This is a genomic window from Kitasatospora sp. NPDC001159, from assembly GCF_053598235.1.
This window is the reverse complement of the sequence record NZ_JBSFJV010000001.1, coordinates 166,320-222,697: the sequence shown is the minus strand read 5'-3', so window position 1 is coordinate 222,697 and position 56,378 is coordinate 166,320. Positions and strand designations below refer to the sequence as shown.

Genomic DNA, 56,378 nt, shown 5'->3' with positions numbered 1-56,378 from the left:
GTCATCGCCAACGTCATCGGTGAGGTGACCGACGGCGAGCGCCTGGAGATCTTCTGGCACGGCGAGCTCGTGGTGGACGTCCCGCCGCGCACCGTCGCCCACGAGGGCCCGACCTACCAGCGTCCGTACGCCCGCCCGAGCTGGCAGGACGCGCTGCAGGCCGACGCCCCCACCGCCGAGCGGCTGGCCCGCCCGACCACCGGTGAGGGCCTCAAGGCCGACCTGCTGAAGGTCGCGAGCCACCCGAACCAGGCCTCCAAGTCCTGGATCACCGACCAGTACGACCGCTACGTGCTCGGCAACACCGTGCTCTCGGTCGGCGAGGACTCGGGCATGATCCGGATCGACGAGGAGACCAACCTCGGCGTCTCGGTCGCCACCGACGGCAACGGCCGCTACGCCAAGCTGGACCCGTACACCGGCGCCCAGCTGGCCCTGGCCGAGGCGTACCGCAACGTCGCGGCCGGCGGCGCCAAGCCGCTCGCCGTCTCCGACTGCCTCAACTTCGGCTCCCCCGAGGACCCGGACGTGATGTGGCAGTTCGCCGAGGCCACCCGCGGTCTGGCCGACGCCTGCCTGACCCTCGGCACCCCGGTCACCGGCGGCAACGTCTCGCTGTACAACCAGACCGGCGAGGTCGCCATCCACCCGACCCCCGTGGTCGCGGTGCTCGGCGTCATCGACGACGTCACCCGTCGCACCCCGGTCGCCTTCGCCGAGGAGGGGCAGCTGCTCTACCTGCTCGGCGACACGGCGGACGAGCTAGGCGGCTCGGCCTGGTCGCAGGTCGTCCACGACCACCTCGGCGGCCTGCCGCCCAGGGTGGACCTGGAGCGCGAGCGCCTGCTCGGCGAGATCCTGATCTCCGCCTCGCGCGACGGCATGATCGACGCCGCGCACGACCTGTCCGACGGCGGTCTCGGCCAGGCGCTGGTGGAGAGCTGCCTCAAGGGCGGTCACGGCGCGCGGATCGTCGTGCCCGAGGGCATGGACCCGTTCGTCCTCCTGTTCTCGGAGTCGGCCGGCCGCGCCGTCGTGGCGGTGCCGCGCAGCGAGGAGCTCCGGTTCAACGACATGTGCACCGCGCGTGGCCTGCCGGCCGCCCGGATCGGTGTCGTGGACGGCGACAGCCTGGACGTCCAGGGGCAGTTCACCGTCTCGCTGGCCGAGCTGAAGGACGCCCACACCGGCGTCATCGAGGCCCTGCTGGCCTGACGCAGGTGCTCCGAGGGGCGGACGGTTCTCCGGAACCGTCCGCCCCTCGGCGTATGTTGGGTTCCATGCCTCCCAAGTCCCGTACGTACCAGCCGCAGAAGGTCCGCGCCGCGCTGGCGGCGCAGAACGAGGCGCTGCGCGCCGTCGTGCACCGGCTGACGGAGCCGGACCTGGACCGGCCGACCCGGCTCGGCTCCTGGCGGGTACGGGAGCTGCTGGCCCACCTGGGCCTGGCGCTGGGTCACCTGCCGGCCGCGCTGGACAAGCCGGCACCGGACGGGCCGGTGCTCTCGCTGGCCGGCTACGCGGAGCTGAGCAGGACGATGGCCGAGGCGGTCGACACCGCGGTGACCGAGTACGCGGCGACCGGATTCGCGGGCCCGTCCGGGGAGGTGGCCGACGCGTTCGACCGGCCGCTCGACGCCGTGCGGGCCGTGCTCGACCGCACGGCCGCGCTGGAGCCGGAGCGGCGGGTCGCCCTGCTGGCCGGCCGGTCGATGCTCCTGACCGACTACCTGGTGACCCGGCTGGTCGAGGCCGTGGTGCACGCCGACGACCTCGCGGCCGCGCTCGGCCTGGACGCCTTCCCGCACGACCGCCAGGCCGTCGCCGCCGTCACCCGGATGTTGGCGGACGCCTTCGCCGATCGCGTCCCCGGCGGCGCGGTGGAGCTGCGGATCCCGCCGTACGCCGTCGTCCAGGCCGTGCCGGGGCCCAAGCACACCCGCGGCACCCCGCCGAACGTGGTCGAGACCGACCCGCTGACCTGGATCCGGCTGGCGACCGGCCGGGTGGACTGGGCGGCGGCGGTGGAGGCGACGACGGTGTCCGCCTCCGGGGAGCGCAGCGACCTGGGGGAGTACCTGCCGGTCCTGGGTTAGTGCAGCTGGGCCGCCAGGGACTCGGCGGCCTTGCGCAGCGGCTCGCCGGCGAGGGCCGGGTCCGGGTCGGCGTTGCGGGTGTCCTGGGCGAGCGGCAGTGCCAGGTCGCGCCAGGGCTGGGCAGGAAGGCCGTTACCGGCGTTGCCCCGGACGGAGCGACCGTCCGTCACGGCGGGGGCGACGGCGCCGGTGATCCCGGCGCCGGTCAGGGCCTTCCCGAGGTCGAGGCCGAACGGGCAGGTGCTGGACTTCGTCTTGAACAGGTCCAGGGCGGTCGACCGGACGCGGTCGTAGGAGAGCGCGCCACCGCTCGTGGCGGTGCCGGTCGAGGTCGAGCAGGCGGCGGCACCGAGCGTGATCCCGGCGGCGGCGAACACGGCGGCGAGCCTTCGGCGTTGGGCAGCGGTCGTGATCGCAGGGTAGGGCGTCGTTGTGCCGTGCGGTTGCCGTCCGGGTCTCAACTCCGTTCCACTACGGGACGGATGGGCCGCTCAGGTAGGTGCCGTCCGCCGAGTACGGCCAGGCGTTCGGGGTGCAGCCCTTGAGGCCGTATATCTGCTGCATCATCGCGGGCGCCGGCTTGCCCGGGCCGGGGCAGGTCTCGTGGCCGTGGCCGATCCGGTGGCCGACCTCGTGGTTGATGATCAGTGCCCGGTACTCGTCCAGCGGGCCGCTGAACTGCGGTGAACCGGTGTTCCAGCGCTTGGAGTTGACCACCACCTGACTGCCGACGTCGCAGTTGACCTCGCCGTGGGTGTCCAGGCCGGAGGCGCCGCAGATCTTGTCCACGGTGGTCGGGGAGGCGATCTTCACGGTGAAGTCGTACGAGCCGCTCGCGACCAGCTGGAAGCCGTCCTTGTGGTTGTTGGTCCAGCCGCGCGGGTCGCCGAGGATGCCGTGGATCTGCGCGGCGGCGGCCGCCGCGTCGATGCCGATGCCGTCCTCGACCTCCACCCGGTAGCGGCGCACGTTGCCGCGGCCGACCGCCTTGGCGCTGGCGGAGGCGATGGTGAAGGTGCCGGCGCCCTTGGTGGGGCCGGGGTCCGGCGCGGTCGGCGTGGGCGTCGGGGTCGGCGTGGGCGTCGGGGTGGCGGCGGGAGCGGGAGCCGGCGGCGCGGCCGCGGTGGGCGACTGCTCGGCCGGCGGGGCGATCCGGGCCTGGGCGGTCGGCGCGGGCGAGGCCGGGCCCGAGGGGCGGTTCAGCACGAAGGCCGCGGCGCCCAGCACCAGCAGCGGGGCGATCAGCGCCGTGAGCATGCCAGGGCCGATCCGGCGACGCGCCTTGCGGCGTCGGCGGCGTCCGGGGCTTTCGCCGGCGTTCTTGGGCGGGACGGCTCGCCTGCGGGCGGATCGGGCTGCGGGCACGAGCGAAACCCTGGCATGGAGAACGGGTGAATGTCCACATACCAGGTATGCAACCTTCCGGGTGCCCCAAGCGTTGGGCCCGCCCCGGTGCCGATGAGCCGGCCGCTGGTCGAAGACCAGGTCTTCGACCTGGCGGAGATCGTCGAGGCGCACCGGCACATGGAGGCCAACGGACAGGTGGGAAAGCTCGTGGTGACCGTCCGGCACTGAGCCGGGGCCGATGACGGCGGTTGACCCCTGGGCCTCGGGTGGCAGACTGCACTCCATGGCGATTCACAAGAATCTTCTCGACGGCCCCGAACCGACCCTCCTGCCGGAGGACGAGCAGCCCTACCGGATGCTGGCGGAGGAGTCGGCCTCACCGACCCAGGTGGCCGCCGACTTCCCGGCCTTCTGCCTCGCCTGGGCCATGCTCGCCGACGACGCCTACGCGGCCGGTCGCTACGTCGAGTCGTATGCCTACGCCCGCACCGGCTACCACCGCGGCCTGGACGCGCTGCGCCGCAACGGCTGGAAGGGCCACGGGCCGGTACCGTGGGAGCACCGCGGCAACCGCGGCTTCCTGCGCTGCCTGGCGGCGCTCGCCCGGGCGGCCGGCGCGATCAAGGACACCGAGGAGGAAGCGCGCTGCTGGCAGTTCCTGAAGGACAGCAGCGCCGAGGCGTACGCGGAGCTCAAGCAGTAGGGACTGTGCGGCGCAAGCGGTAGGACTGTGCAGCTCAACCCTTGGAACCACACGACTGTGCCCCCGGCGGAGGACCGCCGGGGGCACACGTGTTCACCGCGCTCGTGTCAGCGGGCTCACTTCAGGCGCTTGCCGGCCGAGCGCAGCTGCTCGGCGGCCTCGACCACGCGGGCGGCCATGCCGGCCTCGGCCAGCTTGCCCCAGGTGCGGGGGTCGTAGGTGTTCTTCTTGCCGACCTCGCCGTCGACCTTCAGCACGCCGTCGTAGTTGGCGAACATGTGGCCGGCGACCGGGCGGGTGAAGGCGTACTGGGTGTCGGTGTCCAGGTTCATCTTCACGACGCCGTTCTCCAGCGCGGTGGCGATCTCCTCCGCGGTGGAGCCCGAACCGCCGTGGAAGACGAAGTCGAACGGGTCGGTCCTGCCGTACTGCTTGCCGATCGCGTCCTGCAGCTCGCGCAGCAGCTCCGGCTTCAGCACGACGTTGCCCGGCTTGTACACGCCGTGCACGTTGCCGAAGGAGGCGGCCAGCAGATAGCGGCCCTTCTCGCCCAGGCCCAGCGCCTCGGCGGTGCGGACGGCGTCGTTGACGGTGGTGTACAGCTCGTCGTTGATCTCGTGGGAGACGCCGTCCTCCTCGCCGCCGGTCGGGGTGATCTCGACCTCAAGGATGATCTTGGCGGCGGCGGCCTGGGCCAGCAGCTCCTGGGCGATGGACAGGTTGTCGGCCAGGGTCTCGGCGGAGCCGTCCCACATGTGCGACTGGAACAGCGGGTTCTGGCCCTTGGCCACGCGCTCGGCGGAGACCGCCAGCAGCGGGCGGACGTAGCCGTCCAGCTTGTCCTTCGGGCAGTGGTCGGTGTGCAGCGCGACGGTGACGTCGTACTTGGTGGCGACGATGTGCGCGAACTCGGCGAGCGCGACCGCACCGGTCACCATGTCCTTGTTGTGCTGGCCGCCCAGGAACTCCGCGCCACCGGTCGAGATCTGGATGATGCCGTCGCTCTCGGCCTCGGCGAAACCACGCAGCGCGGCGTGCAGGGTCTGCGACGAGGTCACGTTGATGGCCGGGTAGGCGAACTTGCCCGCCTTGGCCCGGTCCAGCATCTCGTTGTAGACCTCGGGAGTTGCGATGGGCATGCGATCCGCTCCTGTCGGGTTGCGGCGTACGGACGGTGCTGTCCGACGCTGTGTACGCCTTCGTGACGACTCCGTGCCGGCCCGCCGACGCGCGGCGCTGCGGTGTGGCTCTCCGGCACCAAGGTTCGAGGCGGCCTCCGCGGTACGGCCATGAGGGTGGTGGGCCGCCGCGGACCGGACGCCTGTGCCATCTTCCCAGACTCGTGCCCGCAGGTCAGCAGGAGCCCGCCTGTCGGAACGCCGCACCGGGGCGCGCGGCCGGAAGCCGTCGCTGGGCTCGGCCGGAAGTCGTCGGCAAGGTACGCCCGCTATCCTGCGCCCGTGGACTACAACCAGCTGGCCGTCAATCTGCTCGACGCCAAATCCCTGATCTCGTCCCTCGGCGCCATCGGGCTCATCGCGATCATCTTCGCGGAGACCGGCCTGCTGGTCGGCTTCTTCTTCCCGGGCGACTCGCTGCTGATCCTCGCGGGCGTCGCCGCCTCGAACGCCGCGTCCTCGGTGCTCGGCGACGGCGCCAAGCTGCCGATAGCCGTGCTGCTCGTCGGCTGCCCGGTCGCGGCGGTCGCCGGTGCCCAGCTGGGGCACCTGATCGGGGCCAAGGTCGGGCCGAGGATGTTCGACAAGCCCGATTCGAAGATCTTCCGCCGCGAGTACGTGGTGAAGGCGGAGGAGTACTTCAACAAGTTCGGCTCTGGCAAGGCCGTGGTGCTGGCCCGCTTCATGCCGATCATCCGGACCTTCCTGAACCCGGTGGCCGGCACCCTGGAGATGCCCGCCAGGACGTTCTTCCTGTGGAACGTCATCGGCGGTGTGCTCTGGACCGAGTCCATGCTGCTGATCGGTTACTTCTTCGGCGACGCGCTCGCCCCGGTGATCGACAAGTACCTGATCCCGGCGGTGCTGCTGATCGTGCTGCTGTCGATCTCGCCGATCCTGATCGAGGTCGTGCGGGAGCGCCGCAAGAAGAAGGCGGGCGCCACCGACAGTGCGGCCGAGGCCGTGCAGAGCGGCGGCGGGCGGCACCGGCGCGGCTGAGGCCGACCGGCTGGGTTCAACGCGAAGGGCCGGGCTGTTCCACGTGGAACAGCCCGGCCCTTCGCGTTGTCCGGGAGGCTTCCCGGCGAGGACTCCCGGTGAGGACTCATCGGGGTCTTCGCGGGGTCAGAGGCCCAGGTCGTCCAGGGTGTACGCGGTCACGTACTCCAGGCCCTGCTCCTCGACGGCACCCGCGCCACCGCGCTCGACGATCACCGCGACGCCGACCACCTCGGCGCCCGCCTCGCGCAGGGCCTCGACGGCGGTCAGCACCGAGCCACCGGTGGTGGAGGTGTCCTCGACCGCCAGCACTCGGCGGCCCTTCACCTCCGGGCCCTCGATCCGGCGCTGGAGACCGTGCGCCTTGCCGGTCTTGCGGACCACGAAGGCGTCCAGCTTCTGCCCGCGCGCGGCGGCGGCGTGCAGCATCGAGGTGGCCACCGGGTCGGCACCCAGGGTCAGACCGCCGACGGCGTCGTACTCCAGGTGCGAGGTCGCGTCCAGCATCACCCGGCCGACCAGCGGGGCGGCCTCGCCGTCCAGCGTGATCCGGCGCAGGTCGACGTAGTAGTCGGCCTCCTTGCCGGAGGAAAGGGTGACCTTGCCGTGCACGACGGCCTTGTCCTTGATCTGTGCCAGCAGGGCGTCGCGGTCGTTGCTCATGAGCGTTCAGTCTAGGGCCTGTCTCCAGGCCCTGGCCTGCAGCCGTGCGCGGCGCTTTCGGCTAGCGCCGGCGCAGCGCCCTGGCCAGGACCACGGCGCCGCCCAGCAGCGCCACCGAGCCGCCGATCACCCACGGCAGCGCGCTGCGGCCGCCACTGCCCGGCACCACGATGCCGCCGACCTCGCCGCCCCAGCGGGACGCCGCCCGGGCCCGCGCGCTGCGGGCGGGCAGCGCCGGGGCGTACCGGCCGCGCGGCGGGGCGTGGTCCACCTCTTCGGCCGAACGGCCGACGATGCTGCGGCGGACCGGGCCGCTGAGCTCCGGCCCCTCCTCGTAGGCGAACAGCGGCTCGACCGGGACCTCCTCGGCGACCTCGTCCGTGCGGCCGCCGCTCTCGTCCTCGTCGTCCCCGTCGGCCTCGTCGTCCTCACGGTCGTCGGCGGAGCCGGTGGGGAGGCCGAAGCGCTCGGCGTCGGCGTCCGAGAAGGCGATCAGGTCGGAGAGGTCGTCGTCCAGGTCGTCGCCGGGCTGGTCCTGGCGGTCCTCGATGGAGACGACCTCGGCCGGGGTCCCGCTCTCGGCCTCGATTCCGTCCTCGACCTCGGTCCCGTCCTCGATTCCGTCCTCGGCCGCGTCGTCGTCCACGGGGCCGCCCTCCGGGGAGGTGAGTGCGGTGGCGAAGCGGTCCAGCAGACGGCGGCCGACGGCGTCGAGGGTCTCGGCGTCGAACTCGGTCAGCCGGCCGGTGGCACTCAGGTCGCCGGTGAAGCGGATCGCCGCGGTGCCCTCCTCGGTGCCGTCCACGACGCTGACCCGCACGGTGGCGGTCGCCTCACCGCTGCCCCGGGCCTCCTGCCCTTCGGCCAGCACGGTGAGCACACCCTCCCGGCCCTCGATCAGCGACAGCACGCCCTTGTACGTGATCGTGGAGCCGCCGATCTGCAGCTTCAGCCGCCCGCCGATCTCCTCCGCCGGCCCACCCCCGACCGCCGCCGGCTCGGTGCTCAGCCCCGGCACACTCCGCGCCAGCAGCGCCGGATCCTGCAAGGCCTCCCGCACCAGCTCTGCGGACATCGGGACGACAACCTCATGCTCCATGTCACGGAGCCTACCGACCCGAACCGGCCCGGTCCCCACCTATCGCCACCCGACTTTCGCCCCCACACCGTGCGTCACGTCCTCCAGCCGTCAGCCCGGCCCGCTTCCCTCCCCCCCGTACGACGCGCCGTAGGCCTCCGCCACTCTCAGCGCGGCCCCAGCAAGGTCAGCGGCGCCGGGGGCCGGGCCGGCCGGAGGGCGGCGAGAAGGGTGGCGGAGGCGTGGAGGGCGTCGGGGGTGAGGGCACGGGGTGGTGGGGCGTCGGGGGCGAGGGTGAGCGGGGGCGGGGTGGCGGCGGCGAGCAGGAAGCGCTGGGTGGCGTCCGGGGCGCCGGGGCGGCAGGTGTCGGTGGGGCTGCCCTGAACGGCGTACGGGGTGGTTCCCAGGCCCGCCGCGCGGAGGCCGGACTCGATCTGCCAGAGGCCGTCCCCGTCGCCACCCCCGCCGGCCCGGACGGCGATCCGGCCGCCAGGGGCCAGCCGCCGGGCGGCGAGGCCGTAGAACTCCTGGGAGTGGAACTTGACCGGGCCGCCGTCCGAGGGGGCGGGCAGGTCGGCGAGCACCACGTCGTACTCCTCCGCGGGGGCGCCGTGCAGCCAGGCCATCGGGTCGGCCGCCGTGGTGCTGACCCGGGGGTCGTCCAGGGAGTGCCCGGTGAGGGCGGCGAGCCCGGGGTCGGTGCGGGCGAGCCGGGGGAGGGCCGGGTCGGCGTCGACCAGCCGGACGGAGCGGACCCCGCGGTGCCGCAGCACCTCCCGCAGCGCGAGGCCGTCGCCGCCGCCGAGCAGCAGGACCCGGCGGTCCGGCCCGGCGGCCATGGCCGGGTGGACGAGTGCTTCGCTGCCCCGGTACTCGTCGGGCCCGCAGACCGCGAGCCGGCCGTCGAGGTAGAGCTGGAGCGGGCCCTCGGCGGGGCCGGTGAGCACGATCTCCTGGTACTGGCTGCGGGTGGCGTAGCGGATCTGGTCGCCGTAGAGGGCGTGCCGGGCGGCGCGTTCGATCGCGTCGGAGCCGACGGCGGCGGCCGCGAGCAGGGCGAGGACGAGGGCGCAGCCGAGCCAGAGCAGCCGTCGTATCCGGGGGGCGGGCTCCTCGCGGAAGAGCCAGAGCACCACGGCGGCACCGGCCACCGCGTTGACCGCCCCGGTGAGCAGCGCGCCGTCGCCGGGGCCGAGGCCGGGGAGGACGAGGAAGGGGAAGGCGAGGCCGCCGATCAGCGCACCCACGTAGTCGGCGGCGAACAGGTCGGCGGCGGCGCGGCCGGCGTCCTCGCGTCGGATCCGCTGGATGAGGGTCATCAGCAGCGGGATCTCGGCGCCGATCAGGATGCCGATCAGGCATGTGAGGCCGACCATCGCGGCCTGGTAGCGGCCGATCCAGGCCCAGCAGGAGTACAGGGCGAGGACGGAGAGTCCGCCGGTGAGCGCGAGGGCGCACTCGACCAGGGCGAACGCGGTCGCGGGCCGGCTGGTGAGCCGCTTGGCGAGCAGGGAGCCGAGGCCCATCGCGAACACCATCACGGAGAGCACGACGGAGGTCTGGGTGACCGTGTCCCCGATCAGGTAGTCGCCGAGCGCCACGAGTTCGAGCTCGTAGACGAGTCCGCAGGCCGCGCAGACGAACGCGGCCAGCAGGACGGTCAGGCGGGCGAGCCGGGGGTGGGAGCGCAGCCGGGATCGACGGCGGGCGGGCAGGGGGGGGAGGCTTCGCCCGGGCCGGCGTCGGGTGCCGTCGTCGAGGTCCACTCGCGGGCCTGCGGGCGGACCGACCGGATGGTTGATCACGAACAAACGCTAGGGGACGTGCGGGGCGGATAGCTGCGCCCATCCGACGGACAGTGCGGGCCTTCGGATTGACGAATCGTTCCTGTGTGCGATTCATCGGCTCGCGCTGCGTAGCCCATGACCGAATCGGCGTTCCCGTTCAGGCTTCGGGCAGTCATGCCCCCGACACCACCAGCGAGGAGCGGGTGCAGACCAGCTGCCCCTCCTGCGGGTAGGCGTGCCAGGTTCGCCAGAGCAGCCGGTCCGCGCTGCCCTGGGTGACCAGCGCGGTGAAGGCGCTCGGGTCGCCGGGGAAGACCCCGGCGAGGCCGCGCGGGTGCCCCTCGACCAGGGCCAGCAGCTCCTGGGCGCGGGCCGCGAAGTCGTGCGGGGGCAGGGCCTCGATCCGGGCGGCGAACTCGTACTCCCAGCCGCCGACCTGCTTGGCGACCCGGGCCGGCAGCGGGGTGCGGCGGCCGGGCAGGCAGGCGACGGTCTCCAGGCAGCTGCCGGGGCCGGCGTCGATCACCACCTGGTGCGAGGCACCCAGCAGCCGCAGCTGGAGGGTGCCGGAGGTGCCGGGGTGGCCGCCGTCGAGTCTGAGGTCGTGGACGGCGAGCGCGGGCAACGGTTCGCCGCCGAGGCACCAGGCCAGGTCACCGGCGCGGGTGTCCGTGTAGGAGGTCTGCAGTGTGGTGAGCATGCTCGGCTCCGCGTTTCAGCTCCGTGCGCGCCCGCCGAGCAGCAGCGACTAGGCCTAGGCGATGGCGAGGCTGTTCGTGGCTGTGCGGCCCTGGGCGCGGCCGACCGTGGAAGGAAGGATTCCGGCTGGAGATTCAGCAGCAGAGAAGCATGAATACGCCGGGCCCGTCGGGGATTTACCCAACTTTGTTGGGCATTCACCGTTTCGAGCACACCTGCTTCCCGGCTCTGATCGACCCGGTGTGCGACTCTGCACAGCGCGCGCCCCTGCAACCGGCATGCGAGCCGTGTGCGCCGGTTGTGCGCCTTCCGCGCGCTTCACGCGCCGCCCCCCTCCACGCGCCGGGCGTGGAGGGCGACTGGGTGTGCCGGAGAGGTCGGCCGAATTGCCTCCCTGGCAGCAAGCAAGCATGCCATTTAGGGGAGTTGATGGTAAGTCACAACTGTTGTCGGGCCGGGATCGCTTCCGTTCGAGGGGGCGCGCGGACACTCGGAGGCGCTGCAGTCGAGCGACGGCCTCCTGGAGCACCTCGTCCTTTTTGCAGAAAGTGAAGCGGACCAGGCTACGGTCCCGTCCTTTTCGCCCGGTGGGGTGGTGTCGGCCCGCCCCGCGAACCCGCCGACCCGGATGATCCTCACAGCGTGAGCCGCTCCCCCGGCTCGGGCATGCGCAGCGACTCCCGCACATCAGCCCGCGTGAAGGCCTCCCGCAGCGTCGCCGGGCCCTGGGTGAAGTGTCCCCAGTGCTCGAAATGGAGCGGCACGACGTGCCGGGCTCCGAGGATGCGGGCGGCCTCGGCGACCAGGTCGCTGGTCAGGGTGAGGTACGCGCCGGGTATCAGCGGCGTGCTGGCGGCCCCGGCGAACAGCATCGCGACGTCGATCGGGCCGACCCGGTCGGCGATCGCCCGAACCACGTCCAGCGAGGCGTTGTCCCCGCTGACGTAAACCGTGGGCAGCCCCTCGCCGGTGAGTACGAATCCGGTGACCTCCCCGACGATGTGCTCGCTGCCGTCCGGGCCGTGCTGTGCGGGCACACCCGTCACCCGCAGCGTTCCACCGTCCGGCCGCGGCAGGTCGACGTGGTCCCCGTCGGCCAGAGCCCGCACGGCTCCCCCGAGCCGGTCCCGGGCGGCGGAGGTCGAGAGCACCAGCGGGGCGCCGGCGAGGTACGCGCGGCCGGCGCCGTCGAGGTTGTCGGGGTGCTGGTCGTGCGAAAGCAGGACGGCGTCCACCGGGCCGAGGTCCTCGGCGGCCACCGCCGGACCGGCGGTCTTGGTGAGGACCCGGGTGCCGATCGGATACTCCCCGGGGCCGTCGAAGGTCGGATCGGTCAGCAGGCGCAACCCGCCGACCTCGATCAATGCGGTCGGCCCGCCCACGTACTGGATGGTCATCTGAGTCAACTGGGACGCCCCCTCGAATGCGCGAAGATCGCTGCGCCGATGACAAGACCGCGATGACTCCTGTTATTCCGTCGGGCCCTCGCCCGGAGAACCCCATGGCACTCGCCGCGTCCTCCGACCTCACCGCCGATCCGCTGACGGCGAAGGCCGGTTGGCTTCGCGCCGGCTATGAACGGCGCAGCTCGGCGTGCGCCGTCGCGGCACTGCCGGTCGGCCCGGTGGCCCTGCCGCTCCAGCTCCTCGCCGGTGTCCGCGGTCGTGCGGTCGCTCAGAGCCGCTGGAGCCTGGACACCGCCTCGGTGAGGACCTCGTCCTTCTTGCAGAAGGTGAACCGGACCAGGCTCTGACCGGCTGCGACGTTGTCGTAGAAGACCACGTTCGGGATGGCGACGACGCCGCAGCGCTCGGGCAGGGAGCGGCAGAACTCCATGCCGTCCTTCTCCCCGAGCGGGGTGATGTCGGTGGTGATGAAGTACGTGCCCCCGGGGTTGAACACCCGGAAGCCCGCCGCCGAGAGACCGTCAACCAGCAGGTCCCGCTTCCGGAGCAGGTCGGCGCGGAAGGTATCGAAGTATCTGTCGGGGAGCCGGAGAGCCTCGGCGACGGCGTACTGGAACGGGCCGGAGCTGACGTAGGTGAGGTACTGCTTGGCGGTGCGCACCGCGGAGACCAGCTCGGGGCTCGCGGTCACCCAGCCGACCTTCCAGCCGGTGAAGGAGAAGGTCTTGCCGGCGGAGGAGATGGTGACGGTGCGCTCGCGCATACCGGGCAGGGCGGCGATCGGGTGGTGGACGGTGCCGAAGACCAGGTGCTCGTAGACCTCGTCGGTGACCACCAGCAGGTCGTGCTCGACGGCGAGGGCGGCGATGCCGGCGAGCTCCTCGGCGGTGAGGACGGTGCCGGTGGGGTTGTGCGGGGTGTTGATCAGCAGCAGCCGGGTGCGCGGGGTGATTAGGGCGCGCAGCTCGTCCAGGTCGGGGCGGAAGGACGGGGCCCGGAGGGTGAGCGGGACGCGGGTGGCGCCGGCCATCGCGATGCAGGCGGCGTAGGAGTCGTAGAAGGGTTCGAGGGCGATCACCTCGTCGCCGGGCTCCAGCAGGGCGAGCAGGGTGGCGGCGATGGCCTCGGTGGCGCCGGCGGTGACCAGGACCTCGGCACCGGGGTCGTACCCGAGGCCGTAGAAGCGCTGCTGGTGCTCGGCGATGGCCTGCCGCAGCTCGGGGATACCGGGGCCGGGCGGGTACTGGTTGCCGCGGCCCCCGCGCAGCGCCCGTACGGCGGCCTCGCGGACCTCCTCGGGCCCGTCGGTGTCCGGGAAGCCCTGCCCGAGGTTGATCGAGCCGGTGGCCGTGGCCAGGGCGGACATCTCGGCGAAGATCGTCGTTCCCATCCCGGCCAGTCGGCGGTTCAGCAGCGGCCTGGTTCCCATGCGAAAGGCTCCTCACGCGTCGTCGTCGCGCCCATCCTGGGACAGCCGGGGGCCGGGGACAAGGACGGCCCGCCACCGCGCTCGATCGCGGTGGCGGGCCGTGGGTGGGGGATGCGGGGATCAGGCCTCGTCGGAGCCCTCGCCCTCGCCCTCCTCGCCCTCGATCTCGTTCTGCAGGCCCAGGCGCTCGACGATCCACTGCTCGAAGCCGACCGCGGCCTGGGTCCAGTTCGCGGTGGTGGTGACGAAGTAGTCCAGGTTGACGCCGGTGCCGACGATCATCTGGGCCTCACCGATCAGACGGACCACGCCGTCCTCGTGGGTGTGGGTGTAGACCTTGGGCCACAGAGTCTCGCGGTTCCACTCGTCGATCAGGTCGAGGATCTCGCCCTTCTTCTCCAGCGGGTACGCGCGGTCGTAGAAGGCGCGCACCGCGAAGAGCTCCTTCTGCTCGCCGCGGAACATGTAGTAGACGCGGAAGCCCTCCCAGGGGGCGGTGAGGTCGCCCTCCTCGTCCACGACGTGCTTGAGCTGCATCTGGTCCAGCAACTGGGTGACCAGGCCCTGGTCCGGGACGATGATCGGCGGCGGGCCGGCCGGCCGCCCGCCCTGGCCGCCGCCCTGGCTGCCGGGCTGGCCACCCCCGGGTACGCCGAAGGACGGGATGGACGACGGGTCGATGCTCATGGGGTCCTCTTCCTCAGTGCACGTGGTGGCCGGCAATGAGAGGCCGCCCTTTGCTCCTCCCATCCTGCCTCATTCGGGGCCTCGCTCACAGGGGCACCCGGGGGCGCGTCGATCTTCATTTCGGCGCATGCCGGGGCACCGGTCACGCAGGGTGCCCGGCGGTCGGAGGCGGGGCGGCGTGCCGGGCGCGCGTGAGCCAAGTCACGCGCCCGGCGCCCGGGTTCGCCTGCCGTGCCAGCCGGATGCGGTTAGCGTGCGATGGAACTCGCCCTTGGCAACCGCCCTATCGGGTGGGCGAGTTGAGGAGATTTGAGCTGAAGGGGGGAAGTGGGGATGGAGCGTGCGGTGACCGGGGAGGGCGCCTCGCTGGGGACGCTGCTGCGGAGCATCCGGCTGGAGCGGGGGATGACCCAGGAGCAGTTGGGGGAGGCGTCGGGGCTGAGCGTGCGGTCGATCCGCGACCTGGAGCGGGGGGTGTCCTGCCCGCGGGTCTCCACGCTGCGGCTGCTCACCCAGACGTGGAACCTGCCGGACTCGCGGGGCGCCGAGCTGCACCGGCTGGCGCGCACCTGGCGGGACCGCGCGCGGCGCCAGCGGCGGGGCGCGGTCGAGGAGCGGCGGTAACGGCACGGGCCGCTCCCCGCGCCTGAGCACGGGGAGCGGCCCGAACCGGTCCTTCGGGGTTACTTCTCCAGCGGACCGCGACCGCGGACGGTGAGCCGGTCGCCCTCCTCGTCCCGCTCGACCAGGACGGTGTCCCCGTCGTGCACCTGGCCGGACAGGATCGCCCGGGCCAGCTGGTCGCCGATCGCGGACTGCACCAGCCGGCGCAGCGGGCGGGCGCCGTACGCCGGGTCGTACCCGGTGAGCGCCAGCCAGTCGCGGGCGGCCTCGGAGACGTCCAGGGTGAGCCGCCGCTCGCGCAGCCGCTCGCCGAGGCGGGCCACCTGGAGGTCGACGATCCGGCTGAGCTCGTCGGTGCCCAGTGGGTCGAAGACCACGATGTCGTCCAGCCGGTTGAGGAACTCCGGCTTGAACGCGGCCCGGACGGAGTCCAGCACCAGGGCCTTCTTCTTGTCCGCGGGGATGGCCGGGTCGACCAGGTACTGACTGCCCAGGTTGGAGGTGAGGATCAGGATCGCGTTGCGGAAGTCCACCGTGCGGCCCTGGCCGTCGGTGAGCCTGCCGTCGTCCAGCACCTGGAGCAGTACGTCGAAGACCTCCGGGTGGGCCTTCTCCACCTCGTCCAGCAGCACCACGCTGTACGGGCGGCGGCGGACCGCCTCGGTGAGCTGGCCGCCCTCCTCGTAGCCGACGTACCCGGGCGGGGCGCCGACCAGGCGGGAGACCGAGTGCTTCTCGCCGTACTCGCTCATGTCGATGCGGACCATCGCCCGCTCGTCGTCGAACAGGAAGTCGGCCAGGGCCTTGGCGAGTTCGGTCTTGCCGACACCGGTCGGGCCGAGGAACAGGAAGGAGCCGGTCGGGCGGTCCGGGTCGGCGATGCCCGAGCGGGTGCGGCGCACCGCGTCCGAGACCGCCTGTACGGCCTCCGTCTGGCCGATCAGGCGCTGGCCCAACTCCTCCTCCATGCGCAGGAGTTTGTCGCTCTCGCCCTCCAACAGGCGGCCGGCCGGGATGCCCGTCCAGGAGGCGACCACATCGGCTACGTCGTCCGGGCCGACCTCCTCCTTGACCATCGAAGCCGAGGCGGGCCCAGTCTCGTCGTTCGCAGACGCGGCGCGCTCCTGGGCGTCGGTGAGCTCCTTCTCGGCGGCCGGGATCTCGGCGTACATCAGCTTGGACGCCCGCTCGAAGTCCCCGTCGCGCTGGGCCCGTTCGAGCGCACCGTGCAGGTCGTCCAGCCGCTCCTTGAGCTCGCCGACCCGGTTGAGGCTCTTCTTCTCCTGCTCCCAGCGCGCCGTCAGCACGCTCAACTGCTCGTTCTTGTCCGCGAGATCGCGCCGCAGTCGGGCCAGCCGGTCGACCGAGGCCGGGTCCGACTCCTTCTCCAGGGCCAGCTCCTCCATCCGCAACCGGTCGACGGCGCGCTGGAGTTCGTCGATCTCGACCGGGGAGGAGTCGATCTCCATCCGCAGCCGGGAGGCGGCCTCGTCGACCAGGTCGATCGCCTTGTCGGGCAGGAAGCGGGAGGTGATGTAGCGGTTGGACAGGGTGGCGGCGGCGACCAGCGCGGCGTCCGAGATCTGCACCTTGTGGTGCGCCTCGTACCGGCCCTTGAGGCCGCGAAGGATGGCGATCGAGTCCTCCACGCTGGGCTCGCCGACCAGCACCTGCTGGAAGCGGCGCTCCAGGGCCGGGTCCTTCTCGATCCGCTCGCGGTACTCGTCCAGCGTGGTGGCGCCGACCATCCGCAGCTCGCCGCGGGCCAGCATCGGCTTGAGCATGTTGCCCGCGTCCATCGCGGAGTCCCCGCCGGCGCCCGCGCCGACCATGGTGTGCAGTTCGTCGATGAAGGTGACGACCTGGCCGTCGGAGGCCTTGATGTCGTTCAGGACGGCCTTCAGCCGCTCCTCGAACTCGCCGCGGAACTTGGCGCCGGCCACCATCGCGCTGAGGTCCAGCGCGACCAGCCGCTTGCCGCGCAGCGACTCCGGCACGTCGCCGGCCACGATGCGCTGGGCCAGGCCCTCGACCACCGCGGTCTTGCCGACGCCGGGCTCGCCGATCAGCACCGGGTTGTTCTTGGTCCGGCGGGAGAGCACCTGGACCACCCGGCGGATCTCGTGGTCACGGCCGATCACCGGGTCGAGCTTGCCATCCCGGGCGGCCTGGGTGAGGTCGGTGCCGTACTTCTCCAGCGCCTTGTAGGTGCCCTCCGGGTCCGGCGAGGTGACCCGGCCGCTGCCCCGGACGTCCTTGAAGGCGGCGAGCAGCGCCTTGGGCGTCGCGCCCTGCTGCACCAGCAGCTCGGCCACCTGCCCGCCCTCGGCGGCCAGGCCGACCATCAGGTGCTCGGTGGAGACGTACTGGTCGTCCAGGTCGTCCGCACGCTTGCCGGCCTCGGTCAGCACGGCGAGGGTGTCCCGGGCGAGCTGCGGGGCGGCGACCGTCGAGCCCATCGCGCTGGGCAGTGCGGTCAGCTGGCGGCGCGCCTCGGCGTCGACCCGGGCGGCGTTCGCCCCGACCGCCTCCAGCAGGGGCCGGGCGATGCCCTCGGGCTGCTCCAGCAGGGCGATCAGGATGTGCACCGGCCTGACGTCCGGGTTGCCGGCCGCGCCTGCCTGCCGGATCGCGGCGGACAGGGCGTCCTGCGTCTTGGTGGTGAACTTGCTCGCGTCCACTGCTGGGGGATCCTCCCTCGTCGTCCTTCACTGCTGCTACCTACAGCATGCACTAACTTGAGTCTATTCCGCTCAACTTTATGATGCTGAACTTCTTCTCTTCGCGGTCTGGTTCCTCTTCGGGGTCCGGTTCCTCCTCGGGGTCTGACCGACCGCCTGCCGGGTCAGCCCCAGCAGCTCCCGGGCCGGCCCGCGCGGCCGCTGCCCAGCCGGCCACACCGCCCGCAGCGGCCGCCGCAGGTCCAGCTCCTCCGCCAGCGGCACCTCCACCAGCCGCCGGGTGGCCAGCTCCTCCATCACCGTCAGCTCGCTCAGGCAGACCGGCCCCGCCCCGGTCATCGCCGCCGCCTTCAGCGCGGTGGAGGAGGCCAGCTCCAGCCGGGGCTGCGCGGCGCCCCCGTACGGCGTCAGCGCCGTCTCCAGCACCTCCCGGGTGCCCGAGCCGGGCTCGCGCAGCACCAGTGGGGTGCTCGCCAGCTCGGTCGCGGTCAGCGGGGTGCGGCGCCGTGCCCAGGGGTGGCCGGGTGCCACCACGACCACCAGCCGGTCCGCCGCCACCACCGCACCGGCCAGCCCCGGCGGGGTGGACGGGCCCTCGACGAAGCCCAGGTCGGCATCCCCGGCCAGCACGTGCCCGGCCACCTCAGCCGAGTTCGCCGTCCGCAGTGTCACCGCCGTCCCCGGACTGGCCTCGGCCAGCCCCAGCAGCCAGCCCGGCATCAGGTACTCGGCGACGGTCAGGCTGGCCACCACCCGCAGCTTGGCGTCCCGCCGCTCGCGCAGCGCGTCGATCCCGGCGTCCAGCGCCTGCGCCGCCTCCACCACCTGCCGGGCCCACTCGACCACCAGCCGGCCCGCCTCGGTCGGTCGGCTGCCCCGGGGCGAGCGCTCCAGCAGCGGGACGCCGATCTGCCGCTCCATGCCCTTGATCCGGGCGCTGGCGGTCGGCTGGCTGACGCCCAGCTCGGCCGCCGCCCGGCCGACGCTGCCCAGCCGGGCCACCGCGAGCAGCAGTTCCAGGGCGCCCAGTTCGGGAACGTGCGGGGAGAGGGCCATAGGTTCAGGCTATGTCCTCATAGGGTCCGTGGCGCTACCGGCGGTCGGGTTGCCGGGCCAGGGTGGAACCCATGTCCACCTTCGCCGATGTCCGCCCGCTCACCCGCCCCGCCTCCCGTTCCCGGCTCTCCCGGTTCGACCTCGCCCAGCTCGGCCCCAACTGGTACGCCGCCGTGATGGGTACCGCGATCATCGCCAACGGCGCCGCCGCCCTGCCCGTACGGGTGCCCGGGCTGATCGGCTTCGGCGAGGTGGTGTGGGCACTCGGACTGGCCGCCCTGCTGGTGCTGGCCGCGGCCCGGGTGGTCCACCTCGCCCGGCACCGCGGGGCGGCCCGCGCCCAGCTGCTGGACAACCCGGCCACCGCCGTCTTCTACGGCTGCCCGCCGATGGCGCTGCTGGCGGTCGGACTCGGCACCCTGCTGCTCGGCTCCCGGGTCATCGGCACCGGCCCGGCGGTCGCCCTGGACGCCGTGCTGTGGGGCGTCGGCACCCTGTACGCGCTGGCCGCCGCGGGCGGCATCCCGTACCTGATGATCACCCGGCACCGGGTCTCCGCCCTGGAGGCCAACCCGACCTGGCTGCTGCCGGTGGTCGCCCCGCTGGTCGCCTCCGCCTGCGGCCCGGCCCTCGTCCCGCACCTGCTGGCCGGACCGCCGCAGCAGACCCTGCTGTACGGCTGCTGGGCGCTGTTCGGGGTCGGCCTGCTGGCGACCCTGGTGCTGCTGCCGGTGGTGTTCACCGGGCTGTTCCACAGCAAGCTGCCCGCCCTGGCGCTCACCCCCTCGCTGTTCCTGGTGCTCGGGCCGCTCGGCCAGTCCGTCACCGCGATCCACCAGCTCGCCGACGCCGCCCGCCCGGTGCTGCCCGCGCTGGCGCCCGTGATGCTGCCGCTCGCCGAGCTGTACGGCGTCGCGGTGATCGGCGTCGCGATGCTCTGGCTGGCCGTCGCGCTCACCGCCAACCTGCGTGCCCGCAGGGCCGGGATGCCGTTCGCGATGACCTGGTGGGCCTACACCTTCCCGATCGGCACCTGCGTCACCGGCGCCTCCGCGCTCGCCCGACACACCGGCTTCGGCGGGTTCACCGCGCTGGCCGCCGGGCTCTACCTGCTGCTGGCCGTCGCCTGGGTGCTGGCGGCCGGCGGCACCACCGTCGGGCTGGCACGCGGTCGCCTGCTGGCGCGCTGACCGGGCCGGCGCTCCGGTCGGGGGAAGCCCCCGGCTCGGACGTCCCCCGGTTCGGATGTCCCCCCGCTCGGACGTCCCCAGCTCAGGAGCACGCCGCCGTTGCAGGAACGCGCACCTGCAGGATGACCGTGGACAGCCAACCGGCTGCAGGGGGACCCGCCGCCCGCACCCCCCGCTGGCCTCGGCCTTTACCGGAATCCCGCCCGCCGCCCGGGGCGCCGGACCCGCGCCGGAATGCAGGTAACTGCAATTGCGCGAACCTGAACTCCGACGACACTTGTCCGCGGGGCGTCACGCTGTGAGGGTGGAGGCACGCCAAGTCGTCCGGGCAACCGCAGCCCGATGGTGGCGACTTGCTCTTCAGTACTGACCACGGGTGCACGTCCCGCACCCGTGGAACGGGGGGGAAGAGCGCCGGCCGGGGTCCATGTGTGGTGATGGACTCCCGGATCCGGATCCGTCGAGGCGTTGCTGCTCCGCCTCGACGGAAGCGCCTTGGCATTGGCGTGCTGATGGCGGCTCCCGGGCACCCGGTGTGCGACGGCACCCGGGCCCGGGGGCCCGCCGTCCGACCGGTACCGTGAGCACGCCCGGCAACCGGTACCGCACACCCCACGGCTCGCGCGTACGGGCGGGGGCAACACCAGGGGAGACGCGTCCGGCAGGGAGAGTGCGACGTGACGGCGGAACCGGCGGTCACGCCGCACCACGCGGTACCCGCGGGCGAGGAACCCGACGGGGCGGCCCGACAGCTGTACCTGGCGATCATCGCCGAGGGCGGCCGCATCCCGTGCACCGACATCGGCGACACCGACCGCGACGCGCTCCGGCAGCTTCTCGACATCGGCCTGGTGATGGCCAACCGGATGGACCGCTGCTACACCGCCGTCAGCCCCCGCTCGGTCAGCGACCGCGTCGGCGCCGAACTGCGCAGCGAGGCGACCCGCCTGCTGGTCCGCGCGGAGAACCTCCCGGGCGCCCTGGACACCCTCACCCGCGCCTACGACGCGATGCCCCGCCCCTCGGGCCGCTCCGGCGGCGCGGTCTACGTCGAGGGCCACGTCCACATCCGCCAGCGGATCTCCCAGCTGGTCTCGGACTGCCGCTCCGAGGTGCTCACCGCCCAGCCCGGCCACCGGCCCGCCGACACCCTGCAGGTCGCCCTCGCCCAGGACGTCCAACTCCTCCAGCGCGGCTGCTCGCTGCGCACCATCTACCAGCCGGTCGCGCTCGCCGACCCGCCCGCGCTCGCCTACGCCGAGGAGGTCACCCGGCACGGCTCGCAGATCCGGGTCCTCGACGAGCCCTTCCAGCGGATGATCGTCTTCGACCGCAGCGTCGCCGTCATCGCCGCCAACGACGACAACAGCACCGCCGCCTTCATCAGCGACCAGGCGGCCCTCGCCTTCCTGATCGGCGCCTTCGAACGCGACTGGGCCCGAGCCGACACCACCGAGGCCGCCGCCTGCCTCGGCCAGGGCCCCACCCGCACCATCCCCGACCGGGTCGGCCGGCTCCTCGCCCGCGGCCTCACCCAGCGCGCCGTCGCCACCCGACTGGGCCTCAGCGAACGCACCGTCGCCGCCCACATCTCCCGGCTGCGCGACCGGTACGGCGCCCAGACCCTCTTCCAGCTCGGGTGGCTGATGAGAGGCTCCCGCGATGACTGACGAGCCCGGTCCGGCCGAGCGCGCCCTCTACCTGGCCGCCGTCCGCGGCGACGGGCGCCTGCGCCCCGAGGAGCTCGCCCCCGCAGACCGCCCCACCGTCGCCGCCCTCGTGGCCCGCGGCCTCCTCACCCCGACCGCCACCGGCTACACCGCCACCAACCCGCGGGCCCTCAGCGACCGCCTCGGCGTCGAACTCCGCACCCGCGCCACCCGCCTGCTCCTCCACGCCGAGCGACTCCCGAACACCCTCGGACCGCTCACCCACGCCTACGAGGCGGTCCGCCGACCTGGCGGCCCCGGCGGCCCGGACGGCTTCGGGCCGGAGACCGTCGAGTTCGACACCACCATCGACATCCGTCAGCGCATCTCCGAGCTCGTCTCCGAGTGCAAGGAGGAGATCCTCGCCGCCCAGCCCGGCCCGCGCCCCGTCGACGGCCTCCAGACGGTGCTCGCCCAGGACCTCTCCCTGCTCCGCCGCGGCTGCTCGATGCGCACCCTCTACCAGCCCGTCACCCTCACCGACCGCGCCGTGCTCCGCCAGATCGCCCTGCGCACCCGACAGGGCGCCCGGGTCCGGGTGCTCGCCGAACCCTACGAACGGGTGCTGGTCTTCGACCGCTCAGTGGCCGTCATCCCCGCTGCCGAGGACCGCAGCCGCGCCGCGTTCCTCACCGACCCCACCACCGTCGCCTACCTGGTCGCCCACTTCGAACGCGACTGGGCCCGCGCCACCCCCGCCGACCGCCACCTCGACTCCCCGCACCCCACCACCGTCCGCATCGGCCGGCTCCTCGCCCGCGGCCTCACCCAGCGCGCCGTCGCCACCCGACTGGGCCTCAGCGAACGCACCGTCGCCGCCCACATCTCCCGGCTGCGCGACCGCTACGGCGCCCAGACCCTCTTCCACCTCGGCTGGCACCTCCGGGGACAGCGCCGTGACTGACCCCACCGCTCCCCTCGCCACGCTTCCAACCCAGCCGGCAGAAACGGGAGAACAGCCATGACCGACCACAGCCTCACCCTCCCCGACGAAGCCGCCCGCGAGCTCTACCGCGCGATCCTCCGCGAGGGCGGCCGCATCCGGATCGCGGACATCCCGGAGCCGGACGCGGCGACCGTACAGAGGCTGCTGGACCTGGGCCTGCTGAAGCCGTACATCTCGGACGGTGTGCTCAGCGCGGTCAACCCGCGCTCGGTCTCAGCCCGGATCGCGGCCGACCTGCGCGCGACCGGCACTCGTCTGCTGGCGCAGGCCGAGAAACTCCCCGATCTGCTCGGTGATCTCACCGCCGCCTACGACACCGCTCCTCGGCGCCACGACCGCACCGGCGCCATCCACATCGTTGAGGGTTCCGAGAACATCCGGCACCGCATTTCCCAGCTCACCGAGGAGTTTCGCCACGAGGGGCTGTCCCTCCAGCCCGGCGGGGCCAGACCGGCGGGTGCCGCCGACGACATCGTGGAACACGCCCGTCGCTATCTGGAGGGCGGCGGCTCGATCCGTACCATCTACGAAGCGGCGGCTCGATTTGACGGCCCGACGGTTCGGCTCGCGGCCCGGCTGACGGCGGCCGGCGGTCACATCCGGGTCGCACCGTTCTCGTTCTCCAAGATGATGATCTTGGATCGGGCGGTAGCCGTCATCCCGGCGTCGGCGGAACTGGACCGGGCGGCGTTCGTGGAGGACTCGGCCACCGTCGTGTTCCTGGCCGAGGTCTTCGAGCGCTATTGGCAGCTGGCCGAAGGCCTGAACTGGGCGGCCCTGGCCTCAGGTTCCATCGACGCGTCCGCCCACAAGCAGGTCGGTGACCTGCTCGCCCTGGGCCTCACCCAGCGGGCGATCGCGAGTCGGCTGGGCTTGAGCGAGCGGACGGTGGCCGCCCACATCGCCCGGCTGCGCGAGCTGTACGACGCCGAGACGCTCTTCCAACTCGGTTGGCAGATGAGAGCGGCCCGAGATACCTGAGCCGGAAGCGATCTGCCCGGGCCGCCGCTTGCCGCTCGGCCGACGGGCTCCGCCCGGGGGCTCACGCAGCGGGCGATCGCCGGCCGCAGGGGGCCGAGCGAGCGGACCGTGGCCGGTCACATCGCCCGCTGCGTGAGTTGCACGACACGGAGACGCTGTTCCAACTGGATCGGCGGAAGCAAGAGCCCGGAGGGGGTCCGGGGGGTGCGCTCTGCTCAGCCGGTGGCGGCGCCGGTCGGCCAGTAACCGGGGACGGAGGACTGCTGTCGGGGGACGTTGAACTGCTCTCCGGGCGCGGTCCAGAAGCCCTCGCGCAGGGAGAGCGCCATGCCGGCCCAGTCCAGGGCGGTCTCCACCGTGTGGTTGAGGGCCTCCTGGGACCAGGTGTCGTCGAAGACCAGCGGCAGGACGGGGGCGACCTGCTCGATGGTGGCGATCAGCGGGTTGTGGGTGATGGCCTCGTCGACGAGCAGGACGATCGGCTTCCGCAGGGCCGACGCCCAGCCCAGCTCCAGGCTCACGCCGGCCGAGAGCGGGGCACCGACGTAGGCGAAAACCAGGTCGGCGGACTGCAGTGCGCGGAAGTCGGACGGCACCCGGGGCTCGGGGGCGCGGCCGGCGACGGTCCAGGCGTCGCTGTGGTGCGCGCTGTACACGGCGGCACCGCTGCGGAGCAGGGTGGTGCGGAGCGTCGTCAGCCGCGTCCGGCTGGCGAGGGTCACCACGCTGTCCGCCGGGCCGGTCAGCCGCATCAGCGGTGCGGCCAGGAACACACGTGCACGCCGACCCTCAGGGGCCTGGCTGTCGTTGTGACGCAGGTAGGGCTCGGTCATGTCGACTCCGGGGAAAGGCCGACCGGGTAGGGGATGCGGTGCCGGTGGGCGCTGCGGTTAGTTGCTGCTTCAAAAAAGCTGAGGAGATCAGACAGAAATTGACGGTACAGCGGCAAGTTTGGCTTTCCCACTGCATCATCGGGGGCGAAATGATCGTCTATCAGCGGTCGCAGCCCCGTCCAGCGTCCCGCCCTGTCATCTGGATGACTGGCAGAGAGATGACGCTCTCCGTGCCGTCGGGGAGATGACACCACTGCGAGGTCTGCGGCATCATGTGGACGCTAGTGCTATTAGATCCAGCTCACGGAGCTCTAGAGAGAAGAAGGGGTGGGTCCGTGTCTCGTATGTACCGACACGTCCGCACGGTTGCGCTTTCACTTGTCCTCGGCGCGGCTGTACTGGCTGGGGTTCAGGCCACTGTCGGCAGTGAGCACGCCGGGGTCTCCACCACTGCGGCAGCGGCCGTCAGCGACGACATCCACTGGTGAGCCAAGGTCGATTGGCTCACCGGAGCCAGGGGCTGAGTCCGTATCGGCCGTACTGACGGCCGGTGGATGGTGCTAGGAAAGCCGCTCCTTGAAGAGCGTTTCCTATTCGTTTTCTTGTCGGGGGGAGCGGCCTAGCACATAGCCAAGTTGGAAGAGGGAGTCGACGTTGTGCGCCTCCCTCATCTCGGCGATATGCCGGGCGAGTGTCCGCTCGCTGATGCCGAGCCGTCGTGCAATGACGCGATGGTTCGTTCCGGAGAGCAGGAGCTCGATGATGGTCTGTCGTAGTTGCGACACGACCTGACGCGGGACGGTGCGGTCCCCCTCGAACTCAAGCGCCCTGTTCCAGCTTCGCTCGAAGACCTCCTCGGCGAGGAAGTTGATGACCGCGGGGTCGTATATGAAGGCGGCGATGTTATCGCCCGCGACGGGAATCACCGCCAGCTGTCGATCGACCACGATCAGCCGGGTGTAGGGCTCGTCGAGGGTCCGGAACTGCCAACCCGCCATGGCGAGCTGTGCCACGTAGTCCCTGGTCGGCTGGTGGTACCGAGTGCTGGCGTGATAGATGGTCCGCATCGACGCGCCATGACGGAGCATGTCGAGGTCGCGGTCCAGGAATGCGGTCAGCAGCTCGGCTGGGCGCGGGCCGCCCGGTTGCATGGCGAGCCCCTCCGTCCACCCGCTGGCCGCGGATTGCTGAAGCCGCTGATTGATCAGGGCACGGCCTCTGACGTACTCGATGGCTCCCCCGGATTGGTTCGGGGCGTGGAAAGCCTCGGCGAGTTCGCCGAGTTCCGTCGGCAGCGCCACCGCGCGTGACAGGAGATCGAGGGCCTGTCGTTGCCATGCCGAACTCAGACTCGCCGAGAGCTGTGTCGGATCGACGGCGAAATAGGCGTCCGGCTCTTCGTTGTCGAGAATTAGCAGTCCAAGGTCCAGCAACTCCTGGAGGGCGGAATCCTCACCCGAAGCGGAAGGACTCCGGCTCAGCCGGCCGTTCTCGCTCACGGCTTTCAGATAGAGCGTGCGGGCATCCTCCGACAGGATGCGCAGTCCGCCTGGCGCGGCACCTGCTCCTTCTCGCCCACTCATTCTTGGCTCCTTGTGTTGACCGGACAAGTTAGTCAACGCGACGGATGGCTACTGCAACAAGGATCTTAAGCGGCACGCAGGGTCCGGCTGGTGAGTCGTCCTGGGCATCGAGCGGTTGACGCTCCATGCCGCAGCACTCTCTCACCACACGCCAGCCGCCGGCACCCCCCGAACAGGAGGGAGCCGGCGGCTGGCGAGGTGAGCAGTGCCCCGGGTCAGCGCTTGGGGCGCCAGACGACGAGGGCGCTGGACTGGGGGGTGGGGGGCTGGTACGGGACGAGGTCGCGGCGGTAGGAGGCGTGGACGGCGGCCTCGCGCTGCTGGAGGGCGGCGGCGGCGCCTTCGAGGGAGTCGACCAGCTCGGTGATGCGGGACTGGAGGGCGGTGACCTGGTTCTCCAGCTCGATGATCCGCTTGATGCCGGCCAGGTTGATGCCCTCGTCCTGGGAGAGCCGCTGGACCTCCCGCAGCTGCTGGATGTCGCGGGCGGAGTAGCGGCGGCCGCGGCCGGCGGTGCGGTCGGGGCAGACCAGGCCGAGGCGGTCGTACTGGCGCAGGGTCTGCGGGTGCAGGCCGGACAGCTCGGCGGCGACCGAGATGACGTACACCGGGGTTTCCTCGGTGAGCACGTACTGCGGCGGGGCCGAGGCGGTGCGACGGGTCGTGCGGCGGGGGCCGTCGCCCGGCAGGCCTTCGCCGATGCCGGGGCCGATCGGGCTGTCGGGGGTCATCGGGTTCGGGGACATCTGGTCGTCACGCTCCCTTCGCCGCCCGGAAGAGGGCGGCTCGCGGGTCGTCGGAGACGGTGGCCTCGCGGTACTGCTCCAGGGCGTTCAGCGCGTCGCCGGTGACGTGCTGAGGCACCACGACCTCGACGGTGACGAGGAGGTCGCCGCGGGTGCCGTCCTTGCGGGTGGCGCCCTTGCCGCGGGCGCGCATGGTCAGACCGTTGGCGCTGCCCGGGGGCAGCTTGAGCTTGACGGCGGGGCCGCCGAGGGTGGGCACCTCGATGGTGGCGCCGAGGGCCGCCTCGGGGAAGGTGACGGGGACGGTGACGGTCAGGTTGTCGCCCTTGCGCCCGAAGACCGGGTGCGGGTCGACGTGCACGGTGACGTAGAGGTCGCCGGGCTGGCCGCCGCGCTCGCCCTGGGCGCCCTTGCCCTTGAGCCGGATCCGCTGGTCGGCCTGGACGCCGGCCGGGATGCGGACCTGCATGGTGCGGGCGGAGCTGGCCCGGCCGCTGCCGTGGCAGTCGGTGCACGGGTCGTCGACGATCATGCCCCGGCCGCGGCAGTCCTTGCACGGCTCGGAGAGCGCGAACGCGCCCTGGCCGCGGCTGACCGTGCCGGCGCCGACGCAGGTCGGGCAGACCCGCGGGGTGGTGCCGGACTTGGCGCCGGTGCCGTTGCAGGCGCGGCAGGGGGCCTGGCTGGTCATCCGCAGTGGGACGGTCGCGCCGTCGACCGCCTCTTCGAAGGAGAGCGTCACCTCGGTCTCGACGTCGGCGCCGCGCCGGGGCTGGGCCTGCCGGGTGCCGGTGCGGTTGAACAGGCCGCCGAAGACGTCGCCGAGTCCGCCACCGCCGCCCTGGTTGCCGCTGAAGAGGTCGCCGAAGTCGAAGCTGTAGCTGCCGGTGCCGGGTCCGCCGGTGCGGAAACCGCCGTTGGCGAAGAGGGTGCGGGCCTCGTCGTACTCCTTGCGGCGCTTCTCGTCGGAGAGGACGTCGTACGCCTCGGAGATGTCCTTGAAGCGTTCCTCGGCCTTGGTGTCGCCCTTGTTCGCGTCCGGGTGGAACTCGCGCGCCAGCTTGCGGTAGGTCTTCTTGATCTCGGTGGCAGTGGCGTCCTTGGGCACGCCGAGGACCTTGTAGTAGTCCTTCTCGACAAAGTCCTTGCCGCTCATGGCCTCCGCCACCTCCCGATGTCCATCGTCACTGCGCTGTCAACAGCGAGGCCCGCAGAGCCCACTGCTGACAGCGCGCTGCGGAGCCGGCCGCCGTATTGGCCGGCGTACGACTCCGCAGCGCACTGGTTGTCAGCTGTCACTGGTTGTCAGCTGTCCGAGCCACCGTCGGCCTTGTCCGTGTCGGCGGACTTCGCGTCGGCGTCCGGGGCGGACGCCGTCTGGGTGCCCGGCTGGGGCTCCGCCACGGCGACCATGGCGGGGCGGATGATCCGCTCGCCGATGCGGTAGCCGGGCTGGAGGATCTGCACGCAGGTGTCCTCGGTGACGTCCGAGGAGTAGCTGTGCATCAGCGCCTCGTGCTGGGTCGGGTCGAAGGGCTCGCCCTCCTTGCCGAACTGCTGCAGGCCCAGCTTGGCGACGACCGTCTCCAGGGACTCGGCGACGGACTTGAAGCCGCCCGTCACCTCGCCGTGCTCGCGGGCGCGGCCGATGTCGTCCAGGACCGGGATCAGGGACTCCAGGATGTTGGAGACCGCGATCTCGCGGACGGTCAGCCGGTCGCGCTCGACCCGCTTGCGGTAGTTCTGGTACTCGGCCTGCAGGCGCTGCAGGTCCGCGGTGCGCTCGGCCAGCTCGCGCTTGGCCGTGGCGAGCTCCTCGGAACCCTCGCCGGCACCGGCCGCCGCGGCTTCCTCGGCAGCCTTGATCACGGCCTCCTCGGTGGAGTCGTCGCCGGGCTTGCCGCCCTGCGGCTTGTCCGTCATGCCGACGCACCGCCCTTGGGCTTCTCGTCGTCCACGATCTCGGCGTCGACGACGTCGTCTTCCTTGGCCTGGGCGGACTCGCCGGCCGCGGCGGCACCGGCGGCGTCGGCGTTGGCGTACAGCGCCTGGCCGAGCTTCTGGGCGGTGGTGGAGACCTTCTCCGAGGCCTCGCGGATCTTCGCGATGTCCTCGCCCTTCAGGGCCTCCTTGAGCTCGCCGATGGCGGTCTCGACCTCGGTCTTGACGTCGGCCGGCAGCTTGTCGGCGTTGTCGGCGATGAACTTCTCGGTCGAGTAGACGAGCTGCTCGGCGGAGTTGCGGGTCTCGACGGCCTCGCGGCGCTTGTGGTCGTCCTCGGCGTACTGCTCGGCCTCGCGGCGCATGCGGTCGACCTCGTCCTTCGGCAGCGAGGAGCCGCCGGTGACGGTCATCTTCTGCTCCTTGCCGGTGCCGAGGTCCTTGGCGGCGACGTGCATGATGCCGTTGGCGTCGATGTCGAAGGTGACCTCGATCTGCGGCAGGCCGCGCGGCGCCGGCGGCAGGCCGGTCAGCTCGAACATACCGAGCTTCTTGTTGTACGCGGCGATCTCGCGCTCGCCCTGGTAGACCTGGATCTGCACGGACGGCTGGTTGTCCTCGGCCGTGGTGAAGATCTCGGAGCGCTTGGTCGGGATCGTGGTGTTGCGCTCGATCAGCTTGGTCATGATGCCGCCCTTGGTCTCGATGCCGAGGGACAGCGGGGTGACGTCCAGCAGCAGGACGTCCTTGACCTCACCCTTGAGGACACCGGCCTGGAGCGAGGCGCCGATGGCGACGACCTCGTCCGGGTTGACGCCCTTGTTGGCGTCCTTGCCGCCGGTCAGCTCGCGGACCAGCTCGGCGACGGCCGGCATACGGGTCGAGCCACCGACCAGGACGACGTGGTCGATCTCGGAGAGCGAGATGCCGGCGTCCTTGATCACGTTGTGGAACGGGACCTTGCAGCGCTCCAGCAGGTCGGAGGTCAGCTGCTGGAACTGGGCGCGGGTGAGCTTCTCGTCCAGGTGCAGCGGGCCCTCGGCGGAGGCCGTGATGTACGGAAGGTTGATCGAGGTCTCGGAGGACGAGGACAGCTCGATCTTGGCCTTTTCGGAGGCCTCGCGCAGACGCTGCAGGGCCATCTTGTCCTTGGACAGGTCGACGCCGTGGCCGGCCTGGAAGACCTTGACCAGGTGGTCGACGACGCGCTGGTCCCAGTCGTCACCACCGAGGTGGTTGTCACCGTTGGTGGCCTTCACCTCGACGACCCCGTCGCCGATCTCCAGCAGGGAGACGTCGAAGGTGCCACCGCCGAGGTCGAAGACCAGAATGGTCTGGTCGTCCTTGTCCAGGCCGTACGCGAGGGCGGCCGCGGTCGGCTCGTTGACGATGCGCAGGACGTTCAGGCCCGCGATCTCGCCGGCCTCCTTGGTGGCCTGGCGCTCGGAGTCGTTGAAGTACGCCGGGACGGTGATGACGGCGTCGGTGACGGTCTCGCCCAGGTACGCCTCGGCGTCGCGCTTCAGCTTCTGCAGCACGAAGGCCGAGATCTGCTGCGGCGTGAAGTCCTTGCCGTCGATGTTGATCTTCCACCCGGTGCCCATGTGGCGCTTGACCGAGCGGATGGTGCGGTCGACGTTGGTGACCGCCTGGCGCTTGGCCACCTCGCCGACCAGGACCTCGCCGTTCTTCGCGAAGGCGACGACGGACGGCGTGGTCCGCGCGCCCTCGGCGTTCGTGATGACGGTGGGCTCGCCACCCTCGAGAACGCTGACGACCGAGTTCGTCGTGCCGAGGTCGATGCCGACCGCGCGTGCCATCGTAGATACCTCCACGGAAGAGTTGAGCTTTACGGGCTCAAGCATGCATGAGGCTCGCGAGCGAGTCAACAGGATTGAGCTGTCCCGACTCAACTTTGCTGCGGCGGTGATTCCCCTCTTCCGTTTTGCTCCGAATGGATGAGTATGGCCTTACGTGACTGCCGCCATACCTTGAGCACCTTCTGAATCGGTGCTAACGGGCGGTAAGGTCCGGCCGGTGGGTGGTTAAGTTACCCACGAGTACACTCGACCGACGTATACCTTCACCGCCGCTGGAGTACGGAGAAGCCGGATGCAGCTAGCAGCGATCGTCATCTCACTGGGCACGACCGTGGTCGGCGTGGCGCTGTTCGCTCGTGCCATCGCGCAGATCTACCGGTTCGTCCGGCTCGGCCAGCCCGTCCCGAAGGGCGCGCGGATCAACGACCCGGTGGCCCGCACGGTAACCCTGATCCGTGAGTTCCTCGGGCACACCCGGATGAACAAGTGGGGCGTCGTCGGCATCGCGCACTGGGCTGTCGCGGTCGGCTTCTACGCGCTGATCCTCACCCTGGTCGGCGCGTTCGGTCAGCTCTTCGACCCGGACTTCGAGGTCCCGGTCGTCGGCGACTGGACGCCGTACCTGGTGTTCCAGGAACTGCTCGGCTTCGTGACCTTCCTCGGCATCGCGGTGCTGACCGTGATCCGCCAGCTGAGTCTGCCGAACAAGGCGGGCCGCAAGTCCCGCTTCGCGGGCTCCAACATGGGCTTCGCGTACTTCATCGAGGCGGTCATCCTGGTCATCGGCGTGGCCATCCTGACCCTGCGCGGCTTGGAGGGTGCCCAGCTGGGGGTCGACCACTACTCGGTCGCGTACGTGGTCTCGTACCCGCTGGTGAAGCTGTTCTCCGGACTGAGCGTCGGCACCCTGCACAACCTGCTCTGGCTGGTCGCGACGATCAAGATCTCCGTCTCCTTCATCTGGATGATCACGGTCTCGCTGAACACCGACATGGGTGTGGCCTGGCACCGCTTCCTGGGCTTCCCGAACATCTGGTTCAAGCGCAACGCCGACGGTGCCGTCGCGCTGGGCGCGCTGCAGCCGATGACCTCGGGCGGCCAGCCGATCGACTTCGAGGACCCGGCCGACGACGCCGTCTTCGGCGTCTCCCAGGTCGAGCACTTCTCCTGGAAGGGCATCCTCGACTTCTCCACCTGCACCGAGTGCGGCCGCTGCCAGTCGCAGTGCCCGGCCTGGAACACCGGCAAGCCGCTCTCCCCGAAGCTGCTGATCATGAGCCTGCGCGACCATGCCTACGGCAAGGCGCCGTACCTGCTGGCCGGCGGCGGCAAGGACATGGAGGGCACCGAGCAGGCCACCTCCGAGCAGCTCAAGGACGTTCCGGCGGGGGCGCTGGCCGAGGCCGAGCGCCCGCTGATCGGCACCGCCGAGGAGAACGGCGTCATCGACCCGGACGTGCTGTGGTCCTGCACCACCTGCGGCGCCTGCGTCGAGCAGTGCCCGGTGGACATCGAGCACATCGACCACATCGTCGACATGCGCCGCTACCAGGTGATGATCGAGAGCAACTTCCCGACCGAGGCCGGGACGATGCTCAAGAACCTGGAGAACAAGGGCAACCCGTGGGGCATGGCCACCAAGGCCCGCCTGGACTGGGTCAAGGAGCTCAAGAAGGAGACCGGCATCGAGGTGCCGGTGATCGGTGAGGACATCGATCCCGCCGAGGTCGAGTACCTCTACTGGGTCGGCTGCGCCGGTGCCCTGGAGGACCGCGCGAAGAAGACCACCAAGGCCTTCGCCGAGCTGCTGCACACCGCGGGTGTGAAGTTCGCCATCCTCGGCAAGGAGGAGACCTGCACCGGTGACTCCCCGCGCCGCCTGGGCAACGAGTTCCTGTTCCAGATGCTCGGCGCGCAGAACGTGGAGACGCTGAACGCCGCGCTGGAGGACGCCCCGACCAAGCGGATCGTGGCCACCTGCCCGCACTGCTTCAACACCATCGCCAACGAGTACCCGCAGCTCGGCGGACACTTCGAGGTGATCCACCACACCCAGCTGCTGCAGCACCTGATCGACGAGGGCAAGCTCGTCCCGGTCAACCCGGTCGAGGGCCTGATCACCTACCACGACCCCTGCTACCTGGGCCGCCACAACAAGGTCTACAGCCCGCCGCGCGAGATCATGGACAAGGTCCCCGGTCTGCGCCAGCAGGAGATGCACCGCCACAAGGAGCGCGGCTTCTGCTGCGGCGCCGGCGGCGCCCGGATGTGGATGGAGGAGCGCATCGGCAAGCGGATCAACACCGAGCGCGTGGACGAGGCGCTGTCGCTCAACCCGGACATCGTCTCCACCGCCTGCCCGTTCTGCCTGGTGATGCTCTCCGACTCGGTCAACGGCAAGAAGAACGAGGGGGCGGCCAAGGAGCACCTGAAGGTGGTCGACGTGGCCCAGCTGCTGCTCGACTCGGTGAAGGCGACCCCGCCGGCCGAGACCGAGGAGCCTGCGACGGTGGACGCGTAGCGACCGCTGTTCGACGGTTCTGCTACAACTGCCCGGCCCGGTGGACGCAGTCAACGCGCCCGCCGGGCCGGGCTTTTGGCGCCCGGGCCGACGGCCGGGGATACGGCGGGCGGACGGAGGGTGACGTCAATCGCACGGCCGCCGGACGGGCATTCGGTCGGAAGGAAATACAGTAGGCGCCGGACCGGCCGCGAGGCCGGTCGACCCGTTCCGGACGGGGACAGAACACCGACGGAGGTACCGGCCCGCCGGGCCGGGCCGCAGAGACCACAAGGGGAACAGCGCAGACCATGACCGAGGCGATCATGCTCGTCGGTGGTAAGGGCACGCGACTGCGTCCGCTGACCACCCACACCCCCAAGCCGATGCTGCCCGTCGCGGGCGTCCCGTTCATCGCGCACCAGCTCGCCCGCGCGGCCGCCGCCGGGGTCACCCGCGTGGTGCTGGCCACCTCGTACCTGGCCGAGGTGTTCGAGGACCACTTCCAGGACGGGACCCCGTACGGCATCGAGCTGGTCTACCTGACCGAGCGCGAGCCGCTGGGCACCGGCGGAGCCATCCGCAACGCCGCCTCCGGGCTGACCTGCGGTCCGGACGAGCCGGTCCTGATCTTCAACGGCGACATCCTCTCCGGGCTCGACATCGCCGCCCTGCGCGACGGCCACGTGGCTGCGGGGGCCGACGTCACCCTGCACCTCACCCGGGTCGAGGACCCGCGGGCCTTCGGCCTCGTCCCGACCGACGGGAACGGGCGGGTGCTGGAGTTCCTGGAGAAGCCGGAGACGCCGGAGCAGATCGTCACCGACCAGATCAACGCTGGCTGCTACGTCTTCACCCGGTCCGTCATCGACCGCATCCCGGCCGGCCGGGAGGTGTCCGTCGAGCGCGAGACCTTCCCCGAGCTGCTGGCCAGCGGCGCCCTGCTGCGCGGTGTCGTCGACACCTCGTACTGGCTGGACCTCGGCACCCCGGCGGCGTTCGTCCGCGGCTCCGCCGACCTGGTGCTCGGCAAGGTCGACTCCCCGGCCGTCCCCGGCCCGACCGGCGACGCCCTGCTGCTGCCCGGCGCCACCGTCCACCCGGGTGCGGTGCTCAGCGGCGGCACCGTGGTCTCCGAGGACGCGGTGATCGAGGCCGGTGCGATCGTCGAGGGCAGCGTGATCCTGCCCGGCGCCGTGATCGGCCCGGACACCCTGGTCAAGGACTCGATCGTGGGCGCCTTCGCCACCGTCGGCGACCGCTCGGCGCTGGACGGCGCGGTGATCGGCGACGGCGCGATCGTGGAGTCCGACAACGAGCTGCCCAGCGGCATCCGGATCGCCTGCGGCACCCTGCTGCCGGTCGGCGCCGTGCGCACCACGGCCGGCCCCGGCGGCTGCCCGGCCGGCACCACCGCGGCCGCCGCGGTGCACGGGCCGTCGGTCACCGCCCAGCGGTAGCGACATCTCGGGGGCTTTTCGGACCCGTTCGTCTCAGGCTCGCTGCAAAGCGGCCCCGGCTCCGTCCGGGGCCGACGCGCGTTGGGCCGGACGGGTACCTTTCAGAGCGTGGCTGGTAATCGATACGACAGCGGTCAGGGCGCCGACCGCCCGCACGGCGGATGGTCGCCCCCGCCGCCGGCGGCGGCGCCCGGGGGGTACGGCCCGCCGGACGGGCCGGAGTACTTCACGGCCCAGCACCCGACGGCGGCCGGCGGCCCCGGCGGTCCGGCCGGTGGTCCCGGCGGCCCCGGGAGCACGGCCGGCGACGGCTACGACCCGTACGCGGCCGACCGGCCGGGCAGCACCCGCGCCTTCCCGGTCGGCGACCCGTACGGGCAGCAGCCGCCGTACGGCCGGGAGCCCTACCAGGGCCAGGACCAGGGCTGGTACGGCCAGGGGCCGGGCCACTACGACGACGGCTACGGGCAGCAGCCGCCGTACGGCCAGGAGCCGCAGCCCCCGTACGGCCAGGACAACGTCGCCGTCTACCGGGCCGGTGGCCAGTCCGCGCCGCACGTCTCCGGCCCCCGGCCGCAGTGGCGCGAGCTGATCACCGGCGTCTTCCGCAGCCCGACCGCGATCTTCGACCGCGCCCGTGACCACCAGGTCTGGCTGCCCGCCCTCACCGTCTCGATGCTGTACGGCGCGCTCGCGGTGCTCGGCATCGGGCTGACCCACGACGACATCGTCAACTCGACCTTCTCCGTGGCGCTGACCGGCCTGCTCGCCGCCGCCGTCGGCTTCACCCTGGTCGGCGGGATCTTCGGTGCGGTCACCTACGCGCTGGCCCGCCAGCTCGGCGGCGACGGCCCGTGGAAGTCGACGGTCGGCCTGGCCGCGTTGATCGGCTGGCTGACCGACGCGCCCCGGCTGCTGCTCGACCTGGTGCTGCCCTCCGGCAATGCGGTGGTCCAGGCCATCGGCTGGGCCACCTGGATGCTCTGCGCGTACCTGCTGACCACCATGGTCCGACGGGTGCACGACCTGCCGTGGGGCAAGGCGGCGGCCGCCGCCGCGGTGCAGTTGGTCGCGCTGCTGGTGCTGATCAAGCTGCCGACCCTGGGCTGAGGGGCTACAGGCAGAATGGTGGGCGGATCGGGCCGGAAGGCCCGGGCCGCCCACCCCCGTTGTCCACCACCACCGGAGCCAGCCATGACCCTCCCCACCACCCACGTCAGCTTTCCGGCCGGGGCGGTGACCGGAGAGTCCCCGGTGCTCGCGGTGCACCCGCTCGCCGACGGCCGGTACGCCGTGGTGACCGGGGCGACCCCGTTCCACCCGCTCGACCACACCTGGCCCGACCAGCCGGCCGACCACGGCACCCTGACCGTCGACGGCGCCGAGCTGGCCGTGGTGGACTGCCTCACCGGCGCGGTCGGCCCAGACGGCGGCACGCCGCTGGTCGGCGCCGAGATCCCGGTCAAGCGCGGGGACGAGGAGTGGTCCTGGCTGGTCCTGCACGTCCTGGACAGCGACCCCGGGGACATCACGGGCCACACCGCCGTCCTCGCCGTCGACGCCGAGCGCCGGGCCGCCCTGAGCGCCTCGCACAGCGGCTGCCACCTGCTCGCCCTCGCCCTGAACGCCGCGCTCGCGCCGCGCTGGCGCAAGGACCCGGGCCGCTCGGACGCCTTCGGCAACCCCGACTTCGACAGCCTGGCGATGGACAGCTCGGTGATGGACACCCAGGCCAGCACGGACACCTACCGGCTCGGCAAGTCGCTGAAGAAGAAGGGCTTCACGGTGGACGCCACCGAGGAGTTCCCCGCCCTCGCCGACGCCCTGCCCGCCCTCACCGAGGCCGTCAACGCGCAGCTCGCGGCCTGGGTCGCGGCCGACGCCCCGGTCCGGATCGAGGTCCCCGGCCCCGAGCTCACCGCCCGCCGCCAGTGGCACTGCGAGCTGCCCGAGGGCGGCGCGCAGATCTTCTGCGGCGGCACCCACCTGCACCACCTCGGCGAGCTCGCCGAACTGCGCACCGAGCTGCGGCTGTCCGAGGACGGCACCGAGCTGGTCGCGGTCACCAGCCCCAAGCGGTCCTGAGAAACGCCGCGGGCGGCCACCCCTCGCGGTGAGGGGCGGCCGCCCGCCGTGCGTGCACTCCGCCGGGATCAGACCTTGGTGCGGTGGAAGTTCAGGTAGGAGCGGGACGGCGTCGGGCCGCGCTGGCCCTGGTAGCGCGAGCCGTAGCGCTCGGAGCCGTACGGGTGCTCCGACGGCGAGGACAGCCGGAACAGGCAGAGCTGCCCGATCTTCATGCCCGGGTACAGCTTGATCGGCAGCGTCGCGACGTTCGACAGCTCCAGGGTCACGTGGCCGCTGAAGCCGGGATCGATGAAACCGGCCGTGGAGTGGGTGAGCAGGCCCAGCCGGCCCAGGCTCGACTTGCCCTCCAGCCGGGAGGCCACGTCCTCGGGAAGCGTGATGACCTCGTACGTCGAGGCCAGCACGAACTCGCCCGGGTGCAGGATGAACGCCTCGTCGCCGTCCGGCTCGACCAGCCGGGTCAGGTCCGGCTGCTCCTCGGAGGGGTCGATGTGCGGGTACTTGTGGTTCTCGAACACGCGGAAGAAGCGGTCGAGGCGCACGTCGATACTCGACGGCTGGATCATCGCCGGGTCGTACGGGTCGATGACGACCCGGCCCAGGTCGATTTCGGTACGGATGTCCTTGTCAGAGAGCAGCACGGTTCGAGGTTACGTGCACGACAGGGCCCCGGACGAATCCGCCCGGGGCCCGTTACGTCCTTCCGACGGCCGTCAGGCCAGGAACTCCGCGGCCTCCATCCGCATCGCCCGCGCCAGTTGCGCCGTCGACAGCTCCCGCACGTCGGTCAGCACCGAGCTCCGGAGCCGTCCGCACTGCGGGCAGCGGATCAACCGCCCGGGCCCGAGCCGCCCGGGACCGAGGTTCTGCATCGGGAACGTGGTGGTGCTGAACAGGTGCCCCTCGGCACAACGAACGACGGCGCGCTGCTCCATCGATCCCCTTCCCATCCCTAACCCAGTACTCACCCGTACTCATCGCGCCCCGGCGGCCAGGCCCCGGGACGGCGTCACATTAGGGGATGTTCCGGACATTCCACACCATGGCTCACCGCCCCGACCCACACCCACCGGAGCACTCACACGCGGCCCAAACAGTACGCCCCCCGCCCACCCTGACCCGGCTCCGCCACGTCCTCGGACCGACCGTGCAGCCACGGTCACGGATGGGGTACAGTGACACTGGATCGAGCGGTCTCTGACTGCTCATCAGGCGGGCGTAGTTTAATGGTAGAACATGAGCTTCCCAAGCTTAGAGCGCGAGTTCGATTCTCGTCGCCCGCTCCACATCGAAAGCCGCAGGTCTTGGACCTGCGGCTTTTTTGTGTGCACGCCCGGGGGCGCGGGTCGGTTCAGTCGGCGTCGAAGAAGTCGCGGACGGTCTTGGTGAAGGCCTCGGGCTGTTCGGCGAGGACGATGTGGCCGGTGTCGAACTCGGCGTAGCCGCTGGTGGGGAGGGCGGCGTGGAGGCGGCGGGGGTTCTCGACCGGGACGGTGGCGTCCTGGGTGCAGCCGATCACCAGGGTGGGGGCCTGGACGCGGGGGAGGAGTGGGGTGAGGTCCAGGCCGAGGTCGAGGGCGATGTGGCGGAGGGTGCCGGGGGTCGGCCGCATGTAGGCGGTGTTGGCCTCGACGGCCGGGCGGCCGATGCGGTTGAGGAAGCCGCGGCTGAAGGCGGTGAGGGTGGCGTAGCGGCCGAAGGCCTCGGGGTGGTCGGCGAGGGAGAGCCAGGTGGCCAGGGAGAGTCGCAGGTACTCGTCCTGTTCGGCGCTGATCCAGCCGGCCGCGGCGACGAGGCGGCGGACCCGGTCGGGGTGCAGGGCGGCAGCCGCGGTGGCGACGACGGCGCCGAGTGAGAAGCCGAGGAGGTCGACGGGGCCGCGGCCGGCGTCCGCGATGACGGCGTTGACCTGCTCGGCGAGGGTCTCCAGAGTGAGCGGGGCGCCGTCGTCCACGGCGGCCTCGCTGCCGGAGAGGTCGGGCAGCAGCACGGTGTAGCGGTCGGTGAAGGAGCTCAGCAGGCCGTCCCACATGCCGGAGCCGGGGCCGGTGCCGTGGACCAGGACGAGGGTGTCGGGGCCGTCGCCGACGACGCGGTAGGGGATGCGGGCGGTGCCGACGGTGATGGTGGGCATGGTGGGGTTCCTCCTGGTCTGAGCTGGTTCGGCCGGGCCTCGGCGAGAAGTAAACTACACGGTGCAGATTAGTGATTCAACTGCACCGTGTAGTGCAATGCGAGATGGAGAACGGTGCGGGGCGGAACTGTCCGCGCCCGACGGCCGTCCAAGCAGTGACGGAATGCCTGCCCGGGTTGAACGCCGGGAGGAGTACGGAGGGCCCGGTGCAGTCAGGTGGTGCCGAACTGAACCTCGGATTCCCGGACGGTTGTCGCGACGGCTCCTCGGCCGCGCCCGCCTGGTGGCCGACGCTGACTTCGGAGGTGACGTCAAGTCAACTTGATTCGGCGGAACGCTGCGAGACGCTGCTTCGGGAAACTGTCGGTGCCGTCCGGCCCGTGCTCGTCTGGCGGGAGGCGGCTCCCAGTTTGGGTGTGCGGCTGCCGCTGCCGGGGCGGGAGTCGGAGCCGCACTGGTACGTCACCCGGGGCCGGGACCTGCTGACCCTCGTATCGTCTTGCCGGCAGGGGGAGTTGGTGGGAGTGGTGGAGCGCCACTGGCGCCGGTTGGGGTGGACGATCACCTCGCTGAACGCCGGGCGGGACCGGCCCGGGGTGGCCGCCGTCACTCCGGATGGTTTTCAACTGGTACTGGGAATCGGCGAGTTCGGCGAGATCGCGCTGACCGCAGGTTCGCCCGGAGCGGCCCGTTCGCCGCGGTGGGCGACCGGCGAGGTCGCGTCGCTGCCGAATGTGCACTGCCCGTACTGGAGCGCGCTGATGTGAGGCGGGGGCTTCCGGGGGAGGCGTGGAGCGAGTCCCCCCGGACCCGCTCCACGCCGCCTCGTCGCGCGGCTTCGGCGTTGCCGCTCCCCCCGACACCCCGGCAAGTCCCGCCGTCCCCCCTGGCAACGCCCTCCGGCGAGAGCGGTCCGCACAGGCCCCGGCGAGCCCCCACCCCCGGGGACGTCGTTGGCCTCACGCTAACAAACCGCGTGGTTGGTTTGTCAATAGCGGGATCCACGAAAAATCCACAATCGTGATGATGGGTTCCAGCTGTTCAGACAGGCGCCCTACCAGGCAGTTGTTGGCCCGTCAGGGTGGCGTGCGACCGCTGTGCGCGCGCCGGGCACAGGCCCGGTGCGTGGAGCGTGGTGCTTGGAATCCGACATTCCGAGCATCATGGCAGCACACAGTGGCAGCGCGCGAATGCCCAGCGCATCCACCGGCCGCACCGGCCGCTCAGCGCAGCAGCCGGCGTTCCTTGGCCACCGCCACCGCGCCGGCCCGGGTGTCCACGCCCAACTTGTCGTAGATCCGCCCCAGGTGGGTCTTCACCGTCGCCTCGCTGATGAACAGCGCCCGCGCGATCTCCCGGTTGCCCAGGCCCTGCGCCAGCTGTTCGAGGATGTCCTGCTCGCGCTCGGTGAGCTGCGGCGCGGGTGCCCGCATCTGCGCCATCACCCGGGAGGCGACCGGCGGCGAGAGCACCGTCCGGCCCCGGGCGGCCGCGTGGACGGCGGCGAACAGTTCCTCCGGCCGTTCGGCCTTCAGCAGGTAGCCGGTGGCGCCCGCGGCGATCGCCCGGGTGATGTCGGCGTCGGTGTCGTAGGTGGTGAGCACCAGGACGTGCGGCCCGCCCTGGGCGGCGGTGATCCGCCGGGTGGCCTCCACGCCGTCGATGCCGTCGCCGAGCTGGAGGTCCATCAGCACGACCTGCGGCGCCAGCTTGGCGGCCAGCGCGACGGACTCCTCCCCGGTGCTCGCCTCGCCGACCACCTCGATGTCGCCCGCGCTGGCGAGTAGCGCCAGCAGTCCGGCCCGGACCACCGCGTGGTCGTCGCAGACCAGCAGCCGGACGGGGGGTGCGTTCATCGGTGCTCCAGGGGGATCGCGGCGGAGACGACGGTGCCCTCGCCTGGGGTGCTCTCCACGGTCAGCCTGCCACCCAGCTGCCGCAGCCGGGCACGCATCGCCGGCAGGCCGTACCCGCGCCTGCCACCGGAGCCGGCCGTGGTGGGGTCGAAGCCCTGCCCGTCGTCCGCGATGTCCAGCACCGCCTGGTCGCCCAGGAAGGACAGGGTGATCGCCGCCGCCGAGGCCCCGGCGTGCTCACGGACGTTGGCCAGCGCGCCCTGGGCGATCCGCAGCAGCGCGGACTGCGCGGCCGCGGGCAGCGGGACGGGCGAGCCGTCCAGGTGGAAGCGGACCGGCAGCCCGCTCTCGGCGGACTCCCGCTCGGCCAGCGCCCGCAGCGCCCGGTCGAGGGTGCGGCCGTCGGCCAGCTCGGCCGGGGCGAGGTCGTGGACGAAACGGCGGGCCTCGGCCAGGTTCCGCCCGGCCACCTCGGCGGCGGTGCGGACATGGGTGCGTGCGGTCGCCGGGTCGGCGTCCCAGGTGCGCTCGGCGGCCTGCAGCAGCATCTGCTGGCTGGACAGGCCCTGCGCCAGGGTGTCGTGGATCTCCATCGCCAGCCGCCCGCGCTCGGCGAGGGTGCCCTCCCGCCGTTCGGTGGCGGCGAGTTCGCGCCGGGTGCGGACCAGGTCGGCGATCAGCGCCCGCTGCCGGGCGGCCTGCCGGGCCATGAACAGGAAGACACCGGTGGCCAGCGCGGCCACCGCGGGCGGCAGCAGCACGAGGGTGGCGTCCGTCCCGCCGGGCAGCCGGATCTCGGCGATCACCACCAGCAGGGTCAGCGCCGCCACCAGTGGGATCGCCGCCTTCGCGGGCAGCGCCCGCAGCGCGGTGTAGATCAGCGGGACAGCGCACCAGGCGAAGCTCGGCGCGAGCAGCACCAGCACCATCCAGAGCGCGACCACCAGCGCCAACGGCCACCGGCGCGGACGGCCCGGCGCTGCCGGGTGGCGGTGGTCGAGCCAGGAGGCGGCCGGCTGGGCGACGGCCAGGGTGGCGCTCAGCCCGATCACCCAGGGGATCCAGGGGCTCCCGGCGTGGTGGGTGAGGTAGCGGCTGAGCGAGGCGGCGAGCAGCAGCAGGAAGGCGGAGTCCAGCAGCAACGCCAGCCGGCCCGCGTCCGGGTCCCCGGCGTCGCGTCCGCCGACGGGCCGGTCGGCGGACGGGCGGGGCTGCTGCACGGGTGGCTCCTGGCGGTACTCGGTACGCGGTGCGCGGGCTTCGGCGCGCGGTACCAGCGCTCGGCGCACTGACCTGCACCGATTCCTCGATGGTGACCCGTCCGGCCCGGTCCCGCATCAGCCGATCGGTTGACGGCGCCGTCCCCCATCGTGCCCGGACGGTCCCGCCGGAACGTCGATGCCGTGCGCCCGGATCCGGCCGGAGGATCGGAGCGGGGCCGGGCGGTCCCCGGCCGCACGGCCCCGAATCCGCCGCACGGCCCGATCCGTCGCGCGGTCCGCAGACCCCGCAGATCCGTTGAGGAGCTGGACCATGAAGAAGACCTCCGTGCGCACCCGGGTGCTGACCGGCGCGGGCGCCGTCGCCGCGCTCGCCGCCGCCGGCCTGGGTGCCGTCTCGGCCAGCGCCGAGACCACCGAGACCCCGGCCGCGCCGGCCGCCGTCAAGGTCGACACCCAGAACAAGAACCTGGCCGAGACCACCGGTCTGACCATCGACGCAGCCACCCGCGCCGCCCAGGCCGCCCTGGACGCGGCCACCAAGGCCGGCCAGCACGTCTCGGTGGCCGTGGTCGACCGTGACGGCGCCACCCGGGTCCTGCTCAAGGGCGACGGTGCGGGCCCGCAGGCCCCGGAGTCGGCCGAGCGCAAGGCCTTCACCGCGGTCTCCTGGAACGCCCCGACCTCGGAGCTGGCCAAGCGCCTCGCCCAGGCCCCGAACCTGAAGGACATCCCGGGCACGCTGTTCCTGGCCGGCGGCGCCCCGGTGCAGGCCAAGGGCGCTCCGGTCGCCGGCATCGGCGTCGCGGGCGCGCCCAGCGGCGACCTGGACGAGCAGTTCGCACAGGTTGGCGTCGCCGCCCTGGTGTGGTGACGCACCCCGGCGTTCGCCCTGGTGAGGTGACGCACCAGGCCGGTCGGCCCGCCCGCACGGGCGACCGGCCGGCCGCTTCGCGTCCCGGGCGGGCGCCGCGGTGTCCTCGTTCGGGTGAACACGGGGAGGGTCGTCGCAGAACAAGCGGTGACCCTTTGAAAAGCCGGTGTCGTTGTCAGTGCCGCGTGGCAGGCTTCCCGGTATGACGGCGTGGACCCTCAACGACATCGAACGTGCGATCCGCTCCTCCTGGGGTGTCGACACCTGTGCGCCCGAGGACCTGGCCCACTGGCGTCCCGACAATCCCGCCCGCGGCCAGTGCGGGGTGACGGCGCTCGTGGTGAACGACCTGCTCGGCGGCGAGCTGATGATGGGCGAGGTGCACGTCGACGGGGTCCGGACGGACCTCCACTGGTGGAACCGCTTCGCCACCGGCTTCGAGATCGACCTCACCCGCGAACAGTTCGGGTCGGACGAGCTGGTCGGCCCCGGCCGTCCGGTCGCCCGCCCGACCCGCCCCGGCCGGCTCCAGGCCCAGTACGAACTGCTGCGTCACCGTGTGGTCACCGAGCTGGAGCGCGGGGCCGCCGCCAACCGCAGCCCCCGGCGGGCGCGCGTCTGCGCCTGACGGCCCGGGCGGCCGACCGCTCCGGAACCGCGCAGCCCCTGACGTACAGTCAGCCGTGAACGGGCGGTCGGCTACGGCGACGGGAGTGCGCGGATGACCAGGATGGCGACGGTCGGCTTCGTGGGGCTGGGCGCGATGGGGCAAGGCATGGCTGGCAGCCTGCTGCGGGCCGGTCACGTCGTACGGGTCTGGAACCGCTCGCCCGAGCCGGTGGCCGCCCTGGTGGCCCAGGGCGCGGAGGCGGCCGACACGCCGGCCGAGGCTTTCGCCGCCGACACGGTGGTCTCCATGCTGGCCAACGACGAGGCGGTCGAGCGGCTGCTGCTCGACCCCGGGCTGCTGGCGGGCGCGAACGCGACCCTGCACGTCAACATGGCCACCGTCTCGCTGGCGCTCGCCGAACGAGCCGAGGCGCTGCACGCCGAGCACGGCATCGGCTACGTCGCCGCGCCCGTCCTCGGCCGGCCCCCGGTCGCGGCGGCGGGCCGGCTCAACATCCTGGCCGCGGGCGCGCCGGAGCTGCTGGAGCGGGCCGAGCCGCTGTTCGCCGCGATGGGCGAGCGCGTCTGGCGGTTCGGCGACAGCCCCCGGCAGGCCAACACCGCCAAGATCGGCGCCAACTTCCTGCTGGCCTGCGCGATCGAGTCGATGGCCGAGGCGTGCAGCCTGGCCGAGGCGCACGGGGTGCGGGCCACCGACCTGGTCGAGATGCTCACCAGCACCCTCTTCCCCGGGCCGGTCTACTCCGGCTACGGCGCGATGGTCGCCGAACGCCGCTACGAGCCGGCCGGGTTCCGGCTGCCGCTCGGCCTCAAGGACGTCGGTCTGGCCCTGGCGGCCGGGGCCGAGCGCAACGTCCCGTTGCCGTTCGGCGGCATCCTGCGGGACGCCTTCCTGGACGCGCTGGCCCACGGCGACGGGGACAAGGACTGGGCCGCCGTCGCCGAGGTCGCCCGCCGCCGGGCCGGACTGACGGACTGACCCACCTGCGGCTTTCCGGGGCGCGGGCGCGGAATAGCCGGCGCGCGACGGGTGCTCGCACCTCCGTCCGCAGCACCCGACCGGGGGAGTCACCCATGGCCGACCAGCCGTCCGGCGCCGAATCGCCGCGCCGTTTCCTGTTCCTCGACGCCAGCGCACGCGTCGACGGCAACTCCGGGCAACTCGCCCGGCTGGCCGCCGAGTCGAGCCTGCCGGCCGGCGCGGGGCAGCACTGGCTGCGGCTCGCCGACCACCCGCTGCCGCCCTTCCAGGACCTGCGGCACACCGGCGACGGCGGCTACCCCGAGCCGACCGGTCATGAGCGGACCCTGCTAGGGGCCACCCTCGCGGCCACCGACCTGGTCTTCGTCGCGCCGCTCTACTGGTACTCGCTGCCCACCACCGCCAAGCTCTACCTCGACTACTGGTCGGCCTGGCTCCGGGTGCCCGGAGCGGACTTCCGTGCCCGGATGCGCGGCGGCACCGTCTGGGGCGTCACCGCCCTGGCCACCGGGGACGACAAGGCCGAGCCGCTGATCGGCACGCTCCGGCTGACCGCCGAGTACATGGGAATGCGCTGGGGTGGCGCGCTGCTCGGCAACGGCACCCGCCCGGGGGATGTCCTGCGCGACGAGCGGGCGCTGATCGCGGCCAAGTCCTTCTTCGCGGACTGAGCCTCCCGTGCCGCCGCGGGCCGAGCTTCCCGCAACCCCCGCGGAGTGACGCATTCACGCCATCCCGTCCGTGCGGTACTGTCCTCCGGGCGTGTACCCGTCACCTCGTGGATCTCTTGGTGAAGCGCAAAAGCCTTACGGATGGACGGAGTTGGACGAATCGGGCGCCCTCGGGCCGGGCGCGGGCCACAGCAGGGCACCTGCCTTCCGAAGTGGCCGGATCGTTCGGTACTCTCCGTCGGACTTTCAGCTTCGCGGGGGGTTCGCGGCGTTTCCGGCCGCCCCCTCGCGCCCGGGCCTCGCCCGGACACTTCCGTGAGGTCTCCTTGTCCATACGTCGCAGTCTTGCCCTTGCCGGCGCCGCCGCGCTCGCGTCCTCGCTCGTGCTGGCCGGTGCCCAGGGCGCCATGGCCGTCGGCGCCACCGGCGCCCCGTCCGCCGCCGCCCAGGCCGAGAAGGCGGGCCACCAGAACCTCGACCTCTCGGTGCGCGGTGTTCCCGACACCTTCATCGCCGGTGGTGACGCCCGCGAGTTCACCTACCGGATCGACAACTCGACGAAGACCGACTTCGTCGCCTTCCCGCTGCTGAAGTTCAAGAACAAGGCGGGCTCGCTCAAGGCGAAGGACTTCAAGCTCGAGTACCAGCTGCCGGCCTCGCTGCCCGGCGGCGGCACCTGGAAGACCGCCGTCATCGCCCCCGGCGGCGGCGACGGCGACGACAGCGCCGTGCTGATGTTCCTCGGCGACGTCACCGGCAGTGGCGACGCCGCAGACGACGCGCTGCTCTTCCTCGCCCCGGGCAAGAGCCTCGACATCAAGGTGCGTGCCTCCTTCACCAAGGACGCCCCGCTGGGCAAGGCCGGTGTCGTGCCGGTGGTCTTCTCCGCCGACGCCAACGACGAGAACGACCACGGCGGCTTCAGCTGCGACGGGATCAAGGGCGCCGGCTTCACCATCAAGGCCGGCGGCGGCAAGCCCAGCCCGACCCCCACCCCGACCAAGACCGGCAAGCCGAGCCCGACCGCGAGCGGCTCGCCCACGGCCAGCCACACGCCGACCGCAACCGCGACGGCCACCGCCACCGCGACGACCACCGCGACCCCCACCACCGAGCCGACGACGCCGACGAAGGCGCCGACCACCCCGGCCACCGGCACCGCGTCGCCCTCCGCCTCGCCGTCCGACTCCGGCGCGACCAGCGCCCCGGTCCCGTCCGGCGGCAGCAGCACCGACGCTCCGCAGCCGATCGACTTCCCGGTGCAGAACCCGACCGTCACCCCGCCGAAGATCACCCCGGGCGGTGTCACCAAGGCCAAGACCGCCGCGGCCAACGCGGACAAGTCCCTCGCCACCACCGGTGGCGGTGATCACACCACCGCGATCGCGGCCACCGGCGGCGCCGTCCTGGTCGCCGGTGTCGGCACCCTCGTGGTGCTGCGTCGTCGCAAGTCGGGCCAGCAGAGCTGACCCCTGGGGGCTTGCGAGTACCGCCCGCGTCGCCCGGCCGTCCGTTCGAACAGACGGCCGGGCGACACAGGCGGTACTTCTCCGTCACATAGGATGTCCGGCCGGAGGGGGGCGGAACGGCGGGGAGAGGGACAGGTGCGGGTAGCACGCACGGCACAGGCCACCACCGACTACGAAGCCGCGACCGGGCGGATCGCGGGACTTCCGCTCCGCAGGCACCACGTCCTGCTGACCGCCTGGACGATCCTCTGGTTCTTCCTGGTCGAGCCCAGCGGCGGGTTCTCCTGGCACTACCTGCGCCAGGGTGAGCAGCTGCTCTTCAGCCACCAGGCCGACGGCGGCCTCTCGCTCTACGCCCACCACCCCGAGCTGCAGATCGGCCCGGTCAGCCTGGCGGCCGCCCGGCTCACCGCACCGTTCTCACCGCACACCGGCCAGCTGGTCGCCGAGGCGGTGAGCGCCGGCCTCGGCCTGGTGATGCTGGTCCTGATCGGCCGCACCGCCGCCCTGTACTACCTGGGCACCGGCACCAACCACCGCCGGCTCCAGCAGCGCCTGCTGATCGCCGGACTGGCGTTCATCCCGATGTGGGTCGAGGTCTCGGTCCGCTTCGCGCACCTGGACGACGTCCTCGCGCTCTTCTTCACCGCCCTCGCCGCGCACGCCCTGGCCCGCGGCAAGCCCGTCCAGGTCGCGATCTTCCTGGCGCTGGCGGTGGACTCCAAGCCCTGGGCGATCGCCTTCGCCCCGCTGATCCTGGCCCTGCCCCGGCCCGCCTGGCTGCGCACCGCGATCTGGTTCTGCCTCCTGGTGGCCGTCGCCTGGCTGCCGTTCTACCTGGGCAACCTGGACACCATGGCGGCCGCCAAGTTCACCATCCCGAACCAGCCCGCCTCCGCGCTGCGCTGGTTCGGGGTCACCGACCCGGCCACCCCCTGGTGGGACCGCCCGACCCAGTTCGCGCTCGGCATCGGCCTCGGCTGCGTCGCCGTCTGGCGCGGCCGCTGGCCGGCCGTGGTGCTGCTCGGTGCGGACGCCCGGATCCTGCTCGACCCGAGCGTCTACACGTACTACACGGCCTCGATCCTGCTCGGCACCCTGCTCTGGGACGCGGTCGGGCAGAAGCGGCTGGTCCCGTGGTGGAGCTGGATCGCGCTTGCCGCGCTGTACGGCGGCACGCTGCTCCTGCCGTCCGACTCGGCCCGCGGCTTCGTCCGGCTCGCCTTCGTGGTGGTCTCCGCCGGCTACGTGCTGCTCTGGCCGACCCAGCAGACCCGCCGGCCGCGGCCCCCGGCCCAGGGCGGCGACGGACGCCGCCGGACCGCCCGGCGGCGCGAGCGGGATCTGGTCGGCGCCGACGCCTGAGACCCTCCGCGCCCACGGCTTGACCCTGTGGCTTGACCCTCACGCGACGTGAGAGCGGAGGGTTGTGGTCAGCACCAGGGAGGAACCCGGATGAACGAGAACGAGGGCCACTCGGTCGGCGCCGTGGCGAAGATCGCCAAGGTGACCGTCCGCACCCTGCACCACTACGACGAGATCGGCCTGCTGTCCCCCGCGGGCCGCACCCGGGCCGGCTACCGCCGGTACGTGGACGCCGACCTCGACCGGCTGCAGCAGATCCTGTTCTACCGCGAACTCGGATTCCCCCTGGAGGAGATCGCGGCGATCCTGGACGACGACTCGGTCAGCCCGAGCGAGCACCTCCGGCGGCAGCACCGACTGCTGACCGACCGGATCAGGCACCTCCAGGAACTCGCCACCGCCGTCGAACACGCCATGGAGGCACGCAAGATGGGCATTCAGCTGACCCCGGAGGAGAAGTTCGAGATCTTCGGCGAGGGCTACCAGGAGGAGTGGGAGCAGGAGGCCGAGCAGCGCTGGGGCGACACCGAGGCCTGGGCCGAGTCCCAGCGCCGTACCGGCGGCTACACCAAGGCCGACTGGCAGCGCATCCAGGACGAGATGACCCGGCTCAACGCCAGCCTGGTCGAGGCGCTCACCGCCGGCGAGCCCGCCGACGGCACCGCCGCCATGGACCTCGCCGAGGCCCACCGGCAGCACATCTGCCAGAACTTCTACGACTGCACGTTCACCATCCACCGCGGTCTGGCGGGTCTGTACGTCTCGGACCCGCGCTGGACCACCACCTACGAGAACCTCGCCCCCGGCCTGGCGCAGTGGCTGCACGACGCCATCCTCGCCAACGCCGACCGGAACGAGAAGGCGTAACCGCCGCCGCGGGGAACGGCGGCTACGCCACCCCGCGCCCGAAGGAGCGCCGGTAGGCGGTCGGCGAGGTGCGCATCACCCGCCCGAAGTGGTGGCGGAAGGTCGCCGCGCTCTCGAAGCCGACCGCCGCGGCGATCTCCTCCACCGTCCCGTCCGGGGACTCCAACAGCGGCAGACTCGCCGCGATGCGCTGGGTGACGACCCAGCGCATCGGGCTGGTGCCGTTGCGCGCGGTGAAGTGCCGCAGGTACGAGCGGTCCGACATCCGGGCCGCCCGGGCCAGTACCGAGACGGTCAGCGGGTCGGCCAGGTGGTCCAGCGCCCACTGCATGCTGCGGGCGACACCGTCGTCCTCCTCCTCGACCGGCCGGACCGCCGCCTCGATGAACTGCGCCTGCCCGCCGTCCCGGTGCGGCGCCACCACGAAGCGCCGGGCCACGGTGTTGGCCACCTTGGCGCCGTGGTCCCGCCGGACCAGGTGCAGGCACAGGTCGATCCCGGCCGCGCTGCCCGCGCTGGTGAGCACGTCACCGCCGTCCACGTACAGCACGTCCGGGTTGACCCGCACCTTCGGGTGGCGCTGCTGGAGCAGTTCGGCGTAGCGCCAGTGGGTGGTCGCCTCCCGGCCGTCCAGCAGTCCGGCGGCGGCCAGCGCGAAGGCGCCCGAGCAGATCGACACGATCCGGGCGCCGCGCTCGTGCGCCGTCCGCAGCGCCTCGACCAGTTCGCGGGACACCTCACCGCTGAAGGCGTTGCGCACCCCGGGGACCACCACGGTGTCGGCGGCCGCCAGGTCGTCCAGTCCGTGCTTGGCGGTCAGCGCGAAGCCGCCCACCGCGTCCAGCTCCGTCCCGGGCCGGTCGGCACACACCTTCAGTCCGTACCAGGGCGCGGCCAGCAGGCCGCTCAGCTCGGGCCGCGCCAGGCCGAACACCTCGACCACCACGCCGAGTTCGAACGGCGCCATGCCCTCGAATGCGTAGACCGCGACATCGTGCACGGGCTCCGGGCGCCGGCCGATGACGACGGCGACCGGGTGCGGTCGGACGCCCGCGTCGGTGCCCGCGCCGACCGCGCTGCTGACGTTCTGCTCGGCCATGCGAACCCCCTGCTCACGGGTGGCGGAAATCCCGGTGAGTGTAGCCGTCGCAGCCACCCCGGAACTTTCCGCGAATCCCCCTGCAACCTCCACGCCCGTCACACGTCCATTGCTATGGGGTGGGGAGAACCGGGCCGAGGGCGGATGCGAGGATCTCCCCGATCGCGATCTTGATCAGGTGACCTGACGGTCCGGCGAACGCCGTCACCGTCCCGGGGGAAAGCAGACCGCACATGTCCATGGCCATCGGGCCGATCGCCGTGCCCGTGGGGCGGCGCGGCTTCTCCGTCCGCGGAGTGGTTGCCGCGCTGTTCGGCGCGCAGGAGGCCGGCGAGCCGAACGCCGGCCTCACTTCCGACCAGCAGGCGGCCCAGCGCCGCTCCGGCTTCCGGCTGCTGCGCGGCGGCCGCAAGCCCGCGGAGGACCGGCCCACCCTGACCGACCTGTACCACGCCCACCGGCTGGGCCTGGTGCGGATGGCCGTGCTCCTGGTGGACCACCAGGACCTGGCCGAGGACGTCGTGCAGGAAGCTTTCACCCAGCTCTACCAGCGCCACGGCGAGAACCTGGACGACCTCGACAACGCGCTCGGATACCTGCGGACCTCGGTGGTCAACGGCGCCCGCTCGATGCTACGCCGCCGCAAGACCGCCAGGGAGTACGTGCCCCCGCACGAGGCGGACGCCCCCTCCGCCGAGGACCACGCCGTGCTCAACGACGAGCACCGACGAGTCCTATTCGCCCTTCAGGAGTTGACCCCCCGCCAGCGTGAGGTGCTGGTGCTGCGCTACTGGTCCGACATGTCGGAGGCGCAGATAGCCGAGACCCTGGGACTCTCCCGGGGTGCCGTGAAGTCCACCGCCAGCCGGGCCCTGGACGCCTTGGAAAAGCACCTGGAGAAGGTTCGATGACCGACAAGTTCCCCCGCCTGGGCGGCGGTGACGGCGACGGGCCGGGCGAGACCTCGACGGAACAGCTGCTCCGCGAGGCGATGAACGCCCGTACGTCCCTGATCACCGCCCACAGCCTGCGCCCGGCCGCGCCCCCGAGGACCCGGGTGCGCAGGCTCCGACCGGTGTACCTGACCACCGCGCCGATCCTGGCCCTGGCCGCGTCCGTGGCGATCGGCGTCTTCGCCTTCCACGGCGACCCGGTGGCGAAGCAGGACGTCCCCCCGCCCCCGGCCGCCAGCGTCACCACCTCCCCGAGCCCGACGGCCACCCCCACCCCGACCCCGACCGCCACCCCCACCGGCACCGGCTCGCCGACCGGCGATGCCGAGCAGGGCGTTCCGCTGGCGGACGTCACCCCGAGCTCGATCCGGACGCCCACCAGTACTCCGACCGGGTCGGCGACCTCGTACAGCTTCCGGGGCGTCAAGTTCAAGGTCCCGGCGGGGTGGAAGGCCGTACCGGTCGCCGACCGGATGGTCTGCGTCCTGAGTCCGGGCGCGCCGACGGACCCGCAGCAGAACTGGGCGCAGGCCGCGTGCAAGCCGTACGGCGTCCTGGTCACGGCCTACAACTCCCTGGACGAGAGCCAGGGCGGTGCCTGGCCGACGACCGCCGACATGGACAACAGTGCCGGCTGGTCACACCAGGGCAACTGCCCGGTCTGGGGCAGTCCCCACACGCCGGCCACGGGCGAACTGAACAGTGTCGGTCCGACGAAGAGCACGGTCACCGTGGCGGGTCGCTCCGCAGTCAAATCGGAGTGGCAGGGGACCTGCGGTCAGGCCTCCTTCACGGCCCAGATGTGGGGCCTGCCCAAGGACCAGGTGTTCGTCACGGCGGCGGGCCTGAAGGACGACTATCAGGCGGGCCTGCAGTCGATCGTCAACAGCCTCGACCTGAGCGGCCGCCAGGCGCCGCCGACGGAGGCCAGCCAGAACGACATCGCGGTCAGCATCGACGGCCTCGCGCCCGGCCAGCAGCTGCGGGTGGGAAGCGCAGTCGTCACCTTCTCGGTGACCTTCCGGAACACCAGCCAGAACACCTACGGCCAGTTGCAGCCGCTGGTCATCACGGACCGCTACGCGGGCACGCCGACCGTGCCCGGCGCGCAGCTGCCCAACGACGGCAAGCTGGAGCTGCAGACCGACAGCGGCTGGACGACGAAACCGATGTCGCCGGGCTCCGACATGTCCTACGCGATGGTGCAGGACCAGGAGGTCTTCTCGTTGGCCCCGGGGCAGAGCAGGAAGCTGACCTACCGGCTGACGATGGGGCCCAAGAGCGGGCCCGGGGACATGCCGTTGAAGGCGCAGGTCATGCTCCCGTACCGCGGCGGCGACATGACCGTGCTCGGCCGCCAGGACATCACGGTCAAGGTCGTCTGGTAGCGCGGAAGGGCCCGGCCCCCGTCGCGGGGGGCCGGGCCCTTCGCAGCCGGGCTCAGGCGAGCGAGGCCATCCAGGCCTCGACGTCCGCGGAGCGGCGGGGCAGGCCGGCCGAGAGGTTCTCGTTGCCGTCGGCGGTGACCAGGATGTCGTCCTCGATCCGGACGCCGATGCCGCGGTACTCCTGCGGCACGGTCAGGTCGTCCTGCTGGAAGTACAGGCCGGGTTCGACGGTGAGCACCATGCCGGGGAGCAGCAGGGCGTCGACGTGCTCCTCGCGGCGCGAGTGGGCGCAGTCGTGGACGTCCAGGCCGAGCATGTGGCCGGTGCCGTGCAGGGTCCAGCGGCGCTGCAGGCCGAGCTCCAGGACCTTCTCGACGTCGTACACCGAGGCGTCCAGCAGGCCCCAGGCGAGCAGGCGCTCGGCGAGGACGCGCTGCGAGGCCTCGTGGAAGTCGCGGAAGCGGGCGCCCGGCTTGACCGCGGCGATGCCGGCCTCCTGGGCGTCGTACACCGCGTCGTAGATCTTGCGCTGCAGCTCGTCGAAGCTGCCGTTGATCGGCAGGGTGCGGGTGACGTCGGCGGTGTAGAGCGTGTGGGTCTCCACGCCGGCGTCCAGCAGCAGCAGCTCGCCGGGGCGCACGTCGCCGTCGTTGCGGACCCAGTGCAGGGTGGTGGCGTGCGGGCCGGCCGCGGCGATGGTGCCGTAGCCGACGTCGTTGCCCTCGACGCGGGCGCGGCGCCAGAAGGTGCCCTCGATCCAGCGCTCCGAGGTGGCGACGGCCTGGCCGAGCTCGCGGACCACATCGGTGAAGCCGTTGACGGTGGCGTCGCAGGCGGCGCGCAGCTCGCCGATCTCCCACTCGTCCTTGACCAGCCGCAGGCCGCTCAGGAACTCCTTGAACTCGGCGTCCTTGTCGGCGTCCAGCACCTCGGCCAGCGCGGCCTCCAGGCCGGCGTCGTAGCCGCGGACGATGCGGGTCGGCACGGTGGAGTCCTTGGCCCGCTCGGCCAGCTCCTCGGCGGCCTTGCGGACGTCGCGCGCGGGCAGGCCGAGCAGCTGCTCCTGCTCGCCCAGGCTGTGCCGGCGGCCGACCCACAGCTCGCCGTAGCCGTCCAGCCAGAACTCGCCGTTCTCGCGGTCGGAGCGGGGCAGCAGGTAGAGGGCGAACTCGTGGCCGGTCGCGCCGGTCGGCTCGGCGACCAGCACCGCGTCCTCGGTCTGGTCACCGGTGAGGTGCACGTACTCGCTGCTGGCGCGGAAGCTGTAGTCGGTGTCGTTGGAGCGAACCCGCAGGTTGCCGGCCGGGACGACCAGGCGCTCGCCGGGGAAGGCGGCGGAGAGCCTGGCGCGGCGCTCGGCCGCGTACGGGGCCTGGGCGATCGGGGCGAGGCCGTGCAGCTCGGTGTCGGCCCAGCCGGACTTCATCGAGGCGGACAGCTCGTCCGAGATCTCGCCGTAGAGGCCGTTCTTGCGGCCCTTGAACTGCTGCGGCTCCTCGCCGCCCTCGGCCTCGGGGTTCTCGGCCACCGCAGGGGTCCGGTCCTCGGTCACGTGCAACGCCTCCTTGGGGGTGGTACCGCCGCCCTCGGGGGAGGTGTCGGATCGCGACACGCGCGGGCGGCCGTGCGTCCATGGTACGGACGCCCGGCCGCTCATCCGTTCGGGCCCGGTGCAACCCCCGGAGCCTGTTCAGCGGTGCCCAGCGGTGTCCAGCCGTGTCCAGCGGTGCCCAGCGGTGCCCAGCGGTGCCTATTCGAAGCGTGCCGCCATCAGCATCAGGTCGTCGGTGGCCTGGGCGACGTCCGGGTCGGGGCAGACGGCCAGCAGGTGGGCGCAGAGCCGGTCCGGGTCGATCCGCACGTCGCGCGGGGCGCCGGCGGCGGCCCGGCGCAGGTTGGCCTGTCCGGCGTGCAGGGTCGGGCCGCAGCGGCGGGCCAGGCCCTCCGTGTAGAGCAGCAGGGTGTCGCCGCGCTCGGCGGTGAACTCGACCCCGGGGGCCTCCCAGCAGGTGAGCATGCCGAGCGGGGCGGAGAGCGAGGTCTCGACGAACTCGGCGCCGCGCCGGCTGACCAGGATCGGCGGACAGTGCCCGGCCCCGGCGAGGGTGATCCGGCGGTCCTCGGGCTCGACCCAGGCGTAGACCGCGGTGGCGGTGCGGGTCGGCTCGGTGGTCTTGAGCAGCAGCTCCAGGTCGCCGAGGACGGAGACCGGGTCCTCGCCCTCCAGCACCGCGTACGCCCGCAGCGCGGCCCGGACCCGGCCCATCGCGGCGGCCGCGCCGGGGGCGGAGCCGGGGCCCGCGCCGGGGCCGTCGCCGGAGACCGAGCCGACGGTGAGGCCGACGGTGCCGTCCGGCAGCGGGATGGCGTCGTACCAGTCGCTGCCGCAGGAGCGGTCCAGCCCGGCCGGGACGAGCCGGGCGGCCAGCCGCAGGCCGTCCTGCTGGGGGAGGCGATCCGGCAGCAGGCCGCGGCGCAGTGCCTCGGTGGTGCGCCGGATGCGTTGGGCCTCCAGCTGTTTGGCGAGCAGCGGGGCGGCGATCTCGCAGTAGCGGCGGGCGAGTTCGCGCTGGCAGTCGGTGGGCTGGGCGGGCCGGTCGTAGAACCAGACGGCGGCCGCGAGCGGGCCTTCCTCGGTGGTGGCGAGCGGCAGGCCGAAGGCGCCGCCGAGGCCGAGGTGGACGGCGAGTTCGCGCAGCCGGGCGCCGATGGCGGGGTCCTCGGCCAGGTCGGCGGAGTGCACCTGGGCGGGCCGGCCCTGCTCGCGCAGCAGTTGGGCGAGCAGGCTCTGCTCGGTCGGGACGGTCTCCAGGGCGCCGAGGCTGGCCCGGTCGAGGCCGAGGCCGACCGGCTGGCCGGGGCCGCCGCACGGCATCAGGGTGACCAGGACGCCGCGGTCGGCGCCGAGCAGCACGGCGCCGGAGGCGAGGACGGCGTCCAGGGTGGCGGCGAGGCCGCGGGTGCGGGCGAGCCGTTCGGTGTGCTCCTGCAGGCTGGTGATATCGGACAGGAGTCCGGCCAAACGCTCCTGCACCGTGACGGACGGTGCCGTGAGGTCGTCCGCGGTGCCCTCCGGGGGGTCGGCGGGACCGGGCAGGCCCGGCGGGTCGAGGACGGTGAGCCCGCCCGAGCAACCGGGTTCGCCCAGCTCGGTGGTCATCGGCGACGGGTGGGACGTCGACGGGTGGGACTCGGTCATGCCGCCACTCCTGACGCAGTGCTACGTGCCATGCGAAACCCCCAGATTCGGCCAATGTGGAGCGAGCACGGCCAAAGGTCGCGTTTCGCCTCGATTCGCTACTACTCGTCATTGATCGACAGCAATGCCACCACTTCTACACAGGCCATTCGGGGCATGTCCAGATCCAGGACGACGCGGTGGCCGGTTCCACATCGTTGTCACCCCGGTCGGAGGGCGTGCGTGGTCCGTGTGCGCGCCGGTCGGGACCGGAGGTATGGAGCGGGCCGGGAGCGGGCAGAACCGAGAGGACGGACCGGGCGGCCGTCCGGATCGTATTCCCGCGCCGCCCGCGCACCGGGCTGGCCGGAAGTCTCTCACTCGTACGGTGGAACCAAGCGCGCCCGGGCGGCGTCCATCCGGTCGCATACGGGATTCTCGTTCCAAGGGCTGTTCCAGTGCGCGGCCCTTCTCATGTCGTGCTCCACACCGTGCTCCACGTCGTAGCCGCGCCGTCCCCGCCATGCCGCCCGCCCCCGCTTCGCGCCGTCCGGGGCCGTGCCGTCGCGGGCCCGCGTGGCGAGTCCCGACGGATGTCGGTGAGGCGGAGCGAACCGAGCGGTCAGGGAAAGGAACGAGCGCTATGCGTGAGAACCCGAAGAGCCGGTCGCAGGGGTCGTCCGCCCGGCTGGCCGCGGCCCTGACGGCCGCCGTCGAACACCGTTGGCCCGTGGTGCCGGGCACCGTGCTGTGCGGCGGGCGCTGTTCCTGCGGCGACGAGGACTGCCCGGTGCCCGGTGCGCACCCGCACGACCCCTCGCTGCTGACCGCCACCACGGACGCCCGGATGGTGCGCTGGTGGTGGGAGCGGCAGAGCCCGGACGCGCCGGTGCTGGCCGCCACCGGCTCCGCCGTTTCGGCGGTCTCGCTGCCCGCGGCGGCCGGGGCCAGGGCGCTGGTCTACCTGGGCGCGCTGCGGCTGCCGCTCGGTCCGGTGCTCGCGATGCCGGGCCGCTACGCGCTGCTGGTGGCCCCGTACTCGCTCGACGCGCTCGGTGAGATGCTCGCCCAACTCCCTTGGGTTCCCGGCTCGTTGCGCTACCACGGGACAGGCGGCTTCCTGCCGCTGCCGCCCGGCGGGGCAGCCGGGCGGGTGCGCTGGGTGCTGGCGCCGCGGCCGGCGGTGGGCGGCGGGGTCTGGCTGCCGCAGGTCGGGCCGCTGCTGGGCGAGTTGGTGGAGGCGACGGTCCGGCTGGACAGTGGACGCTCGGCGCACTGACGGGCTGCCGGTCGGAAGGGGTTCCGGGCCTGGTCCTGCGGGTCGCTCCGGAAAAACAAAAGATCCGGCCGCTGGCGACGGGGGATGCACCAGCGGCCGGACTCTTTAGACAGTAACAAGGATCCGCGCCCGCGCCAATTTCCAAGACGCCCTCCAGGCCAGGAAATTGCGCCTTCACGGCGA

The 56,378-nt window shown here is 72.2% G+C and carries 50 protein-coding genes, 1 tRNA gene and 1 pseudogene (1 of these 52 only partly in view); 26 read left to right on the top strand and 26 right to left on the bottom strand.

Annotation, left to right across the window (positions count from 1 at the left end):
• Positions 1–1,215: the 3' portion of a phosphoribosylformylglycinamidine synthase subunit PurL gene (purL, locus tag ACWC9T_RS01120; RefSeq protein WP_449818970.1), read on the top strand. It extends 1,041 nt beyond the left edge of the window; only the last 1,215 of its 2,256 coding nucleotides appear in the window; its start codon lies beyond the left edge, outside the window; its stop codon occupies positions 1,213–1,215.
• A gap of 65 nt (positions 1,216–1,280) precedes the next feature.
• Positions 1,281–2,096 (top strand): sterol carrier family protein, encoded by an 816-nt coding sequence (locus ACWC9T_RS01115; RefSeq protein WP_449818969.1) that lies wholly within the window; start codon positions 1,281–1,283, stop codon positions 2,094–2,096.
• Here the strand turns inward: ACWC9T_RS01115 and ACWC9T_RS01110 are convergent.
• Together ACWC9T_RS01110 and ACWC9T_RS01105 are read right to left on the bottom strand one after the other, a co-directional pair.
• Positions 2,093–2,473 (bottom strand): hypothetical protein, encoded by a 381-nt coding sequence (locus ACWC9T_RS01110; RefSeq protein ID WP_449818968.1) that lies wholly within the window; start codon positions 2,471–2,473, stop codon positions 2,093–2,095. The genes ACWC9T_RS01115 and ACWC9T_RS01110 overlap by 4 nt on opposite strands.
• Before the next feature lie 94 nt (positions 2,474–2,567).
• The gene (locus ACWC9T_RS01105) at positions 2,568–3,461 is read right to left on the bottom strand and encodes a DUF3152 domain-containing protein (protein ID WP_449818967.1); all 894 of its coding nucleotides are present in this window, start codon (positions 3,459–3,461) and stop codon (positions 2,568–2,570) included.
• A gap of 93 nt (positions 3,462–3,554) precedes the next feature.
• On the opposite strand from ACWC9T_RS01105, the gene ACWC9T_RS01100 reads away from it, so the two are divergent.
• Positions 3,555–3,671 carry a zinc-binding dehydrogenase gene (locus tag ACWC9T_RS01100; RefSeq protein WP_449818966.1) on the top strand — a complete coding sequence of 39 codons (117 nt, stop codon included), beginning with the start codon at positions 3,555–3,557 and terminating at the stop codon, positions 3,669–3,671.
• A 55-nt stretch (positions 3,672–3,726) separates the two neighbouring features.
• Positions 3,727–4,146, top strand: a complete 420-nt coding sequence (locus ACWC9T_RS01095) for a DUF3151 domain-containing protein (RefSeq protein ID WP_355668857.1) — start codon at positions 3,727–3,729, stop codon at positions 4,144–4,146.
• Positions 4,147–4,262: 116 nt separating this feature from the next.
• Here ACWC9T_RS01095 and fbaA read toward each other — a convergent pair whose 3' ends face one another.
• Complete coding sequence (gene fbaA / locus ACWC9T_RS01090) at positions 4,263–5,285, bottom strand: class II fructose-bisphosphate aldolase (RefSeq protein ID WP_449818965.1); 1,023 nt, start codon at positions 5,283–5,285, stop codon at positions 4,263–4,265.
• Between the two features lie 321 nt (positions 5,286–5,606).
• Between fbaA and ACWC9T_RS01085 the strand changes: the two genes are divergently transcribed.
• A complete protein-coding gene (locus ACWC9T_RS01085) occupies positions 5,607–6,323 on the top strand; it encodes a DedA family protein (RefSeq protein ID WP_449818964.1) in 717 nt (238 codons plus the stop codon).
• A gap of 126 nt (positions 6,324–6,449) precedes the next feature.
• Here ACWC9T_RS01085 and pyrE read toward each other — a convergent pair whose 3' ends face one another.
• The 7 genes from pyrE to ACWC9T_RS01050 form a co-directional block, all read right to left on the bottom strand.
• The gene (pyrE, locus tag ACWC9T_RS01080) at positions 6,450–6,986 is read right to left on the bottom strand and encodes an orotate phosphoribosyltransferase (protein ID WP_449818963.1); all 537 of its coding nucleotides are present in this window, start codon (positions 6,984–6,986) and stop codon (positions 6,450–6,452) included.
• A 61-nt stretch (positions 6,987–7,047) separates the two neighbouring features.
• Positions 7,048–8,085, bottom strand: coding sequence for a CoxG family protein (locus ACWC9T_RS01075; protein WP_449818962.1), 1,038 nt, complete (start codon positions 8,083–8,085; stop codon positions 7,048–7,050).
• Positions 8,086–8,231: 146 nt separating this feature from the next.
• Positions 8,232–9,869, bottom strand: coding sequence for a polyamine aminopropyltransferase (locus ACWC9T_RS01070; RefSeq protein WP_449818961.1), 1,638 nt, complete (start codon positions 9,867–9,869; stop codon positions 8,232–8,234).
• A 154-nt stretch (positions 9,870–10,023) separates the two neighbouring features.
• Positions 10,024–10,551 (bottom strand): DUF2617 family protein, encoded by a 528-nt coding sequence (locus tag ACWC9T_RS01065; protein WP_449818960.1) that lies wholly within the window; start codon positions 10,549–10,551, stop codon positions 10,024–10,026.
• Between the two features lie 634 nt (positions 10,552–11,185).
• Positions 11,186–11,947, bottom strand: coding sequence for an MBL fold metallo-hydrolase (locus ACWC9T_RS01060; RefSeq protein WP_449819027.1), 762 nt, complete (start codon positions 11,945–11,947; stop codon positions 11,186–11,188).
• A 277-nt stretch (positions 11,948–12,224) separates the two neighbouring features.
• Positions 12,225–13,385 carry a pyridoxal phosphate-dependent aminotransferase gene (locus ACWC9T_RS01055; RefSeq protein ID WP_449818959.1) on the bottom strand — a complete coding sequence of 387 codons (1,161 nt, stop codon included), beginning with the start codon at positions 13,383–13,385 and terminating at the stop codon, positions 12,225–12,227.
• 120 nt (positions 13,386–13,505) lie between these two features.
• Positions 13,506–14,072 carry a YbjN domain-containing protein gene (locus tag ACWC9T_RS01050; RefSeq protein WP_449818958.1) on the bottom strand — a complete coding sequence of 189 codons (567 nt, stop codon included), beginning with the start codon at positions 14,070–14,072 and terminating at the stop codon, positions 13,506–13,508.
• Positions 14,073–14,405: 333 nt separating this feature from the next.
• Between ACWC9T_RS01050 and ACWC9T_RS01045 the strand changes: the two genes are divergently transcribed.
• On the top strand, positions 14,406–14,696 hold the full coding sequence (locus ACWC9T_RS01045) for a helix-turn-helix transcriptional regulator (protein ID WP_449818957.1): 291 nt from the start codon (positions 14,406–14,408) through the stop codon (positions 14,694–14,696).
• Positions 14,697–14,755: 59 nt separating this feature from the next.
• Here the strand turns inward: ACWC9T_RS01045 and clpB are convergent, their stop codons facing one another.
• Both clpB and ACWC9T_RS01035 read right to left on the bottom strand, forming a co-directional pair.
• The gene (gene clpB, locus ACWC9T_RS01040) at positions 14,756–17,377 is read right to left on the bottom strand and encodes an ATP-dependent chaperone ClpB (RefSeq protein ID WP_449818956.1); all 2,622 of its coding nucleotides are present in this window, start codon (positions 17,375–17,377) and stop codon (positions 14,756–14,758) included.
• Positions 17,378–17,455: 78 nt separating this feature from the next.
• Positions 17,456–18,433, bottom strand: coding sequence for a LysR family transcriptional regulator (locus ACWC9T_RS01035; protein ID WP_449818955.1), 978 nt, complete (start codon positions 18,431–18,433; stop codon positions 17,456–17,458).
• Between the two features lie 71 nt (positions 18,434–18,504).
• Between ACWC9T_RS01035 and ACWC9T_RS01030 the strand changes: the two genes are divergently transcribed.
• From ACWC9T_RS01030 to ACWC9T_RS01015, 4 genes are all read left to right on the top strand, one after another.
• A complete protein-coding gene (locus ACWC9T_RS01030; protein WP_449818954.1) occupies positions 18,505–19,623 on the top strand; it encodes a TDT family transporter in 1,119 nt (372 codons plus the stop codon).
• 677 nt (positions 19,624–20,300) lie between these two features.
• Positions 20,301–21,293: a LuxR C-terminal-related transcriptional regulator gene (locus ACWC9T_RS01025; RefSeq protein WP_449818953.1), complete on the top strand. Its 993-nt coding sequence runs from the start codon at positions 20,301–20,303 to the stop codon at positions 21,291–21,293.
• Positions 21,286–22,236: a LuxR C-terminal-related transcriptional regulator gene (locus ACWC9T_RS01020; protein ID WP_449818952.1), complete on the top strand. Its 951-nt coding sequence runs from the start codon at positions 21,286–21,288 to the stop codon at positions 22,234–22,236. Before ACWC9T_RS01025 ends, ACWC9T_RS01020 begins: the two co-directional genes overlap by 8 nt.
• 57 nt (positions 22,237–22,293) lie before the next feature.
• Positions 22,294–23,259 carry a LuxR C-terminal-related transcriptional regulator gene (locus tag ACWC9T_RS01015; protein WP_449818951.1) on the top strand — a complete coding sequence of 322 codons (966 nt, stop codon included), beginning with the start codon at positions 22,294–22,296 and terminating at the stop codon, positions 23,257–23,259.
• A gap of 215 nt (positions 23,260–23,474) precedes the next feature.
• On the opposite strand, the gene ACWC9T_RS01010 is transcribed toward ACWC9T_RS01015, so the two are convergent.
• From ACWC9T_RS01010 to dnaK, 6 genes are all read right to left on the bottom strand, one after another.
• Entirely contained in the window at positions 23,475–24,092 is a 618-nt protein-coding gene (locus ACWC9T_RS01010; protein WP_449818950.1) for a hypothetical protein, read from the bottom strand.
• A 590-nt stretch (positions 24,093–24,682) separates the two neighbouring features.
• Positions 24,683–25,675 carry a hypothetical protein gene (locus ACWC9T_RS01005; RefSeq protein ID WP_449818949.1) on the bottom strand — a complete coding sequence of 331 codons (993 nt, stop codon included), beginning with the start codon at positions 25,673–25,675 and terminating at the stop codon, positions 24,683–24,685.
• Between the two features lie 215 nt (positions 25,676–25,890).
• Entirely contained in the window at positions 25,891–26,421 is a 531-nt protein-coding gene (locus ACWC9T_RS01000; protein ID WP_449818948.1) for a heat shock protein transcriptional repressor HspR, read from the bottom strand.
• A 7-nt stretch (positions 26,422–26,428) separates the two neighbouring features.
• Positions 26,429–27,577: a molecular chaperone DnaJ gene (gene dnaJ, locus ACWC9T_RS00995; RefSeq protein WP_449818947.1), complete on the bottom strand. Its 1,149-nt coding sequence runs from the start codon at positions 27,575–27,577 to the stop codon at positions 26,429–26,431.
• A 149-nt stretch (positions 27,578–27,726) separates the two neighbouring features.
• Entirely contained in the window at positions 27,727–28,344 is a 618-nt protein-coding gene (gene grpE / locus ACWC9T_RS00990; protein WP_449818946.1) for a nucleotide exchange factor GrpE, read from the bottom strand.
• Positions 28,341–30,182, bottom strand: coding sequence for a molecular chaperone DnaK (gene dnaK, locus ACWC9T_RS00985; RefSeq protein ID WP_449818945.1), 1,842 nt, complete (start codon positions 30,180–30,182; stop codon positions 28,341–28,343). Before dnaK ends, grpE begins: the two co-directional genes overlap by 4 nt.
• 292 nt (positions 30,183–30,474) lie before the next feature.
• Here dnaK and ACWC9T_RS00980 point away from each other — a divergent pair, with 292 nt between their 5' ends.
• The 4 genes and pseudogenes from ACWC9T_RS00980 (at position 30,475) to ACWC9T_RS00965 (ending at position 36,227) form a co-directional block, all read left to right on the top strand.
• Positions 30,475–32,703, top strand: coding sequence for a (Fe-S)-binding protein (locus ACWC9T_RS00980; RefSeq protein WP_449818944.1), 2,229 nt, complete (start codon positions 30,475–30,477; stop codon positions 32,701–32,703).
• 290 nt (positions 32,704–32,993) lie between these two features.
• Positions 32,994–34,058, top strand: a pseudogene (locus tag ACWC9T_RS00975) (sugar phosphate nucleotidyltransferase); the annotation flags it as partial.
• A 192-nt stretch (positions 34,059–34,250) separates the two neighbouring features.
• A complete protein-coding gene (locus ACWC9T_RS00970) occupies positions 34,251–35,252 on the top strand; it encodes a Yip1 family protein (RefSeq protein ID WP_449818943.1) in 1,002 nt (333 codons plus the stop codon).
• 84 nt (positions 35,253–35,336) lie between these two features.
• The gene (locus ACWC9T_RS00965; RefSeq protein WP_449818942.1) at positions 35,337–36,227 is read left to right on the top strand and encodes a metal-dependent hydrolase; all 891 of its coding nucleotides are present in this window, start codon (positions 35,337–35,339) and stop codon (positions 36,225–36,227) included.
• A gap of 68 nt (positions 36,228–36,295) precedes the next feature.
• Here ACWC9T_RS00965 and dcd read toward each other — a convergent pair whose 3' ends face one another.
• Together dcd and ACWC9T_RS00955 are read right to left on the bottom strand one after the other, a co-directional pair.
• Positions 36,296–36,871: a dCTP deaminase gene (gene dcd, locus ACWC9T_RS00960; protein WP_396247431.1), complete on the bottom strand. Its 576-nt coding sequence runs from the start codon at positions 36,869–36,871 to the stop codon at positions 36,296–36,298.
• 72 nt (positions 36,872–36,943) lie between these two features.
• Positions 36,944–37,165 (bottom strand): hypothetical protein, encoded by a 222-nt coding sequence (locus tag ACWC9T_RS00955; protein WP_396247432.1) that lies wholly within the window; start codon positions 37,163–37,165, stop codon positions 36,944–36,946.
• Positions 37,166–37,442: 277 nt separating this feature from the next.
• Here ACWC9T_RS00955 and ACWC9T_RS00950 point away from each other — a divergent pair.
• Positions 37,443–37,516, top strand: a tRNA-Gly gene (locus tag ACWC9T_RS00950).
• 65 nt (positions 37,517–37,581) lie between these two features.
• Here ACWC9T_RS00950 and ACWC9T_RS00945 read toward each other — a convergent pair.
• A complete protein-coding gene (locus ACWC9T_RS00945; RefSeq protein ID WP_449818941.1) occupies positions 37,582–38,364 on the bottom strand; it encodes an alpha/beta fold hydrolase in 783 nt (260 codons plus the stop codon).
• Between the two features lie 206 nt (positions 38,365–38,570).
• Between ACWC9T_RS00945 and ACWC9T_RS00940 the strand changes: the two genes are divergently transcribed.
• Positions 38,571–39,131 carry a hypothetical protein gene (locus tag ACWC9T_RS00940; protein ID WP_449818940.1) on the top strand — a complete coding sequence of 187 codons (561 nt, stop codon included), beginning with the start codon at positions 38,571–38,573 and terminating at the stop codon, positions 39,129–39,131.
• 456 nt (positions 39,132–39,587) lie between these two features.
• Here ACWC9T_RS00940 and ACWC9T_RS00935 read toward each other — a convergent pair whose 3' ends face one another.
• Entirely contained in the window at positions 39,588–40,220 is a 633-nt protein-coding gene (locus ACWC9T_RS00935; protein ID WP_449818939.1) for a response regulator, read from the bottom strand.
• A complete protein-coding gene (locus ACWC9T_RS00930; protein ID WP_449818938.1) occupies positions 40,217–41,440 on the bottom strand; it encodes a sensor histidine kinase in 1,224 nt (407 codons plus the stop codon). The genes ACWC9T_RS00935 and ACWC9T_RS00930 overlap by 4 nt, the downstream gene beginning before the upstream one ends.
• A 313-nt stretch (positions 41,441–41,753) precedes the next feature.
• Here ACWC9T_RS00930 and ACWC9T_RS00925 point away from each other — a divergent pair, with 313 nt between their 5' ends.
• The 7 genes from ACWC9T_RS00925 (at position 41,754) to ACWC9T_RS00895 (ending at position 48,298) form a co-directional block, all read left to right on the top strand.
• On the top strand, positions 41,754–42,314 hold the full coding sequence (locus ACWC9T_RS00925; protein WP_449818937.1) for a GlcG/HbpS family heme-binding protein: 561 nt from the start codon (positions 41,754–41,756) through the stop codon (positions 42,312–42,314).
• 202 nt (positions 42,315–42,516) lie between these two features.
• On the top strand, positions 42,517–42,942 hold the full coding sequence (locus ACWC9T_RS00920) for a YunG family protein (RefSeq protein WP_449818936.1): 426 nt from the start codon (positions 42,517–42,519) through the stop codon (positions 42,940–42,942).
• Positions 42,943–43,035: 93 nt separating this feature from the next.
• Complete coding sequence (locus ACWC9T_RS00915) at positions 43,036–43,923, top strand: NAD(P)-dependent oxidoreductase (RefSeq protein ID WP_449818935.1); 888 nt, start codon at positions 43,036–43,038, stop codon at positions 43,921–43,923.
• A gap of 95 nt (positions 43,924–44,018) precedes the next feature.
• Positions 44,019–44,597: a flavodoxin family protein gene (locus ACWC9T_RS00910; protein WP_449818934.1), complete on the top strand. Its 579-nt coding sequence runs from the start codon at positions 44,019–44,021 to the stop codon at positions 44,595–44,597.
• A gap of 326 nt (positions 44,598–44,923) precedes the next feature.
• Positions 44,924–46,066, top strand: a complete 1,143-nt coding sequence (locus tag ACWC9T_RS00905) for an LPXTG cell wall anchor domain-containing protein (protein ID WP_449818933.1) — start codon at positions 44,924–44,926, stop codon at positions 46,064–46,066.
• Between the two features lie 135 nt (positions 46,067–46,201).
• Positions 46,202–47,431 (top strand): hypothetical protein, encoded by a 1,230-nt coding sequence (locus ACWC9T_RS00900; RefSeq protein WP_449818932.1) that lies wholly within the window; start codon positions 46,202–46,204, stop codon positions 47,429–47,431.
• Between the two features lie 90 nt (positions 47,432–47,521).
• A complete protein-coding gene (locus ACWC9T_RS00895) occupies positions 47,522–48,298 on the top strand; it encodes a MerR family transcriptional regulator (protein ID WP_449818931.1) in 777 nt (258 codons plus the stop codon).
• A 22-nt stretch (positions 48,299–48,320) separates the two neighbouring features.
• Here the strand turns inward: ACWC9T_RS00895 and ACWC9T_RS00890 are convergent, their stop codons facing one another.
• On the bottom strand, positions 48,321–49,298 hold the full coding sequence (locus ACWC9T_RS00890) for a helix-turn-helix domain-containing protein (protein WP_449819026.1): 978 nt from the start codon (positions 49,296–49,298) through the stop codon (positions 48,321–48,323).
• Between the two features lie 332 nt (positions 49,299–49,630).
• On the opposite strand from ACWC9T_RS00890, the gene ACWC9T_RS00885 reads away from it, so the two are divergent.
• Both ACWC9T_RS00885 and ACWC9T_RS00880 read left to right on the top strand, forming a co-directional pair.
• Complete coding sequence (locus ACWC9T_RS00885; protein ID WP_449818930.1) at positions 49,631–50,308, top strand: RNA polymerase sigma factor; 678 nt, start codon at positions 49,631–49,633, stop codon at positions 50,306–50,308.
• On the top strand, positions 50,305–51,738 hold the full coding sequence (locus ACWC9T_RS00880; protein WP_449818929.1) for a hypothetical protein: 1,434 nt from the start codon (positions 50,305–50,307) through the stop codon (positions 51,736–51,738). The genes ACWC9T_RS00885 and ACWC9T_RS00880 overlap by 4 nt, the downstream gene beginning before the upstream one ends.
• Positions 51,739–51,790: 52 nt before the next feature.
• On the opposite strand, the gene ACWC9T_RS00875 is transcribed toward ACWC9T_RS00880, so the two are convergent.
• Together ACWC9T_RS00875 and ACWC9T_RS00870 are read right to left on the bottom strand one after the other, a co-directional pair.
• Entirely contained in the window at positions 51,791–53,290 is a 1,500-nt protein-coding gene (locus ACWC9T_RS00875) for an aminopeptidase P family protein (RefSeq protein WP_449818928.1), read from the bottom strand.
• A 198-nt stretch (positions 53,291–53,488) separates the two neighbouring features.
• Complete coding sequence (locus tag ACWC9T_RS00870) at positions 53,489–54,937, bottom strand: PP2C family protein-serine/threonine phosphatase (RefSeq protein WP_449818927.1); 1,449 nt, start codon at positions 54,935–54,937, stop codon at positions 53,489–53,491.
• A 622-nt stretch (positions 54,938–55,559) separates the two neighbouring features.
• Here ACWC9T_RS00870 and ACWC9T_RS00865 point away from each other — a divergent pair.
• Positions 55,560–56,195 carry a bifunctional DNA primase/polymerase gene (locus ACWC9T_RS00865; RefSeq protein WP_449818926.1) on the top strand — a complete coding sequence of 212 codons (636 nt, stop codon included), beginning with the start codon at positions 55,560–55,562 and terminating at the stop codon, positions 56,193–56,195.
• Positions 56,196–56,378: the final 183 nt, after the last annotated feature.

Coding starts and splice junctions, on each gene's coding strand:
- ACWC9T_RS01115 (WP_449818969.1), top strand. CDS start 1,281: ATGCCTCCCAAGTCCCGTACGTACCAGCCGCAGAAGGTCCGCGCCGCG.
- ACWC9T_RS01045 (WP_449818957.1), top strand. CDS start 14,406: ATGGAGCGTGCGGTGACCGGGGAGGGCGCCTCGCTGGGGACGCTGCTG.
- ACWC9T_RS01020 (WP_449818952.1), top strand. CDS start 21,286: ATGACTGACGAGCCCGGTCCGGCCGAGCGCGCCCTCTACCTGGCCGCC.
- pyrE (WP_449818963.1), bottom strand. CDS start 6,986: ATGAGCAACGACCGCGACGCCCTGCTGGCACAGATCAAGGACAAGGCC.
- ACWC9T_RS00935 (WP_449818939.1), bottom strand. CDS start 40,220: ATGAACGCACCCCCCGTCCGGCTGCTGGTCTGCGACGACCACGCGGTG.
- ACWC9T_RS00945 (WP_449818941.1), bottom strand. CDS start 38,364: ATGCCCACCATCACCGTCGGCACCGCCCGCATCCCCTACCGCGTCGTC.
- ACWC9T_RS01005 (WP_449818949.1), bottom strand. CDS start 25,675: ATGAGTGGGCGAGAAGGAGCAGGTGCCGCGCCAGGCGGACTGCGCATC.
- ACWC9T_RS01095 (WP_355668857.1), top strand. CDS start 3,727: ATGGCGATTCACAAGAATCTTCTCGACGGCCCCGAACCGACCCTCCTG.
- dnaK (WP_449818945.1), bottom strand. CDS start 30,182: ATGGCACGCGCGGTCGGCATCGACCTCGGCACGACGAACTCGGTCGTC.
- ACWC9T_RS01000 (WP_449818948.1), bottom strand. CDS start 26,421: ATGTCCCCGAACCCGATGACCCCCGACAGCCCGATCGGCCCCGGCATC.
- ACWC9T_RS00885 (WP_449818930.1), top strand. CDS start 49,631: ATGTCCATGGCCATCGGGCCGATCGCCGTGCCCGTGGGGCGGCGCGGC.
- ACWC9T_RS01015 (WP_449818951.1), top strand. CDS start 22,294: ATGACCGACCACAGCCTCACCCTCCCCGACGAAGCCGCCCGCGAGCTC.
- ACWC9T_RS00915 (WP_449818935.1), top strand. CDS start 43,036: ATGACCAGGATGGCGACGGTCGGCTTCGTGGGGCTGGGCGCGATGGGG.
- ACWC9T_RS01100 (WP_449818966.1), top strand. CDS start 3,555: ATGAGCCGGCCGCTGGTCGAAGACCAGGTCTTCGACCTGGCGGAGATC.
- fbaA (WP_449818965.1), bottom strand. CDS start 5,285: ATGCCCATCGCAACTCCCGAGGTCTACAACGAGATGCTGGACCGGGCC.
- ACWC9T_RS00895 (WP_449818931.1), top strand. CDS start 47,522: ATGAACGAGAACGAGGGCCACTCGGTCGGCGCCGTGGCGAAGATCGCC.
- ACWC9T_RS00955 (WP_396247432.1), bottom strand. CDS start 37,165: ATGGAGCAGCGCGCCGTCGTTCGTTGTGCCGAGGGGCACCTGTTCAGC.
- ACWC9T_RS01010 (WP_449818950.1), bottom strand. CDS start 24,092: ATGACCGAGCCCTACCTGCGTCACAACGACAGCCAGGCCCCTGAGGGT.
- ACWC9T_RS00865 (WP_449818926.1), top strand. CDS start 55,560: ATGCGTGAGAACCCGAAGAGCCGGTCGCAGGGGTCGTCCGCCCGGCTG.
- grpE (WP_449818946.1), bottom strand. CDS start 28,344: ATGACGGACAAGCCGCAGGGCGGCAAGCCCGGCGACGACTCCACCGAG.
- ACWC9T_RS01055 (WP_449818959.1), bottom strand. CDS start 13,385: ATGGGAACCAGGCCGCTGCTGAACCGCCGACTGGCCGGGATGGGAACG.
- ACWC9T_RS01050 (WP_449818958.1), bottom strand. CDS start 14,072: ATGAGCATCGACCCGTCGTCCATCCCGTCCTTCGGCGTACCCGGGGGT.
- ACWC9T_RS00925 (WP_449818937.1), top strand. CDS start 41,754: ATGAAGAAGACCTCCGTGCGCACCCGGGTGCTGACCGGCGCGGGCGCC.
- dnaJ (WP_449818947.1), bottom strand. CDS start 27,577: ATGAGCGGCAAGGACTTTGTCGAGAAGGACTACTACAAGGTCCTCGGC.
- ACWC9T_RS00965 (WP_449818942.1), top strand. CDS start 35,337: ATGACCCTCCCCACCACCCACGTCAGCTTTCCGGCCGGGGCGGTGACC.
- ACWC9T_RS00980 (WP_449818944.1), top strand. CDS start 30,475: ATGCAGCTAGCAGCGATCGTCATCTCACTGGGCACGACCGTGGTCGGC.
- ACWC9T_RS01065 (WP_449818960.1), bottom strand. CDS start 10,551: ATGCTCACCACACTGCAGACCTCCTACACGGACACCCGCGCCGGTGAC.
- ACWC9T_RS01060 (WP_449819027.1), bottom strand. CDS start 11,947: ATGACCATCCAGTACGTGGGCGGGCCGACCGCATTGATCGAGGTCGGC.
- ACWC9T_RS00870 (WP_449818927.1), bottom strand. CDS start 54,937: ATGACCGAGTCCCACCCGTCGACGTCCCACCCGTCGCCGATGACCACC.
- ACWC9T_RS01035 (WP_449818955.1), bottom strand. CDS start 18,433: ATGGCCCTCTCCCCGCACGTTCCCGAACTGGGCGCCCTGGAACTGCTG.
- ACWC9T_RS01030 (WP_449818954.1), top strand. CDS start 18,505: ATGTCCACCTTCGCCGATGTCCGCCCGCTCACCCGCCCCGCCTCCCGT.
- ACWC9T_RS00910 (WP_449818934.1), top strand. CDS start 44,019: ATGGCCGACCAGCCGTCCGGCGCCGAATCGCCGCGCCGTTTCCTGTTC.
- ACWC9T_RS00880 (WP_449818929.1), top strand. CDS start 50,305: ATGACCGACAAGTTCCCCCGCCTGGGCGGCGGTGACGGCGACGGGCCG.
- ACWC9T_RS01075 (WP_449818962.1), bottom strand. CDS start 8,085: ATGGAGCATGAGGTTGTCGTCCCGATGTCCGCAGAGCTGGTGCGGGAG.
- ACWC9T_RS00920 (WP_449818936.1), top strand. CDS start 42,517: ATGACGGCGTGGACCCTCAACGACATCGAACGTGCGATCCGCTCCTCC.